Origin of the sequence: Pseudomonas peli, assembly GCF_900099645.1 — a bacterium.
Lineage (GTDB): Bacteria > Pseudomonadota > Gammaproteobacteria > Pseudomonadales > Pseudomonadaceae > Aquipseudomonas > Aquipseudomonas peli.
The window spans coordinates 115,344-170,078 of the sequence record NZ_FMTL01000003.1 but is presented as its reverse complement, the minus strand read 5'-3'; the positions used below and the strand labels follow the sequence as shown (position 1 = coordinate 170,078).

The 54,735-nt window shown below is 61.1% G+C and carries 59 protein-coding genes (1 of these 59 cut by a window edge); 21 read left to right on the top strand and 38 right to left on the bottom strand.

Annotated features, from left to right (window positions below; translation table 11 throughout):
* A protein-coding gene (locus BLO50_RS15365) for a TAXI family TRAP transporter solute-binding subunit (RefSeq protein WP_090254462.1) crosses the window boundary here: on the bottom strand, nt 1-437 show its start. It extends 535 nt beyond the left edge of the window; 437 of the gene's 972 nt are visible here — the first part of the coding sequence; its start codon is at nt 435-437; its stop codon lies beyond the left edge, outside the window.
* Nucleotides 438-665: 228 nt separating this feature from the next.
* Here BLO50_RS15365 and BLO50_RS15360 point away from each other — a divergent pair, with 228 nt between their 5' ends.
* Nucleotides 666-1,691 (top strand): AraC family transcriptional regulator, encoded by a 1,026-nt coding sequence (locus BLO50_RS15360; RefSeq protein WP_090254460.1) that lies wholly within the window; start codon nt 666-668, stop codon nt 1,689-1,691.
* A 7-nt stretch (nt 1,692-1,698) separates the two neighbouring features.
* On the opposite strand, the gene BLO50_RS15355 is transcribed toward BLO50_RS15360, so the two are convergent.
* Complete coding sequence (locus BLO50_RS15355; RefSeq protein WP_090254458.1) at nt 1,699-2,649, bottom strand: SDR family oxidoreductase; 951 nt, start codon at nt 2,647-2,649, stop codon at nt 1,699-1,701.
* A gap of 205 nt (nt 2,650-2,854) precedes the next feature.
* Here BLO50_RS15355 and BLO50_RS15350 point away from each other — a divergent pair, with 205 nt between their 5' ends.
* Complete coding sequence (locus BLO50_RS15350; RefSeq protein ID WP_090254456.1) at nt 2,855-3,202, top strand: VOC family protein; 348 nt, start codon at nt 2,855-2,857, stop codon at nt 3,200-3,202.
* Between the two features lie 11 nt (nt 3,203-3,213).
* Nucleotides 3,214-4,227, top strand: coding sequence for a DUF5924 family protein (locus BLO50_RS15345; RefSeq protein WP_090254454.1), 1,014 nt, complete (start codon nt 3,214-3,216; stop codon nt 4,225-4,227).
* Between the two features lie 126 nt (nt 4,228-4,353).
* Here BLO50_RS15345 and BLO50_RS15340 read toward each other — a convergent pair whose 3' ends face one another.
* The 5 genes from BLO50_RS15340 to BLO50_RS15320 form a co-directional block, all read right to left on the bottom strand.
* Nucleotides 4,354-5,583: a nucleoside recognition domain-containing protein gene (locus BLO50_RS15340; RefSeq protein ID WP_090254452.1), complete on the bottom strand. Its 1,230-nt coding sequence runs from the start codon at nt 5,581-5,583 to the stop codon at nt 4,354-4,356.
* Between the two features lie 327 nt (nt 5,584-5,910).
* A complete protein-coding gene (locus tag BLO50_RS15335; protein ID WP_090254450.1) occupies nt 5,911-6,369 on the bottom strand; it encodes an inhibitor of vertebrate lysozyme family protein in 459 nt (152 codons plus the stop codon).
* 10 nt (nt 6,370-6,379) lie between these two features.
* Entirely contained in the window at nt 6,380-6,544 is a 165-nt protein-coding gene (locus BLO50_RS15330) for a DUF1328 domain-containing protein (protein WP_069521449.1), read from the bottom strand.
* Between the two features lie 77 nt (nt 6,545-6,621).
* Nucleotides 6,622-7,056, bottom strand: a complete 435-nt coding sequence (locus tag BLO50_RS15325) for a ferritin-like domain-containing protein (protein ID WP_090254447.1) — start codon at nt 7,054-7,056, stop codon at nt 6,622-6,624.
* Between the two features lie 83 nt (nt 7,057-7,139).
* Nucleotides 7,140-7,976, bottom strand: a complete 837-nt coding sequence (locus BLO50_RS15320) for a BON domain-containing protein (protein ID WP_090254445.1) — start codon at nt 7,974-7,976, stop codon at nt 7,140-7,142.
* Between the two features lie 252 nt (nt 7,977-8,228).
* Between BLO50_RS15320 and algB the strand changes: the two genes are divergently transcribed.
* The 3 genes from algB to BLO50_RS15305 all read left to right on the top strand — a co-directional run bounded on the left by algB (nt 8,229) and on the right by BLO50_RS15305 (nt 11,852).
* Complete coding sequence (gene algB / locus BLO50_RS15315; protein ID WP_090254443.1) at nt 8,229-9,581, top strand: sigma-54-dependent response regulator transcription factor AlgB; 1,353 nt, start codon at nt 8,229-8,231, stop codon at nt 9,579-9,581.
* Nucleotides 9,578-11,353: a KinB sensor domain-containing domain gene (locus BLO50_RS15310; protein ID WP_090254442.1), complete on the top strand. Its 1,776-nt coding sequence runs from the start codon at nt 9,578-9,580 to the stop codon at nt 11,351-11,353. Before algB ends, BLO50_RS15310 begins: the two co-directional genes overlap by 4 nt.
* A 94-nt stretch (nt 11,354-11,447) precedes the next feature.
* Complete coding sequence (locus tag BLO50_RS15305) at nt 11,448-11,852, top strand: DUF1330 domain-containing protein (protein ID WP_090254441.1); 405 nt, start codon at nt 11,448-11,450, stop codon at nt 11,850-11,852.
* 20 nt (nt 11,853-11,872) lie between these two features.
* On the opposite strand, the gene BLO50_RS15300 is transcribed toward BLO50_RS15305, so the two are convergent.
* The 3 genes from BLO50_RS15300 to BLO50_RS15290 all read right to left on the bottom strand — a co-directional run bounded on the left by BLO50_RS15300 (nt 11,873) and on the right by BLO50_RS15290 (nt 14,931).
* Entirely contained in the window at nt 11,873-13,357 is a 1,485-nt protein-coding gene (locus BLO50_RS15300; RefSeq protein ID WP_090254439.1) for a nucleobase:cation symporter-2 family protein, read from the bottom strand.
* Between the two features lie 207 nt (nt 13,358-13,564).
* Nucleotides 13,565-14,341: an N-acetylmuramoyl-L-alanine amidase gene (locus BLO50_RS15295; protein WP_090254437.1), complete on the bottom strand. Its 777-nt coding sequence runs from the start codon at nt 14,339-14,341 to the stop codon at nt 13,565-13,567.
* A complete protein-coding gene (locus tag BLO50_RS15290; protein WP_090254436.1) occupies nt 14,338-14,931 on the bottom strand; it encodes a MarC family protein in 594 nt (197 codons plus the stop codon). Before BLO50_RS15290 ends, BLO50_RS15295 begins: the two co-directional genes overlap by 4 nt.
* Nucleotides 14,932-15,241: 310 nt before the next feature.
* Here BLO50_RS15290 and BLO50_RS15285 point away from each other — a divergent pair, with 310 nt between their 5' ends.
* The gene (locus BLO50_RS15285) at nt 15,242-16,660 is read left to right on the top strand and encodes a DASH family cryptochrome (protein WP_090254434.1); all 1,419 of its coding nucleotides are present in this window, start codon (nt 15,242-15,244) and stop codon (nt 16,658-16,660) included.
* A 6-nt stretch (nt 16,661-16,666) separates the two neighbouring features.
* On the opposite strand, the gene BLO50_RS15280 is transcribed toward BLO50_RS15285, so the two are convergent.
* The 5 genes from BLO50_RS15280 to BLO50_RS15260 form a co-directional block, all read right to left on the bottom strand.
* The gene (locus tag BLO50_RS15280; RefSeq protein WP_090254432.1) at nt 16,667-18,529 is read right to left on the bottom strand and encodes a sensor domain-containing diguanylate cyclase; all 1,863 of its coding nucleotides are present in this window, start codon (nt 18,527-18,529) and stop codon (nt 16,667-16,669) included.
* Nucleotides 18,530-18,544: 15 nt separating this feature from the next.
* Complete coding sequence (locus tag BLO50_RS15275) at nt 18,545-19,408, bottom strand: endonuclease/exonuclease/phosphatase family protein (protein WP_090254431.1); 864 nt, start codon at nt 19,406-19,408, stop codon at nt 18,545-18,547.
* Nucleotides 19,409-19,431: 23 nt separating this feature from the next.
* The gene (locus BLO50_RS15270; protein ID WP_090254429.1) at nt 19,432-20,061 is read right to left on the bottom strand and encodes a thiol:disulfide interchange protein DsbA/DsbL; all 630 of its coding nucleotides are present in this window, start codon (nt 20,059-20,061) and stop codon (nt 19,432-19,434) included.
* A gap of 154 nt (nt 20,062-20,215) precedes the next feature.
* Nucleotides 20,216-20,821, bottom strand: a complete 606-nt coding sequence (locus tag BLO50_RS15265) for a c-type cytochrome (protein ID WP_090254427.1) — start codon at nt 20,819-20,821, stop codon at nt 20,216-20,218.
* Between the two features lie 45 nt (nt 20,822-20,866).
* Nucleotides 20,867-21,157: a c-type cytochrome gene (locus BLO50_RS15260; RefSeq protein WP_090254425.1), complete on the bottom strand. Its 291-nt coding sequence runs from the start codon at nt 21,155-21,157 to the stop codon at nt 20,867-20,869.
* 246 nt (nt 21,158-21,403) lie between these two features.
* Between BLO50_RS15260 and yihA the strand changes: the two genes are divergently transcribed.
* Entirely contained in the window at nt 21,404-22,057 is a 654-nt protein-coding gene (gene yihA / locus BLO50_RS15255; RefSeq protein WP_090254423.1) for a ribosome biogenesis GTP-binding protein YihA/YsxC, read from the top strand.
* Between the two features lie 306 nt (nt 22,058-22,363).
* Here the strand turns inward: yihA and polA are convergent, their stop codons facing one another.
* A complete protein-coding gene (gene polA / locus BLO50_RS15250; RefSeq protein WP_090254421.1) occupies nt 22,364-25,219 on the bottom strand; it encodes a DNA polymerase I in 2,856 nt (951 codons plus the stop codon).
* A 74-nt stretch (nt 25,220-25,293) separates the two neighbouring features.
* On the opposite strand from polA, the gene BLO50_RS15245 reads away from it, so the two are divergent.
* Together BLO50_RS15245 and BLO50_RS15240 are read left to right on the top strand one after the other, a co-directional pair.
* A complete protein-coding gene (locus tag BLO50_RS15245; RefSeq protein WP_090254419.1) occupies nt 25,294-25,578 on the top strand; it encodes a DUF2782 domain-containing protein in 285 nt (94 codons plus the stop codon).
* A 15-nt stretch (nt 25,579-25,593) separates the two neighbouring features.
* Nucleotides 25,594-26,544 (top strand): homoserine kinase, encoded by a 951-nt coding sequence (locus tag BLO50_RS15240; RefSeq protein ID WP_090254417.1) that lies wholly within the window; start codon nt 25,594-25,596, stop codon nt 26,542-26,544.
* Between the two features lie 14 nt (nt 26,545-26,558).
* On the opposite strand, the gene znuA is transcribed toward BLO50_RS15240, so the two are convergent.
* Nucleotides 26,559-27,536, bottom strand: coding sequence for a zinc ABC transporter substrate-binding protein ZnuA (gene znuA / locus BLO50_RS15235; RefSeq protein ID WP_090254415.1), 978 nt, complete (start codon nt 27,534-27,536; stop codon nt 26,559-26,561).
* 66 nt (nt 27,537-27,602) lie between these two features.
* Between znuA and BLO50_RS15230 the strand changes: the two genes are divergently transcribed.
* The 7 genes from BLO50_RS15230 (at nt 27,603) to BLO50_RS15200 (ending at nt 33,331) form a co-directional block, all read left to right on the top strand.
* The gene (locus BLO50_RS15230) at nt 27,603-28,088 is read left to right on the top strand and encodes a Fur family transcriptional regulator (protein WP_090254414.1); all 486 of its coding nucleotides are present in this window, start codon (nt 27,603-27,605) and stop codon (nt 28,086-28,088) included.
* Complete coding sequence (gene znuC, locus BLO50_RS15225) at nt 28,085-28,891, top strand: zinc ABC transporter ATP-binding protein ZnuC (protein WP_090254412.1); 807 nt, start codon at nt 28,085-28,087, stop codon at nt 28,889-28,891. The genes BLO50_RS15230 and znuC overlap by 4 nt, the downstream gene beginning before the upstream one ends.
* Nucleotides 28,884-29,672 carry a zinc ABC transporter permease subunit ZnuB gene (znuB, locus tag BLO50_RS15220; protein WP_090254410.1) on the top strand — a complete coding sequence of 263 codons (789 nt, stop codon included), beginning with the start codon at nt 28,884-28,886 and terminating at the stop codon, nt 29,670-29,672. Before znuC ends, znuB begins: the two co-directional genes overlap by 8 nt.
* Nucleotides 29,673-29,740: 68 nt before the next feature.
* Nucleotides 29,741-30,595, top strand: a complete 855-nt coding sequence (locus BLO50_RS15215; protein WP_090254408.1) for a PA5502 family lipoprotein — start codon at nt 29,741-29,743, stop codon at nt 30,593-30,595.
* Between the two features lie 201 nt (nt 30,596-30,796).
* The gene (locus BLO50_RS15210; RefSeq protein WP_090254406.1) at nt 30,797-31,804 is read left to right on the top strand and encodes a methionine ABC transporter ATP-binding protein; all 1,008 of its coding nucleotides are present in this window, start codon (nt 30,797-30,799) and stop codon (nt 31,802-31,804) included.
* Nucleotides 31,804-32,481: a methionine ABC transporter permease gene (locus BLO50_RS15205; protein ID WP_090254404.1), complete on the top strand. Its 678-nt coding sequence runs from the start codon at nt 31,804-31,806 to the stop codon at nt 32,479-32,481. The genes BLO50_RS15210 and BLO50_RS15205 overlap by 1 nt, the downstream gene beginning before the upstream one ends.
* A 79-nt stretch (nt 32,482-32,560) precedes the next feature.
* On the top strand, nt 32,561-33,331 hold the full coding sequence (locus BLO50_RS15200) for a MetQ/NlpA family ABC transporter substrate-binding protein (RefSeq protein ID WP_090254402.1): 771 nt from the start codon (nt 32,561-32,563) through the stop codon (nt 33,329-33,331).
* A gap of 55 nt (nt 33,332-33,386) precedes the next feature.
* Here the strand turns inward: BLO50_RS15200 and BLO50_RS15195 are convergent, their stop codons facing one another.
* Entirely contained in the window at nt 33,387-34,256 is an 870-nt protein-coding gene (locus BLO50_RS15195) for a LysR family transcriptional regulator (RefSeq protein WP_090254399.1), read from the bottom strand.
* A 110-nt stretch (nt 34,257-34,366) separates the two neighbouring features.
* Here BLO50_RS15195 and BLO50_RS15190 point away from each other — a divergent pair, with 110 nt between their 5' ends.
* Complete coding sequence (locus BLO50_RS15190; protein ID WP_090254397.1) at nt 34,367-34,792, top strand: VOC family protein; 426 nt, start codon at nt 34,367-34,369, stop codon at nt 34,790-34,792.
* Nucleotides 34,793-34,796: 4 nt separating this feature from the next.
* Here BLO50_RS15190 and BLO50_RS15185 read toward each other — a convergent pair whose 3' ends face one another.
* From BLO50_RS15185 to BLO50_RS15165, 5 genes are read right to left on the bottom strand one after another with little or no spacing between them, the layout of a single operon-like run.
* Complete coding sequence (locus BLO50_RS15185) at nt 34,797-35,429, bottom strand: SCO family protein (protein WP_090254395.1); 633 nt, start codon at nt 35,427-35,429, stop codon at nt 34,797-34,799.
* 11 nt (nt 35,430-35,440) lie between these two features.
* The gene (gene cyoE / locus BLO50_RS15180) at nt 35,441-36,340 is read right to left on the bottom strand and encodes a heme o synthase (RefSeq protein WP_090254393.1); all 900 of its coding nucleotides are present in this window, start codon (nt 36,338-36,340) and stop codon (nt 35,441-35,443) included.
* Between the two features lie 24 nt (nt 36,341-36,364).
* Nucleotides 36,365-37,405 (bottom strand): COX15/CtaA family protein, encoded by a 1,041-nt coding sequence (locus tag BLO50_RS15175; RefSeq protein WP_090254392.1) that lies wholly within the window; start codon nt 37,403-37,405, stop codon nt 36,365-36,367.
* A gap of 25 nt (nt 37,406-37,430) precedes the next feature.
* The gene (locus BLO50_RS15170) at nt 37,431-38,015 is read right to left on the bottom strand and encodes a hypothetical protein (RefSeq protein WP_090254390.1); all 585 of its coding nucleotides are present in this window, start codon (nt 38,013-38,015) and stop codon (nt 37,431-37,433) included.
* Nucleotides 37,990-38,721 (bottom strand): SURF1 family protein, encoded by a 732-nt coding sequence (locus BLO50_RS15165; RefSeq protein ID WP_090254388.1) that lies wholly within the window; start codon nt 38,719-38,721, stop codon nt 37,990-37,992. The genes BLO50_RS15170 and BLO50_RS15165 overlap by 26 nt, the downstream gene beginning before the upstream one ends.
* An 88-nt stretch (nt 38,722-38,809) precedes the next feature.
* Here BLO50_RS15165 and BLO50_RS15160 point away from each other — a divergent pair, with 88 nt between their 5' ends.
* The gene (locus tag BLO50_RS15160; protein WP_090254385.1) at nt 38,810-39,013 is read left to right on the top strand and encodes a twin transmembrane helix small protein; all 204 of its coding nucleotides are present in this window, start codon (nt 38,810-38,812) and stop codon (nt 39,011-39,013) included.
* Between the two features lie 6 nt (nt 39,014-39,019).
* Here BLO50_RS15160 and BLO50_RS15155 read toward each other — a convergent pair whose 3' ends face one another.
* The 4 genes from BLO50_RS15155 to coxB are packed head-to-tail and all read right to left on the bottom strand — an operon-like array spanning nt 39,020 to nt 43,241.
* The gene (locus BLO50_RS15155) at nt 39,020-39,916 is read right to left on the bottom strand and encodes a cytochrome c oxidase subunit 3 (RefSeq protein WP_090254383.1); all 897 of its coding nucleotides are present in this window, start codon (nt 39,914-39,916) and stop codon (nt 39,020-39,022) included.
* Nucleotides 39,917-39,928: 12 nt separating this feature from the next.
* The gene (locus BLO50_RS15150; RefSeq protein ID WP_090254382.1) at nt 39,929-40,495 is read right to left on the bottom strand and encodes a cytochrome c oxidase assembly protein; all 567 of its coding nucleotides are present in this window, start codon (nt 40,493-40,495) and stop codon (nt 39,929-39,931) included.
* Between the two features lie 12 nt (nt 40,496-40,507).
* Complete coding sequence (ctaD, locus tag BLO50_RS15145) at nt 40,508-42,112, bottom strand: cytochrome c oxidase subunit I (RefSeq protein ID WP_090254380.1); 1,605 nt, start codon at nt 42,110-42,112, stop codon at nt 40,508-40,510.
* A gap of 4 nt (nt 42,113-42,116) precedes the next feature.
* Nucleotides 42,117-43,241, bottom strand: a complete 1,125-nt coding sequence (gene coxB / locus BLO50_RS15140; protein ID WP_167146082.1) for a cytochrome c oxidase subunit II — start codon at nt 43,239-43,241, stop codon at nt 42,117-42,119.
* Between the two features lie 362 nt (nt 43,242-43,603).
* Here coxB and BLO50_RS15135 point away from each other — a divergent pair, with 362 nt between their 5' ends.
* The gene (locus tag BLO50_RS15135) at nt 43,604-44,260 is read left to right on the top strand and encodes a hypothetical protein (RefSeq protein WP_090254376.1); all 657 of its coding nucleotides are present in this window, start codon (nt 43,604-43,606) and stop codon (nt 44,258-44,260) included.
* A gap of 54 nt (nt 44,261-44,314) precedes the next feature.
* Here the strand turns inward: BLO50_RS15135 and BLO50_RS15130 are convergent, their stop codons facing one another.
* The 3 genes from BLO50_RS15130 to BLO50_RS15120 form a co-directional block, all read right to left on the bottom strand.
* On the bottom strand, nt 44,315-45,043 hold the full coding sequence (locus BLO50_RS15130) for a carbonic anhydrase (protein ID WP_090254374.1): 729 nt from the start codon (nt 45,041-45,043) through the stop codon (nt 44,315-44,317).
* 118 nt (nt 45,044-45,161) lie between these two features.
* Nucleotides 45,162-46,220: a PA0069 family radical SAM protein gene (locus BLO50_RS15125; RefSeq protein ID WP_090254372.1), complete on the bottom strand. Its 1,059-nt coding sequence runs from the start codon at nt 46,218-46,220 to the stop codon at nt 45,162-45,164.
* A gap of 91 nt (nt 46,221-46,311) precedes the next feature.
* On the bottom strand, nt 46,312-47,238 hold the full coding sequence (locus tag BLO50_RS15120) for an AEC family transporter (protein ID WP_186343826.1): 927 nt from the start codon (nt 47,236-47,238) through the stop codon (nt 46,312-46,314).
* A gap of 92 nt (nt 47,239-47,330) precedes the next feature.
* On the opposite strand from BLO50_RS15120, the gene BLO50_RS15115 reads away from it, so the two are divergent.
* Nucleotides 47,331-47,735, top strand: coding sequence for a GFA family protein (locus BLO50_RS15115; protein WP_090254368.1), 405 nt, complete (start codon nt 47,331-47,333; stop codon nt 47,733-47,735).
* On the opposite strand, the gene BLO50_RS15110 is transcribed toward BLO50_RS15115, so the two are convergent.
* The 8 genes from BLO50_RS15110 to BLO50_RS15075 all read right to left on the bottom strand — a co-directional run bounded on the left by BLO50_RS15110 (nt 47,732) and on the right by BLO50_RS15075 (nt 54,460).
* Complete coding sequence (locus BLO50_RS15110; RefSeq protein ID WP_090254366.1) at nt 47,732-49,684, bottom strand: DUF7844 domain-containing protein; 1,953 nt, start codon at nt 49,682-49,684, stop codon at nt 47,732-47,734. The two genes, BLO50_RS15115 and BLO50_RS15110, sit on opposite strands and share 4 nt — an antisense overlap.
* Complete coding sequence (locus BLO50_RS15105; protein WP_090254365.1) at nt 49,681-50,001, bottom strand: DUF2388 domain-containing protein; 321 nt, start codon at nt 49,999-50,001, stop codon at nt 49,681-49,683. The genes BLO50_RS15110 and BLO50_RS15105 overlap by 4 nt, the downstream gene beginning before the upstream one ends.
* Nucleotides 50,002-50,107: 106 nt before the next feature.
* Nucleotides 50,108-50,425, bottom strand: coding sequence for a DUF2388 domain-containing protein (locus BLO50_RS15100; RefSeq protein ID WP_090254363.1), 318 nt, complete (start codon nt 50,423-50,425; stop codon nt 50,108-50,110).
* A 79-nt stretch (nt 50,426-50,504) separates the two neighbouring features.
* Nucleotides 50,505-50,711 (bottom strand): DUF1127 domain-containing protein, encoded by a 207-nt coding sequence (locus BLO50_RS15095; RefSeq protein ID WP_090254361.1) that lies wholly within the window; start codon nt 50,709-50,711, stop codon nt 50,505-50,507.
* A gap of 265 nt (nt 50,712-50,976) precedes the next feature.
* Nucleotides 50,977-51,192 (bottom strand): DUF1127 domain-containing protein, encoded by a 216-nt coding sequence (locus BLO50_RS15090; RefSeq protein WP_090254359.1) that lies wholly within the window; start codon nt 51,190-51,192, stop codon nt 50,977-50,979.
* Between the two features lie 381 nt (nt 51,193-51,573).
* Nucleotides 51,574-53,010, bottom strand: coding sequence for an NAD(P)(+) transhydrogenase (Re/Si-specific) subunit beta (locus BLO50_RS15085; RefSeq protein ID WP_090254357.1), 1,437 nt, complete (start codon nt 53,008-53,010; stop codon nt 51,574-51,576).
* Nucleotides 53,010-53,324, bottom strand: a complete 315-nt coding sequence (locus tag BLO50_RS15080; RefSeq protein ID WP_090254355.1) for an NAD(P) transhydrogenase subunit alpha part 2 — start codon at nt 53,322-53,324, stop codon at nt 53,010-53,012. Before BLO50_RS15080 ends, BLO50_RS15085 begins: the two co-directional genes overlap by 1 nt.
* A 14-nt stretch (nt 53,325-53,338) precedes the next feature.
* The gene (locus BLO50_RS15075; protein ID WP_090254353.1) at nt 53,339-54,460 is read right to left on the bottom strand and encodes a Re/Si-specific NAD(P)(+) transhydrogenase subunit alpha; all 1,122 of its coding nucleotides are present in this window, start codon (nt 54,458-54,460) and stop codon (nt 53,339-53,341) included.
* Nucleotides 54,461-54,735 lie beyond the last annotated feature (275 nt).

Here is a 54,735-nt window from a genome sequence, read left to right as displayed (position 1 = left end):
ATGTTTACGCGCTTGCCTTTGAGGTCATCGAAGCTGGCGATGTTGGCATCACGGCGGGCGAGGATGGTGAACACCTCACTCTGCAGCGAGAACACCGCACGGATGTCCTCCATGGCGCCTTCTTTCTCGAACGGCGCAACGCCCTTCATGGCCTTGAACTGGTGATCTGACTGCATGATGCCGAAATTGAATTCGCCACTGCGGATGCCGTTGACGTTGGCCACGCCGCCGCCGCTGGCTGGCGCGTTGCACTTGATACCGTGCTCAGCCGCACCGCGATTGAGGAAACGGCAGATCGATTGACCGGCAACGTAATAAACGCCGGTTTGACCACCGGTGCCGATGGTGACGAATTTCTCTTCGGCCTGTACGGCGCTGCTCAGGGTAATACCTGCGAGTGCAGCGGACAGGGCCCATGCCAGGGATTTACCTTTCATGGGAGTTCTCCTTTTCTGTTTATTTTTAAGCCGAACGCACCTTTTGAGTGCGTCCATAGAGCAAGAGTCTAACCGCTCAGCCACAGGTTGCACGGAGTAATACCCGCTCCCCTGGTAACCAAGTGTTAGCGAGGGTCTGTTGCCGTTTCGTTCGCGGCGGCGCGAATGGAACAAACCCTAGACGTCTTAACGCTACCTTCAGGCCACAGCTTTGGGCAGAATCAAGCCATGCCCAAGAACCCACTCGACTCACTCCACACCTCGGTTAGCGCCAGCATCACTCTGGCGGTGCTGCATGCCGCCAGCCGCCTGGGCGTTGATCGCGCTCAATTGATGAGCGCCTGCGAACTGCACGACAGCCAACTCAGCGACCCCGATGCGCGCGTGCCTTTCGCCACTCAGGAACAACTGTGGCAACACCTCAGCCGTATCGAACATGCGGAACCCGGCCTGGCCCTGGGCTGCAACCTCGCCCCTGGCCCGTTCAGCGTGCTCGGTTACCTCTTGCAGAGTAGTCCGACCCTCGGCGACGCGCTGGCCGCCGGGCTGCGCTATCAGCGCCTAGTGGGCGAGGGCGGCGAAGTACAACTGCGCGAACAAGGCGAGGAGCTGCAGCTGCTCTACCGCCCGCTGCATCCCGAGCTGCCGGCCACCCGCACCCGCGTCCTGGCGCTGATGGCCTGCTGGGTGCAGATGCTGCACCCGCTGCTGGATAACTGGCAGCTGCTGCGCGCGCAGTTTGTTCACCCCGAACCGCCGACGCTGGACAGCTACCGCGAGACTTTCGCCTGCCCGCTGCAATTTGCCGCCAGTGATTACGGCATCGTTCTGCCGCGCAGCCTGGCCAAAGCGCCGCTGATCCAGGCCAACCCGCCATTGCAAAACCTGCTGCGCCAGCATGCCGAAGCCCTGCTCGCACGTCTGCCCAGCGAAGGGCTAAGCGCCCGTGTGGTCGCCCTGCTCGGTGAACAACTGGCGCGCGGCGAGCCGGACCGCAGCGAGCTGGCGCGCCATCTGCACCTGAGCGAACGCACCCTGCAACGGCGCCTGGCCGATGAAGGCTGCAACTACCAGCAACTGCTGAATGACACCCGCCAGCAACTGGCCGAACAACACCTCAGCACCGGCGACTTACCCGCCGCAGAAATCGCCCTGCTGCTGGGCTACTCGGAACCCAGCGTGTTCTTTCGCGCGTTTCGCCAATGGACTGGGTTAACGCCAGGCGAGTATCGGGCGCGGCAGAAAGCGCAATAACCGCAGGCTAAATCCCCTGCACTCGTAAAAACGCCAGAAACGCTTCGCGCGAGCTATAGCGTGGGCTAAAGCCGAAGTTCTGTTTCAGCCGGCGGTTACTCAGCACCGGGCGATAACGCAGAAAATCCACTTGCTCAGGACCGTAGGGGCTTAAGCCCAGTGGCTTTAGCACGTGCAACGCGGCGCGGATCAGCCAGGCTGGCAGGGCGCGGTAGGGTTTGTTAAGCAGTTCGGCGATTTCCTTGAGCGATAGCGCGCCATCGCCGGCCAGGTTGAAGATGCCGGCGCTCTGCTGGCGCAGGCCGCGGCAGATGATGTCCACCACATCCTGATCCCAGATAAATACGAAGCGGCTATCGCTGCCGCGAATACCCAGCACTGACGGCTTTTTGAACAGCTCGGTGATCTGGTTGTTCACCTGTTTGCCAAGAATGGTGCCGGGGCGCAGCACCAGCTGCTTGAGGTGCGGGTGCTGCGTGCGGGCCTCGGCCAGCAGCATCTCCACTTCACGTTTGTGCTTGGCGTAGGCGAACTGTGCATGGCCGCGCAGCGGCTGGTCTTCATCCAGCCACTCGGCATTCTGTGGATCATAGCCGTAGGCGGCGCCGGAGCTGGTAACGATCAACTGTTCGACGCCATGGGCCGCAGCCGCCTGGATCAACGATTGGGTACCGCCGACATCGATGGCATGCAGCTGTTCTTCGCTCATGCCTAGCGGCGGTGTGACCACCGAGGCCAGATGAACGATCGCCTGCGGCCGCCAAGTGGCGACACAACTCGCCACGGCGGCTGAGTTGCTGGTATCAAGCAGTACCGGTTCGATATTCAGTTTTAGCCCCGCGCGGCTTTGCGGGCGGATATCAGCGGCAATCAGCGTCCACTGCGGGTGCTGTATGGCCAATTGGTTAAGCAGCTGCTGGCCAATATAGCCAGCGGCGCCGGTGATCAAAACACGCATTTCCCTCTCCGTACCCAGCACCGCACAAAGGTGCGAGTGCTGCATTTCTAACGACTGTGATACCCCATTACAGGCTATCCAGCGGGTTGCGCGGAGGCAGTGGCAAGGCTGGCCAAACAGCGTGGCGAAAGGCGACAGATGCGTGTGCCCTGGCCGGCTGGGCGCGCTATGCTCTGCGCCCCGCCATTTGCCCAGGTATGCCGCCATGAGCCAAGCCGAACAGAATCTGCGTATCGACTACATCGAGTTCGCCGCCGTCGACCTGCCGGCGCTCAAGCATTTTTATGAACAGGTCTTTGGCTGGCGCTTTACCGACTACGGCCCGCACTACAGCAGCTTTACCGACGGGCGCATGAAGGGCGGCTTTACCACTGACAGCGCAGCGGGTAGCGGGCCGCTGGTGGTGATCTACGCCACGGATCTGCAGGCTGTGTGCACCCAGGTGGCGGCGGCAGGTGGGCAGATCACTCAGGAAATTTTCAGCTTCCCCGGCGGGCGACGCTTCGAGTTCAGCGATCCCAGTGGTAATCGTCTGGCCGTGTGGTCGGAGTAATCGGACGTCCCATGCAAGCAGTGAAACAACAGGTGTTCAAACTGATCGCCCTGATTCAGCGCAATCCGGGGATGGTGGCGATCTTTGGCTTTGCCTCGGGGTTGGCGAGCTTTCTGCTGGTCGAGCGGCATGCCGGACTGGCGCAGGTGCTGGCGCTGGTGATGCTGGTCAGCTGGTTGTGGCTGATTCTGGAAAACATCCTGCGCGAGCGCATCGCCCAGTGGTTCGGTTTCGAGTTACCGCCGCCGCTGCTGCGCTATGCCACGCAGATGATCCACCAGGAGAGCCTGTTCTTCGTTCTGCCGTTCTTCTTTATCACCACCACCTGGAACAGCGGCCAGTTGCTGTTCAGCGGCCTATTGGCTTGCGCGGCGCTGATTTCGATCATTGATCCGCTGTACTACAAGTGGCTGGCGCCTAAGCGCTGGCTGTTTCTCGCCTATCACACCCTGGCGCTGTTCGCGGTGCTGCTCACCGCGCTGCCGATCATCTTCAAACTGACCACCCCGCAGAGCTATCAGCTGGCACTGGCGGCGGCGGTATTGCTGTCGTTTCCCTCGCTGTTCGCGATCATCACCGTGCGCCGTTGGTGGCGTGGCCTGCTGTTGGTGGGCATGACCCTGGCCATCGGCGCAGGCGGCTGGTTGGCGCGCACCTGGGTGCCACCGGCGACCTTGTGGCTAACCGAGGTGGCGGTCACCAGTGAATTCGACAACCAGAACCGCGCGCCGGGCGAAAGCATCAAGGAACTGAGCGTGGCGCAGCTGCGCAGTCAGGGCCTGTTCGCCTACACCGCGATCAACGCACCGCGTGGGCTGAATGAGCGGATTTATCACGTCTGGCGTCGCGATGGCGGCGAGGTCGAGCGCATCGCCCTGGATATCCACGGCGGGCGCAAGGAAGGCTACCGCGCCTGGACCCACAAACAGAACTTCCCCGCCGACGCCGTAGGCCGCTGGCAGGTGCAGGTACTGACCGAAGCCGGGCAGATGATTGGGGTGCTGCGGTTTAAGGTGGTGGAGTAGCGGCTTAGCGGTGGGTGCCTTTTATTCCCTCTCCCGTTTACGGGAGAGGGTTAGGGAGAGGGCTTGGTGTTTTTTCACCCTCTCCCCCAGCCCCTCTCCCACACGTGGGAGAGGGGAGCTAAATGCTTAGCCGAAGAACCAGTAGCAGACGAAGATCGCCGCCACCACGCCAGCAAACTCAGCCAGCAGCGCACAGCCCACGGCGTGGCGCACACGCTGGATGCCCACCGCACCGAAGTACACTGCCAGCACGTAGAAGGTGGTTTCCGTGCTGCCCTGAATGGTCGCGGCGACCAGCGCGGGAAAGCTGTCGACGCCCTGGGTCTGCATGGTTTCGATCAGCATGGCGCGCGCTGCGCTGCCGGAGAACGGCTTGACCAGCGCGGTGGGCAGTGCTTCGACAAAGCGCGTATCCCAACCGAACACCTCGACCAGCCAACGAATGCCGTCGAGGCCGAATTCCAAGGCGCCGGACGCACGCAATACGCCAATCGCGCAGAGCATCGCCACCAGGTAGGGCAGCAGGCTCTTGGCCACGTCGAAGCCTTCTTTGGCGCCTTCGACAAACTCCTCGTACACCGCCACCTTCTTCAGCGCGCCGAGCAGCAGAAACAGCATGATGATGCCGAACAGGGTGAGGTTGCCGGCCAGCGACGACAGGGCCGCCAGCGCCGTGGCGGACATGGTCGCCAGCACGGCCATAAAGCTGCCGAGCAGCAGCGCGCCGGGGATCAGGTACGCCAGCACCACCGGGTCCCAGAGGCGCAGGCGCTGCATCAGCGCCACCGACAGCAGGCCGACCAGGGTAGAAGCACTGGTGGCCAGCAGGATCGGCAGAAACACCAAAGTCGGATCGGGAGCACCTTGCTGGGCGCGGTACATAAAGATGGTCACCGGCAGCAGGGTCAGCGACGAGGCGTTAAGCACCAGAAACAGGATTTGCGCATTACTCGCCGTGGTGCTGCTGGGGTTGAGCGTTTGCAGGGCGCGCATGGCTTTCAGGCCAATCGGCGTGGCGGCGTTATCCAGGCCCAGGCCATTGGCGGCGAAGTTCATGGTGATCAGGCCGAGGGCCGGATGGCCGCGCGGTACTTCCGGCATCAACCGCGCAAACAGTGGGCCGAGCATGCGCGCCAGAGCATCGACCAGGCCGGCTTTTTCAGCGATACGCAGCAGGCCGAGCCACAAGGTCAGGGTGCCGAACAGCAGCACCATGACCTCGACCGACAGCTTGGCCATGGCAAACAGGCTTTCGACCATGGCAGCGAACACCGCCGGGTCGTCACCGAGCAACCAGCGCGACAGGCCGGCAATGGCCGCCACCACGAAAAACCCCAGCCACAGCCAATTGAGCATGCCGTCTCTCCCCCAGATCAATGGGCGGGATGATAGCGCGGCTTATACAGCGGCTTATACAAAGGAGATGGAGAGAGTCTTTTTACGAGCTTGCGAGCTAGAGTCCTGCAAGGCAAAAACAGACGAGAAACGTAGCGCAGCGGAGTAACAGCCAACGGCTGGCCCGTAGGGTGAGCGCAGCGAATCAAGCGAAGTGTACTGTTGTACATGAGCATTACTCGTTCTACTCGCCCTCCGGGCCGCGCTAAAGCGCGTTAGCCGCAAGCGGCTTACCGAGCCTGTTTTTAACGCAGCAGGGCCGACGCGCAGCAGATCGTAAAGAGACTCTTAGTACCAGTTCGGGTCACTTCTCAGCTGCTCTTGAAGCAACTGCTGAGTCGCTTCATCCGGTTCGCCGAGCCAGCGCAGGGTAGCGTGCTGGCTGGGTGCCTTGTCCGTCGGCAGGCCGTCGGGCAGCTGCACATAGAGTGCGTAGGCGTCCTCCTTGTCCCAGCTGAAGGCGACGTAGAGGCGCTGATTGAAGCAGTTGTGCGCTTCACACAGCTGGCCGACCAGGTACTTGTCGCCGTCGTCATCCAGGCCCTGCATGGGGCTGGCGATGCCGCTGAGGTTCATCACCCACTCCGGCAAACGGCTTTCGTCTTCCACCAGTTCTTGCCAGGTCTCCTGATAGGCAGGGTCACTGGCGAGCAGTTCATTGAGGCGGAATTGGCCATCGGTATCCGCGGCCAAAGCCGCCGCACTGCCGCCCAGCAAGAGGGCGGCAAGCAGCGTCTTGATGGTCATAGCGGCTCCTCTATCCACGTGGGCGACGGCCCATGATGAACGAGACGACAAACATCACCAGGAACACCACGAAGAGAATTTTCGCGATACCCGTGGCGGTGCCGGCGATACCACCGAAGCCCAGGACTGCAGCGATGATGGCGATAATCAGAAAGGTAATGGCCCAACTCAGCATGGCAATACTCCTTGTTTACTCAGTGTGCGCCGTGGCGCGGTAAGACCCGGTGTGGCGCAAACCACACCGGACCGGGCTTACTGCATGGACTGTTTCAGGGTACGCATACGGTCATGGTTGGCGCGCACTTTCGGCATTTCTGCAGTCAGTAGAGCCTGTACATCTGGCTCGGCGCTTTCCAGAGCATCCTCGAAGGCATGCAGGATGCGGTCTTCGGCTTCTTCCAACTGCGACACGTAGGTGGCTTCGGTGTCGCTGACCAGGGTCGCTTTGGTATCGGCGTAAACCTGACGCAGCTTGCCGACAAAGGTGCCGCCGCTGGCCGGGACTTCCTGGTTGGCAGCAACTTTTACCGACAGCGCGCGGATCAGCTCACTCTTGCTCTGCGACATGTCACGGAACAGCACCTGCAGGCGCACGTCCTTCACTTCATCGTGGGCGTGCTGGTAGAAGCGCTGGCCGTCACGGGTGATTTCGATCAGTTCGTTAAGTTGCTCTGTTTTATCAGTCATGGTGGATCTCCTATGAGTTGTAGCGGCTGCCAAGGCAGCCTCAGACAACAGGCCGCGACCGGTATGGCCGACGCCCGGATGAATTAGCTATCGATGCGCAGAGCATCGGCGTCAACGCCGCGCACGCCACGGATGTTGCGGGCGGTTTCAATCGCCAGTTGCTTCTCGGCATTGCTCAGCACGGTGCCGCTGAGGCTGACCATGCCCTTTTGGGTGTCGACGGAAATATCCAGACCGTCGAGGTTACGGCTGTAGATAAAGCTGGATTTCACCTTGCTGGTGATCCACGCATCGCTGATCACCGCAGCGGTGTCATCGGCGGCGTTCTGCGCCTTGGCAGCGGTGCTGTCAGTGGCGCTGACGCTCAGCTGATTGTTCACTGCACGCACGCCATCGGTGTTGGCCGCCAAACGACCAGCCAGTTCCTTGGCTTCAGCGGTCTGCGCGTTACCGGTCAGGCTGACTTTGCCGTTGTCCGCATTAACGTTGATATCCAGACCTTCGGTATTGCTGTTCCACAGCAGCTTGGATTTCACCGTGGCGACCAGGGTCGCGTCGTCAAAACGCTGCGACAGGTTCGGCTCGGCGCTGGCCTTGGCTTCAAAGGCCGGGTCGAGGGTCAGCTGGTTGTCGACCTTTTTCACCCCTTCGATACCCAGGGCAATCTGCTCAGCCAGGTCGCGCTCAACATCGGTTTCCACCTTACCGGTCAGCTTGGCGCTGCCGTTCTCCACATCCACATCGATGGTGAAGGGGTTGAGGTGGCGGTTAAGGGCAAACGCGGTCCAGATCGAGCCTTCCTGGCGTGCCTCGCTCAGCTCGCGGCTGGCATCGCCCTCGGCAGCATAGGCAGCGAAAGGCGCCAGACCGATCAGGCCGGCGGTCGCAGTGGCCAGGGCCAGAGTTTTCAATTGATGCATGGCAGTTCCTCCAATGGATAACGATCAAGCAGACGGCCGTTTGTCGCCGTCGTTACTGATAGATCGCAAGCCGCATGCCAGCTTTTTCAATCTTAATAAATTCTTATAAATCAGTTACTTAAACTTGATTAGCGCACACGCAAAGCTTGCAGCTTGCATGATCGCCACAGAACAGCCGTGCAACTTGCACGACGCGCCGCGGACTAACCCTGTGCACGCAATGACTGCGTGCGGGATAAGAAGGAGATGGCTATGCACGCAAGCACGGAAGAACACAGCCTGGGGCGCATTTTGCTGGTGGATGACGAGACCGCCATCCTGCGCACCTTCCGCTACTGCCTGGAAGATCAGGGTTATCAGGTGAGTACCGCGAGCAGCGCAGCACAGGCCGATGCCCTGCTGCTGCGTCAGGTTTTCGATCTGTGCTTTCTCGATCTGCGCCTGGGCGCAGACGACGGCCTGGAGGTGCTGGCGCAGATGCGTCTGCAGGCGCCCTGGATGCGTGTAGTGATCGTCACCGCGCACTCGGCGGTAGACACTGCGGTGGATGCCATTCAGGCCGGCGCGGCGGATTATCTGGTCAAGCCCTGCAGCCCGGAGCAGCTGCGCCTGGCCGCCGCCAAGCAGCTGGAAGCGCGCCAACTGGTTGAACGCCTGGAGCGTTTGGAAGGCTATGTGCGCAAGCCCGGCGATGGCCTCGACTCGCAGAGTCCGGCGCTGATGGCGGTGCTGCAGACGGCCAAGCAGGTGGCTGATACCGACGCCAACATCCTGATTCTCGGCGAGTCCGGCACCGGCAAGGGTGAGCTGGCGCAAGCCATTCACCGCTGGAGCAAGCGCGCGAAGAAATCCTGCATCACCATCAACTGCCCGTCGCTGAGCGCCGAGCTGATGGAAAGCGAGCTGTTCGGGCATAACCGCGGCGCCTTTACCGGTGCCAGCGAAAGTACCCTGGGGCGGGTCAACCAGGCCGATGGTGGCAGCCTGTTCCTCGATGAGATCGGTGACTTCCCACTGGCGCTGCAGCCCAAGCTGCTGCGTTTTATTCAGGACAAGCAATACGAACGCATCGGCGACCCGGTGACCCGCCAGGCCGATGTAAGGATTCTCGCGGCCACCAACCTCAACCTGGATGAAATGGTCCAGCAAGGGCGCTTCCGTGAAGACCTGCTGTATCGCCTAAACGTCATCACCCTGACCCTGCCGCCGCTGCGCGAGCGTCGCGAGGACATCCTCGACCTGGCCGAGCGTTTCCTCGCGCGTTTTGTCGTCGAGTACGCCCGGCCGGCACGCAACTTCAGCGAGGAAGCGCGCGAGGCGCTGCTCACCTACGCCTGGCCGGGCAATATCCGCGAGCTGCGCAACGTGATTGAGCGCGCCAGCATCATCTGCAGCGAAGAACTGGTGCAGGTCAGCCACCTCGGGCTGAACGCCCAGGCCAACCCATGTGCACCACAAATCGGTGACCAGCTGAGCCTGGAAGCCCTTGAAAAAGCCCATATCAGCGCCGTGATGGCCAACAGCGACAGCCTCGACCAGGCGGCGAAAACCCTCGGCATCGATGCCTCAACCCTGTACCGCAAACGCAAGCAGCTCAGCCTGTGAACCTGCGCAGCCGGCTGTTTATCAGCAGCAGTGCGCTGCTTACCGTCGCCTTGGTCGGGTTGTTATTGGGGATGTTCAGCGTGCTACAGCTGACCCAGGTGCAGAGCCAGGCGATGACCCGCAACCTGCAGATCATCGATGCCAGCCTGGGCCTGCGTCAGGAGCTGGGCAAACAGGTGATTCTGCTGCTCGCCGAGGACCTCGACCGCGAGGCCCTGAAAACCTCCGATCAGCAGTTCAAACGCTGGCTACAGCGCGCCGCCGAAAGCGCCACCGATGACAGCGACCGTCAGGCGGTTGCCGAAATTGAGCGCGCCTACGCCAGCTTTGATGACCTGCTGGCCAAGCCCTTGACCGTGCGCCGTGAGTTGCTCAGCAATGACAGCTTCGGCCGGGCCATTGAGGCCCTGCGCGACCGGATCAACGCCGTGCAGATGCGTTACGTCAGCGCCGTGGAACAGGAAGAAGCACGCGCCCGTGAACGTGCCTGGCTGATCGCCGGGCTGCTTGGGCTGATCGGCCTGGCCGTGTTGGTGATCGGATTTGTCACCGCGCACAGCATCGCCCAGCGCTTCGGCCGGCCCATCGAGGCATTGGCGCGGGCCGCCGACCAGATTGGCCAGGGCGATTTTCAGGTCACCCTGCCCCTGACCCCGGTGGCGGAAATGTCCGCCCTGAGCCAGCGCTTCGGCCTGATGGCCGAGGCCCTGCGCGAGTTCAAGAGCAGCGATGTGGCCGCCCTGCAGGCCGAGCAACAGCGCCTGCAAGCGGTGCTCGACAGCATCGACGACGGCCTGCTGATCTTCGATTGCGCAGGCCGGGTCGAGCACGTCAACCCGGTGGCCCTGCGCCAGTTGAGCTGGGGTGCCGAGCAGCTCGGGCAGACCCTCGACGTGGCCCTGAATCGCGCCGATCTGGCCGAGCAGTTGCACAAGGTACTGCAGGGCGAAAGCCTGGATGAGGTGCTGGACGATGTGCAGACCGAGGTCGATGGCGAGCAACGTGTGTTGGCCTACAGCCTGTCTGGTGTTCATCACAGCGAAGGGCGCTTTATGTGCGCGGTGATGGTGCTGCGCGATGTCACCGAGCAGCGCGCCTTTGAACGGGTGCGCAGCGAGTTCGTGCTGCGCGCCTCACATGAGCTGCGTACGCCGGTGACCGGCATGCTGATGGCGTTCGGCCTGCTGCAGGAGCGCCTGCAGTTTGCCGCAGAATCCCGTGAAGCCGACCTACTGAATACCGTGGATGAGGAAATGCACCGCCTGCTGCGCCTGATCAACGATCTGCTGAATTTCTCGCGCTACCAGAATGGCCTGCAGACCCTGGAGCTTTCTAACTGTGCCCTAGGCACGCTGCTGCAACAGACCCAGCAACGCTTCACCACCCAGGCCGACGAGCTGCAGATCAGCCTGGCCTGTGAAGTGCACGGCGATCTGCCGGACGTGCAGATCGATCCGCTGCAGATCGAGCGGGTGCTCGATAACCTGATCGGCAACGCCCTACGCCACAGCCACCCCGGCGGGCAGATCCGCCTGCAGGCACGGCAGCAGGATGATCGGGTGGTGCTCAGTGTGGAAGACAACGGCGAGGGCATTCCCTATCGCCAGCAGGCGCGAATCTTCGAGCCCTTCGTGCAGGTCAGCCGTAAGAAAGGCGGCGCCGGCCTCGGCCTCGCGCTGTGCAAGGAAATCATCCAGCTGCATGGCGGACAGATCGGCGTGCATTCACGCGCCGGTCAGGGTGCGCAGTTTTATGTGGCGTTGCCGGTTTAAGGCTTCGATTACACGCAATCAGCCTGGCTGATGCAGATTGCCTGTGAGCCGACGCAGGCCGACACTGGGCGCTCCACACATGAGGAGCGCTGTCATGCCCAGCATCAACCCAAGCCCTGCCCAACTGGCTGCCTTTAGCGCTGCAGTAGCCGACGATACGCCATTGCTGATGCTCAACCTGCTGCGCTTTCAGGCCCAGGCCAGCTACTCCAGCGGCAGCAGCCATATCCCCTGCAGCGGGCGCGAAGCCTATGCACGCTACAGCCAAACGGCGTTGCGCAAAGTGCGCGGGGTGGGGGGTGAGGTGCAGGTCATGGCCGCCGCACAGGCGGCCCTGATTGCCCCGGAGGGTGAACAGTGGGATGAACTGCTGTTGGTACGCTACCCCTCCAAGGCGGCCTTTCTCAGCATGCTTGCCGATCCGGAGTACCGCGCGGCCACCGAACACCGCACGGCCGCCCTGGCCGACTCACGCCTGATCGCCACCACGCCGCGTTAAACGCGTGGTGGCAAGCCCGGCTAGTGCCCTGACGCTTCCTTGATCAGCGGCACTTCCTTGCCCTCGGCATCGAACAGTTTGCCGCCTTTGAAGTAATCGCCATCGTTCAGTGCGGCAATATCCTGGTAACGCAGGGTGCGCTCGTGGCCGGCCACGAAGACCGATTGCTGGTCCGAGTTGCCGGTTTTGAAGTGGTTGAAGGCCAGGTTGAGCACAATCGCCATGATCGCCGCCGAGCTGATGCCCGAATGGAAAATGGTTTCGAACCAGGCCGGGAAGTGGTGGTAGAAGGTCGGCGCAGCAATCGGGATCATGCCGAAACCGATCGAAGTGGCGACGATGATCAGGTTCATGTTGTTGCGGTAATCAACTTTGGACAGGGTACGGATACCGCTGGCCGCCACGGTGCCGAACAGCACCACGCCCGCACCGCCGAGCACCGCCGTGGGCACGGCAGCGACCAGACGGCCCATCACCGGCAGCAGGCCGAGGGTCACCAGAATCAAGCCGGCCGAGGCCACTACATAGCGGCTTTTCACTCCGGTCACCGCCACCAGGCCGACGTTCTGGGCAAAGGCACTCTGGGTGAACGAGCCAAAGATCGGCGCAAACACGCTGGAGATCATGTCCGCACGCAGGCCGTTGCCCAGGCGCTTGGAGTCGACCTTGGTTTCGATGATGTCACCGACCGCCAGGATGTCCGCCGAGGTTTCCACCAAGGTGACAATGATCACGATCAGCATCGAAATGATGGCCGCGACATGGAAGGTCGGCATGCCGAAATGGAATGGACTGGGCAGCGCCACCATCGGCCCTTCAGTCACCTTGGAAAAATCCGCCATACCCAGGGCCACGGCCACCAGGGTGCCGATGACCATGGCCAGCAGGATCGACAGGCGCGAGATGCTCGAACTGCCCAGCTTGCTCAACAGCAGCACGGTGACCAGGGTCAGCGCGGCCAGACCGATATTGGCCATGCTACCGAAATCCGCCGCGGCACTGTTACCGCCCATGGCCCAGCGCGCCGCCACCGGCATCAGCGTCAGGCCAATGATGGTGATGACAATGCCATTGACCAGCGGCGGGAAGAATTTGGTGATGCGTGAGAACACCGGCGTGATCAGCAAGCCGATCAGCGACGCCGCGATTACCGCGCCGAACACTGCCGGGAGACCGCCGGCACCATCGCTGCCGATAATCGCGATCATGGTCGCCACACCGGCAAAGGACACGCCCTGCACCAGCGGCAGCTGCGAGCCGAAGAACGGCAGGCCGAGGGTTTGCAGCAGGGTCGCCAGGCCACCGGCAAACAATGAGGCGGCAATCAGCAGACCAATATCCGCCGGCGACAGTCCAGCCGCCTGACCGACAATCAACGGAACCGCGACAATCCCGCCGTACATGGTCAGCACATGCTGCAGGCCATAGGCGAGGTTGGCACCGATACCGAGGTTTTCGTCTTCCGGACGCTGCGCGGAGGACGGCGTAACAGGTGAAGTCGTCATGCTGAGTTACTCGCTGTTGTTCTTGTCCGACTAATGTAGACAAACCAAAAAGCTCTTGGCTACAACTTTGTATACATTTTCAGACAAAAGAGCATCGGCAGAACGATTATCGAATGCACAGTCTAGAAACGAACATGCACACATAAAAAACCGCCGAAACACACGTTGTTTCGGCGGTCGTTTATCACCAACGCTGCGGGCCTCGGTTTAGAGCGTTGCGGCCAGCACTACCAAAAGCGCCGCTGTTTCAGCATCCGGCTCGCCGTCATAGCGTGCCGGGCGGTATTTCATCTGAAAGGCCGCGATGACATTGCGCGTGGCTTGATCCAGCTCACCATGCAGCGGCACCGCGTAGCCCTGCCGCATCAATTGCTCTTGAAACCATTGCACGCTTGGCAGACTGGCGCTGAACAGCGCCTGCTGACGCGCCACAGCCTTGGCATCCGGCCAAGGCATCAGACCGGCATCGGCCAAGCGTTTCCAGGGGAACAGCGGACCGGGGTCAACCTTGCGCTGCGGCGCGACATCACTGTGCGCCAGGATGCTGCCAGGCGGCAGTTGGTGGCGTTGCATGATGTCTTTAAGCAGCTCGATCAGCGCGTCGATCTGCGCCGGAGCAAAGGGCTGCCAGTAACGGCCGCTGGGCGTGTCATAAAACCCCTGATTAACCAGCTCGATGCCAATCGTGGTGCCATTGAGCCAGGTCCGCCCCTGCCACTGGCTGTCACCGGCATGCCAGGCACGGCGGTTCTCGTCGACCAGGCGGTAGATGGTCGGCGGGGCTTCGCCGATCAGGTAATGACTGCTGACGTCGGTCTCGGTCAGCAATTGCAGCGAGCGCGCCATGTCGGTAGAGGTGTAGTGCAGCACGATGTACTGCACGCGGCTGTTCTGCCCAGTGGCGGTATAGCTGTCATCGATGCGCAGGCCGCTGCTACAGCCGGCCAGCCATAGCACCAGAATACTTAAACAGAGAGCTTTCATGGGCTGATATGCAACACGCTTTGCAGGTTATCCAGCAGCATATCGACGCTGAGCATGATCAACAGCATGCCCATCAACCGCTCCACTGCGGTCAACCCGCGAGGTCCGAGAAACCGCTGCAGCCATGAAGCCTGCAGCAAAATGAATGCAGTCGCCGCCCAGGCCAACACGACGGCGGCATAGAGCTCCCAAAGCTCACCCTCGTGGGTATTGCGCAGGGTCATCAACACCGCCAGGGCGGAAGGCCCGGCAACCGCCGGAGTGGCCAGTGGCACCAGCATGGGCTCGCCATCCGGCACATCACCCAATACCCCTTGCGGACCAGGGAAGATCAGGCGCATGGCGATCACAAACAGGATGATACCGCCGGCAATCGCAGTTGCCTCCCGCGACAGCCCCAGCGCGCTGAGCACTTTGTCACCAAAGGTAAGAAACAGCAGCAACAACGCCAGCGCAAACAGCAACTCACGTGCTGCAACCCATAGGCGACGTTTGGCCGGTACGTTTTTCAATGCGGCGATAAAGATGGCGATATTGCCGAAGGGATCGGTGACCAGAAAGATCAACGCAGCGATGCCGAAAATATCCATAGTGACTCCTCAACTGATCGGCAGAGTTTAGGGCCTGTTGCCGTTGCAATGCGAACGCGCCTTATTGTGCGCAGGCATGGGGCCTAGCAAGCATGGCGGTCGTGCTGAGTCACATTCGCCACCGAGCACCACAGCCACACGCTCAACCAGCGCCCTGCGGTTAGCTGTCGGCGTAGAAAAGACCTTTGATCCGGCAGATTTGCCGCGCTGGTCTATTGCCCGGGCAAGACACAATTGGCGCTGCTAGACTGGAAGCTGTACAAATATGGATATCTTGTACAGTTTTTGTATTGCTTAGGAGGCCAGCACCATGCGCGCACTGCTGTGGTTCAAACAGGATCTACGCCTTGATGACCACCCCGCCTTACAGGCGGGCCTAACGGCTGAATGCCTGTTACCGGTGTATGTGCTGGACCCAGCACTGCTGCAACTCAACGCGTTTGGCATGCGCCGCATGGGCGTCCATCGTGCGCGCTTTCTGCTGGAAAGCCTGGTGGCGCTGGAAGGTGAATTGCGCCAACGCGGCTCACATCTGCTGCTGGTAATCGGCGAGGCGGAGCAGGTGATCCCGCAACTGGTGGCCCAGTTTAATCTGGATCAGGTGCTGACCCTGGAGGAAATCGCGCCAGACGAACGTGCCCAGGTGGCCCGCGTCGCCCGACAACTCGGCGATGTCACGTTGCAACAGGCGCCCGCCAACAATCTGTTGCGCCCAGATGAACTCCCCTTCAGTGTCGATCAGCTGCCACATGTGTTCAGCCGCTTCCGCAGCCTAGTGGAAGAGCGCCTGCAGGTATTCCAACCGCGCCATGCGCCCGACCGCTTACCGGTGCTACCAGATGGTGCACTGGCGTTGATGCAGCCGCTGCCGACCTTGTCGCAGCTGGGCCTCGGCGAACCGCTCAGCGTGGCCGCCAGTGCGTTCCCATTCGCCGGCGGCGAACCCGCGGCGCTGGGCCGGTTACGCGACTACTTGTGGAAAACCCAGGCGGTACGGCAATACAAAGACACGCGCAACGGCATGATAGGCAGTGAGTACTCCTCAAAATTCTCACCCTGGTTGGCCAACGGCAGCCTCTCGGCACGCCGCGTGGTGGCCGAACTGCGTCGGCATGAAGCGCAGTTCAAACGCAATGATTCGACCTATTGGCTATGGGTCGAAATGCTCTGGCGCGACTTCTTCCGCTGGACCCTGCTTCGCCATGGCAGCGCACTGTTCAAGGCGGGCGGCCTGAAAGCCACTGAACGGGCACCGCAGCAGCTGGACCAGCGCTTTCATGACTGGTCACGCGGTCGCACGGGCATGCCGCTAGTGGATGCCAATATGCGCGAACTGGCCGCCACCGGCTTTATGTCCAATCGCGGTCGTCAGGTGGTCGCCAGCTACCTGATCAATGATTTACAGCAGGACTGGCGCCACGGCGCGGCCTGGTTTGAAGAGCATCTGATCGATTACGACCCGGCCAGCAACTGGGGTAACTGGGCCTACCTGGCCGGCGTGGGCAACGACCCACGGCACAACCGTGTCTTCAATGCCCTGCGCCAGGCCCGTGAATATGACCCTGAAGCGCAGTACGTCAGCCTCTGGCTACCGGAACTGCGTGACGTGCCGCAAGCGCTGCGCCATACGCCTTTCTTACTTGCGGGCGGACACCTGCGCAGCCTTGGCTACCCGCAGTTGGACAGCATTCCGGAGAGCTGGAAGCCTTACCTGCACGCAGTGGCCTGAATCGGCTCAGTTCAGTTCAACCCGATTGCGCCCGCCGCTCTTGGCGCGATACAGCGCCTGATCGGCCCGCTCGAAGACCTTGTCGCTGTCTTCTCCACTGGCAAAGGCCGTCAGACCGGCCGACAGGGTGATGGTCACGCGCTCTCCCCGAAAGTGAAAAGGGCACTGCTCCACGCCATCCAGCAGGGTTTGCAACAGCTGGTGACCGCCCTCTAACGGGGTGGAAGGAATCAGCAGAACAAATTCCTCACCGCCAAAACGGGCAATAAAGTCTGTCTTGCGCAAACGTTTGGCCAACTCACCGGCGATGATCTTCAATACTTTGTCGCCCGCCAGATGACCGTAGCCATCGTTGATCCGCTTGAAGTGGTCAATATCCAGTACCGCCAGCAGCAACTCGCCGCCATAGCGTTTCCAGCGTGCCATCTCCAGCTCAAGGCGCTCACTCCAGCCGGCACGGTTGGGTAGGCCGGTGAGCGGGTCGATCAGGGCTTTCTGCCGCTGCTCTTCGAGGTGATCGCGGAAGCTCTGCGCTTCCTGCTCCATATCGGCAACCTTCTGGGTCAGGCTTTGCAACCGCTGCGCCACGGCCTCTTCATGGCCATCACGTTGCTTCTGGTGCTCGCTGACCGTGCTGAGTAAGCCATCCAGACGAGCTTCCAGAGATTGCTTGAGCGTCGGTAGATCAACCGCATCCTGCACACTGGCCTGCAAACCGCTGACCTGATCGCGCAGCTCCTGATTGAACGTGCGCGCACTCTCCGCCGACTCGCTGTAGCCCTCGTGAGCCTCGCTGAGGGTGCTGAGAAACGATGCCAGACGCTCATTGAGCTGCTTGAGGTAGCTGGCAAACTCACGCTGACCGCTGTCAGTAACGGCCAAGACCAGCACAGCCAGATCGTCCAGCACCGACACCAGCTCATACCAGTTCAAACCACCCTGCACGCGCTGACGCAACACCTCACCCTGCGGCCGATGACGCTCCGGCAAGTCCAACTCATCGAGCAAGCCCATCAGGCTATCGCCAATATGCGGCCCTACAGCGCTGTAACCCGGCTCGGGAATTTCTGGCAGCGCATACGCCGGGTCCCCAGAGGCCTGGGCAGGCATAGCTGACACGGGCGTCACGGCGACGATGGACGTTACGGCAGCAAGTGATGGCGTAGGGGCGGGATTTGGCGTGACCGGCGCCACAACCGCAGCCGCTTCACTGCTGGCCTTCAGCATTGGTTCAACCGCCTGCGCAAGAGGCTCAGGCTGTGCGACAGCGTTTGGAACAGGGACAACGGGCGGCGCATCATCAGCGGTTGCCGGCTCGCTATCGGCGGAGCTAACGGGTGCAGCGTCCTTGCCCCCAAACAAGCGCTGGAGGAACCCCGGACGGGCCTGGGTAGCCTCGTCATCAAGCGCGGCCAAGGCTTGCTGCTGCAGGCTGCTCAACTCACTCAGCAGTGCCGGCAGCTCACGCGGTTGGCTGGCACGCTCTTCAATGCGCTTGGCAAACTGCTTGAGCGCTTTGCGCACTTCGCGCGGAGGCTCCAGAGCAAGCAATTGATCAGTCAGGCTGGTGACGCCGGAGATGTTCTGTTCGACGCGATCCTGGCGGCGCTTTTCCGAATCCAGCACGGCTTTTTCCAGCCGAGGAATCAGCCCCGACAGACCGGCGTCAATATCATCGCGACGCAGAATGTCGCGCAGCTCCTGCATGCACTGGTCAACCGACTTGTCACTGCCTTCGGCGGCCAGCGAACTGCGCACCAGGCCACGTCGTAGCAGATCGAGCCGGGCATCCCAACGGCGTTCTAGCTTTTCTTGTTGTTCCAGGCTTTCCAGGTACTTGCTTTTCCAGCGCTGGGCATCGTCAGTCATGGTTGCAGTCCACGTTTAAGGCTCACTCAGCATAGGCGTTGCGGGCCCATAGAGTGAAGTGGGCAAACGAATTTGCACGGCCACGGGCAAGTGATCGGAAATAGGCTGCGACAGCACTTCACAGCGCTCCAGGGGTAACTCCGGGCTGAGCAGAATGTGGTCCAGGCAGCGCTGCGGCCTCCAGCTTGGAAAAGTCGCCTCGATCTGCGGAGCAACCAGGCCAAGGTCGCGCAGCGGCGAATGCAGCAGCAAATCATTGGCATGGGTGTTCATATCGCCCATCAGCACCATGTGCCGATAGTCACTGAGCAGTTCGCGGATATAAGCCAGCTGACGGGTACGAGTACGCGCGCCAAGGGACAGGTGCATCATCACCACGGCAATCGCGTCCGGTCCTTCACCGATGCGCAGCAACATCGCGCCGCGGCCGGGTGGGCCGGGCAGCGGGTGGTCTTCCAGCAAACTGGGACGCAAACGACTGAGCACACCGTTGCTATGCTGCGCGAAACGGCCAAGGTTACGGTTGAGTTGCTGGTACCAGTAAGGGAAGGCGCCGAGATGCGCGAGGTGCTCGACCTGATTGACGTAGCCCGAGCGCAGGCTGCCGCCATCGACCTCCTGAAGCGCGACCAAGTCGAAATCACCAAGCAAATCGCCAATCCGTTGCAGATTGCCGCTGCGCCCGGCATGCGGCAACAGATGCTGCCAGCTGCGTGTCAGGTAGTGGTGATAACGCTGGGTGCTGATGCCGACCTGAATGTTGAAACTGAGCAACCGCAGGCTGCCATTTTGCGGCCAGTCGTCGGCTGGCGCACAACGCGGATTGACCTGTGGATCGCACAGGTCAATCGCCCGTCTGGCCGGCCAGCGCCTGAGCATTACGCGTTATCCGCGCACGCCGATTACTGCGCGGCGCGTTCTTTGGCGATCAGATGATCCGCCACTTGCAGGGTTTGCTGCGGGCCGCCCGAACTGCTGATGTCAAAACGGTATTTGCCGTTGACGATCATCACCGGAACACCAGTGATCTGGTAAGCCATGGCGAGTTTCTTGGCCTTTTCCAGCTGGCTCTTCACGCCAAACGAATTGTAGGTTTTGAGGAAGGCGTCCTTGTCGATGCCTTCGGCAGCCAGGAAGTCGGCCATTTCTTCCGGGGTGGCGAGCTTCTTGCCCTGTACGTGGATGGCGTCAAACACTGCGGCATGCACCTTGTGCTCGGCTTTCATCGCTTCCAGGGTGATAAACATCTGACCGTGTACGTTCCACATGCCACCGAACATGGCCGGAATGCGGACGAAGTTGACGTCATCCGGCAGGGTGTCGATCCATGGGTTGATGGTTTCTTCAAATTTGTAGCAATGGCCACAGCCGTACCAGAACAGCTCAACCACTTCGATCTTGCCGGGCTTGGCAACCGGTACTGGATTGCTTAGCTCAACATACTGCTTGCCCGCTTCAATTGGCTCGGCATGAGCGCTCAAGCCAAACAGGCTGGCGGTGACGAGAGTGGCACTGAGGATCAGGTTACGCATGCATTACTCCTTGGCTATAAACGGCGCGTGATGGCGAACCGGAGTTCGACCTGCGAAGCAAACTGGGGTTCCGTGCATTGTAGCGATGCCCACAATGAAAAAGGGTGGCCTGGGCCACCCTAATTTCATCACAACATGTCGCAGAATTCGCGAATCAATGCAGACCTTGGATAAAGCTGGAAACCGCTTCGATATCCTTGTTGCTCAGCTTGGCCGCGATGGAGCGCATGATCATGGTGTCACCATCGTTGGTGCGGTTGCCTTCACGGAAATCCGTCAGCTGCTTGGCAATGTAGGTTGCATGCTGGCCACCCAGTTGCGGGAAACCGGCGGCGTCCAGGCCAGCACCGTTCGGCGAATGGCAGCCAGTGCAGGCCGGCATGCCTTCATCCAATTTGCCGCCCCGGAACAGCTCGCCGCCCCGCGCGACCAATTTCGGGTCAGCGGCGCCCACGCTCATTTGCTGGCTAGCAAAGTAAGCCGAGATGTCCTGCAGATCCTGATCACTCAGGTTATCCAGCAAACCGGTCATTTCCACAATTGGACGGGCACCCGATTTGATGTCCTTCAGCTGCTTGAGCAAGTAGCGCTCGCCTTGCCCAGCCAGTTTCGGGAAGTTCGGTGCAGCACTGTTGCCATCGGCACCATGGCACGCACCACACACAACCACCTTACCCTGGCCAGCTTCAGCATTGCCTGCAGCATGTGCGAAGCCAGTGAGGCCCAGGGTCAACAGCAGACTCACGAGTACTTTGTTCATCAGCTAATCCAATTTGCGACTAAGAAAAAGAGTTTGTGCCCAGGCCTACTCGGACATCAGTTTGATGACCGCTTGGTAATCCTCGGCCGAGCAATCCATGCACAGGCCGCGAGGCGGCATGGCATTTAGACCATTGGTGACGCTCAGTACCAGCGCATCCATGCCCTTGGCCAGACGCGGCTCCCATGCAGCTTTATCACCACGCTTGGGAGCAGTTGGGATGGCGCCGCTATGGCACACACCGCACGCACGGGCGTAGACGGCTTCCGGGTCCTGTGCAGCTTGAGCACTCAACGACAGCATCAACGCACTGGCTGCAATCAGCAATTTTTTCATCAGATCAACCTCATCAGGGAGGGGAACGTACTGCTTTCTATGGGCAGATGATCTAAATCGTTCCCGTGAACACTTATCCAAAAACGGGAGAAAGCGCACACAAAATCTGCGCCATTATATACTGGCGTCATTGAAACGGAAACGACGCAGCTTGCCCGCTATGCGGCAACAGGCAGGCTGCGCGCAAATGTCGCAAGGGCATCGCGCCTGTAACGCCACTCTATGCCCGCCCTCACGGATACCCAGATGCAAGCCAAAAACCCCATTATCGGTCTGTGCCAACAGGCTACTTTCCTTATCAGCGCGGCCAAAGTTGACCAGTGCCCTGAAGATTTCGGCCATGAAGTGGCCTTCGCCGGGCGCTCCAACGCCGGTAAATCCAGCGCGCTGAACACCCTTACCCACGCCAGTCTGGCACGTACCTCGAAGACGCCGGGGCGCACCCAGCTGCTCAACTTCTTCAAACTTGACGAAGAGCGCCGCCTGGTCGACTTGCCGGGTTACGGGTATGCCAAGGTGCCGATCCCGTTGAAACTGCACTGGCAGAAACACCTGGAAGCCTACCTAGGTAGCCGCGAATGCTTGCGCGGGTTGATGTTGATGATGGACATCCGCAAACCGCTGACCGAGTTCGATATCCTCATGCTGGATTGGTCGGTTGCCAGCGAAATGCCCATGCACATCCTGCTGACCAAGGCCGATAAGCTGGCTTTTGGTGCAGCTAAGAACACCTTGCTCAAGGTTCGCCAGGATATTCAAAAGGGCTGGGGTGATCGCGTCAGCATCCAATTATTCTCGGCGCCCAAGCGCATTGGCATCGAAGACGCTCAGGAAGTGCTGGCGCAATGGATGCAGCTGGGCGAATTTGCCCTGCCGGATGATGAAGAGCTCGATGCCTGATTGACGCAGCCAAGGGCAGCAGCCCTGGGTTAGCAGGCAAAAAAAACCCCGAAACTTCTTATGGGGGAGGGAAGTTTCGGGGTTCAACATCCGAACCGCTAGGGCGGGGTCCAGAATCTGCCAACACTTAACACAACAAAGGAGCATCGAATGGTTGTCTAGGCCATTCATAAACTCTGAGTGGTTAAGCCGAGGCAAAGTTCAGGATCGTGGCGTAATTAATTAGTTATAAGCGGGGCCGTATTGATACTCATACGCCTTTAGCGCCCGCCATGCGGGCGCTGCAGCCAAATTACAGCGCGCGAATCAATGGGCTTCATCCCAGTTATCGCCCACACCCACTTCCACCAGCAACGGCACATCCAGCGCGGCGGCATTGCCCATCAGCGGCTTGATCTGCTCGCTGACCTGCTCGACCAGATCCTCACGCACTTCCAGCACCAGTTCGTCGTGCACCTGCAGGATGACTTTGGCATCCAGGCCGGATTCGCTCAGCCAGTTATCCACGGTGACCATCGCACGCTTGATGATGTCCGCCGCCGTGCCCTGCATCGGCGCGTTGATCGCGGTGCGCTCGGCGCCTTTACGCAGCGCCTGGTTCTTCGCGTGGATATCCGGCAGGTACAGGCGACGGCCGAACAGGGTTTCGACAAAACCCTGCTCGGAGGCCTGCTCGCGGGTGCGTTCCATATAAGCCAGTACGCCGGGGTAACGGGCGAAATACACATCGATATAGGCCTGCGCCTGTTTGCGGTCGCAGCCGATCTGCTTAGCCAGGCCGAACGCGCTCATGCCGTAGATCAGACCGAAGTTGATCGCCTTGGCGCTGCGGCGCTGATCACTGGTGACCTCCTCCAACGGCACGCCGAACACTTCGGCGGCGGTGGCCTTGTGCACATCGCGGCCATGGCGGAAGGCATCCAGCAGGCTTTCGTCCTTGGCCAGGTGGGCCATGATGCGCAGCTCGATCTGCGAATAGTCCGCCGCCAGCAGCTTGTAGCCCTTCGGCGCGACAAAGGCCTGGCGAATACGCCGACCTTCAGCAGTGCGGATCGGGATGTTCTGCAGGTTTGGGTCGGTGGACGACAGGCGCCCAGTGGCCGCTACCGCCTGGTGGTAGCTGGTGTGGATACGTCCGGTGCGCGGGTTGATCTGCTCTGGCAGACGGTCGGTGTAGGTACTTTTCAGTTTGCTTAAGGAACGGTACTGCATCAGGACCTTGGGCAGCTCGAAGTCCTGCTCGGCCAGCTCAGCGAGCACCGCTTCGGCGGTGGAGGCCTGACCCTTGGCGGTTTTGCTAAGCACCGGCAAACCGAGTTTCTCGTAGAGGATCACCCCGAGCTGCTTGGGCGAGGCCAGATTGAACTCTTCACCAGCAATCTCGAAGGCCTGACGCTCCAGGGCCACCAGCTTTTCGCCCAATTCGTTGCTTTGTAGGCCGAGCAGGTTGGCATCCACCAGCGCCCCCTGGCGTTCGATACGCGCCAGCACCGGCACCAGTGGCATTTCGATTTCCTGCAGCACCTTGGCCAGGCTCGGCTCGGCCGACAGTTTGCTCCACAGGTGCTGGTGCAGACGCAGGGTCACGTCAGCATCTTCGGCGGCATAGGGTGCAGCCTGGGCCAGGTCGATCTGGTCGAAGGTCAGCTGCTTGGCGCCTTTGCCGGCGATGTCCTCAAAACGGATATTGCTGTGATCCAGGTACTTGAACGCCAGGCTGTCCATATCGTGACGGGTGGCGGTGGAGTCCAGCACATAGGATTCGAGCATGGTGTCGAAGGCCACGCCCTGCACCGCAATCGGCGTCGAGGCATTGGCGAGGATATTGATGTCGTACTTGGCGTGCTGACCGACCTTGGCCTTGTTCGGGTCTTCCAGGATCGGCTTCAGCGCCTTGAGCACCGCATCGCGGTCGAGCTGGGTCGGTACACCCATATAGGAATGCGCGACCGGGATATAGGCTGCTTCGCCGGCCTTGACCGCAAAGGACAGGCCGACCAACTGGGCCTTTTGTGCGTCCAGGCCGGTGGTTTCAGTGTCGAACGCGATCAGCTCGGCGTTGCGCAGTTTCTCCAGCCACTGATCGAACTGCGCCTGATCGAGGATGCACTGGTAATCGCCCAACGCTGCCGCGGCGGGCAACTCGGCAACAACCACCCCGGCAGTCGGTGCATCAGCGGCCACTGGAGCTGGCGCGACTACAGCGGCGGCACTGGCGCTAGGAGCCAGAGTAAACAAGTCATCGGTAGGCGCTGCGACCGGGGCTTTGACCGCCGGGGCCGGATTGCTGCGCAGCAGTTCATCACGCCAGGTCTTGAATTCCAGCTCGGCGTACAGCTCCATCAGCGCCGGCACATCCATCTCGCTTGGGTGCAGCGAGTCGATGGCAATATTCAGCGGTACATCCAGCTTGATGGTCGCCAGCGCGTAGGACAGATACGCCATGTCCTTATGCTCGGTGAGCTTGGCCGGCAGGGTCTTGGCCCCACGAATCGGCAATTCCGGCACTTTGTCGAGATTGGCGTAGAGCACATCCAGACCGCCGCCGACGCCGACCAGCAAGCCCAGCGCGGTCTTCTCGCCCACGCCTGGCACGCCGGGAATGTTGTCGACCTTATCGCCCATCAGCGCCAGGTAGTCGATGATCAGCTCAGGACCGACACCGAATTTCGCTTTCACGCCATCGATGTCATAGACGCTACCGGTCATGGTGTTGACCAGCGTAACGTGCGGGCAGACTAGCTGCGCCATGTCCTTGTCGCCGGTGGAGATCACCACGTCACGGCCCTCGGCTGCGCACTGGCGGGCCAGGGTGCCGATCACGTCATCGGCCTCAACGCCCTCGACACACAGCAGCGGGTAGCCCATGGCCTTGACGCTGGCGTGCAGCGGCTCGACCTGGACGCGCAACTCATCGGGCATCGACGGGCGATTGGCCTTGTACTCGGCGAACATTTCATCGCGGAAGGTCCCTCCCTTGGCGTCGAACACCACGGCAAACGGGCTTTTCGGGTACTGCTTGCGCAGGCTCTTGAGCATGTTCAGCACGCCCTTCACCGCACCGGTGGGCAAGCCCTTGGAGGTGGTCAGCGGCGGCAGGGCGTGGAAGGCACGGTAAAGGTAAGACGAACCGTCAACCAGAACGAGAGGGGCTTGGCTCATGAGCAGGATCAACCTTTTCGGCGGGGGCGGCGGTAGAATGGCCGCACCATTGGAATCAAAGGGACAAGGTTATCATGCGCGCACTCAATCGCCTGTTGCTCGCCAGCCTGCTGGCATTCACCACCCTGGTCGCCCACGCCGAAGATCCGGTTTCGGCCGACCCGGATGTAACCATTCGCCAGGACGGCGACCGCACCATCCATGAATACCGGGTCAACGGTTTTCTCTACGCGGTCAAGGTCATCCCTAAAGGCGGCAAACCGTACTTCCTGGTACGCGCCGATGGCAGCGATGGCAACTTCGTCCGCTCGGACAGCCCGGATATGTTGATTCCGGCCTGGGAAATTTTCAGCTGGTAAGAAGGCAGTTCTGCAATGTCGGTGTTTACCCCGCTTGAGCGTCACGAGCTCGAGGCGTTTCTCGCCCCCTATGGCCTGGGTCGCTTGCGCGACTTCCAGGGCATTGCTGCGGGCAGCGAGAACAGCAATTTCTTCGTCAGCCTGGAGCAGGGCGAATTCGTTCTGACCCTGATCGAGCGCGGCCCAAGCGCCGACTTGCCCTTCTTTATAGAACTGCTGGACGTGCTGCACGACGCCGGCCTGCCGGTGCCCTACGCCCTGCGTACGACCAGCGGCGAAGCGCTGCGCAGCCTGGCGGCAAAACCGGCGCTGCTGCAACCGCGCCTGGCCGGCAAGCATGTACATGAAGCCAACCCGCATCACTGTCAGGAAGTCGGTGCGCTGCTGGCGCGCATCCACCTGGCCACGCGCAATCAGCCGCTGCCGCGCAAGAGTGATCGGGGGCTGGACTGGATGCTCGCCGAAGGGCCAAGCCTGGCCCTGAAGTTGCCTGATGAACAGGTGCCACTGCTGCGTGATGCACTGGCGGAGATCCACACGCTGAAGCCGCGCATCCTCGCCTTGCCGCAGGCCAACCTGCATGCCGACCTGTTCCGCGACAACGTGCTGTTCGACGGTAACCACCTGGCCGGAGTGATCGACTTCTACAACGCCTGTTCGGGGCCGATGCTCTATGACTTGGCGATTGCCCTGAACGACTGGTGCTCGCGGGATGACGGCAGCCTCGACAGCAAGCGCGCGCAGGCACTGCTAGGCGCCTACGCTGGTTTACGACCCTTTACCGCGGCCGAAGCTGAACTGTGGCCGGCCATGCTGCGCATCGCCTGTGTGCGCTTCTGGCTGTCACGCCTGATCGCTGCCGAATCCTTCGCCGGCCAAGAAGTGCTGATCCACGACCCGGCAGAATTCCAGCGCCGCCTGGCCCAGCGTCAGCAGGTTGAGCTGGCGCTACCGTTCGCCTTCTAAAGTCCGGGCGCTGATTACAGCGCCTCGAGACACCCGGCCAATTCGCCCGCCATGTTTTCCAGCAGGGCTTCGTAGCCGCCAGCATCCACTGGCAAAGCGCCGCCCATAGCGTCTAACTCAGCCAAGGTGACCGGCAGGCCGGCGGTCAGGGTTTGCGCCAGGCGCGGGCGAAACGGCGGCTCGCTGAACACACAACTCGGGCCGGCCTGCTGCAAGCGTTCGCGCATGGCAGCCACGTGCTGGGCACCGGGCTGCACCTCGCCGAGCACACTGAATACCCCGGCGTGCTTGAGGCCATAGGCTGCCTCGAAGTAGTCGTAGGCTTCGTGGAAAACGAAGTAGGGCTTGCCAGCCAGGCCGTTCAGGCGACTTTTCAGGCGCTGATCCAGAGCATCCAGACGCTCGCCGAATGCCTTGGCATTGGCCTGGTAACGCGCGGCATTGGCCGGGTCGGCTTGCGCCAGGTCGGTGGCGATCTTGCCGGCAATCACCCGGGCATTGGCCGGCAGCAACCAGAGGTGCGCGTCCAGGCTGCCGGGGCGGTGGGCGTGGTCATGCTGGTCAGCGGCATGCGCGTGATCTGCGTGATCTGCGTGATCTGCGTGATCTGCGTGATCATCCTCATGCTCGGCGTGTTGCGCATCGCTGTCGCCAAAATGACGCAAGGACATACCTGGAACATCCTGCACCGCCACACTCGGCTTATCGCGGCCAGCCAGCACGCGCGGCAGGAAGCTTTCCAGATCCGGGCCGATCCAGTACAGCAGGTCGGCTTCGCGCACGCTGCGCACATCGGAGGGGCGCAGCGCATAGTGGTGCGGTGAAGCGCCAGGCGGCAGCAGTACATCAGGCTGGCCAACGCCATCCTGCACAGCAGCGGCAATCAGCTGCAGCGGCTTGATGCTGGTCAGTACGCGCACATCGGCGTGAACCGCGAAACTCAGGGGAAAAGTGATAAACAACAGGGCAAAAGCCGGAAAAAGACGCAACACGGAGAGCACTCAAGCGGGAAGGAACGGGTAATATAATAACGTCTCTCACCTTATTCGTCGTTGCCCATGACTCAAGCGCCCCTGGCCTCACGCCCACACGACCATTCTCATTGCGTCAGCCATGCCCTGGCCGAGGCGGAAAGCATCTGCACGCGCCAGGGGCTGCGCCTGACCACCTTACGTAAACGCGTGCTGGAACTGGTCTGGGCCAGCCACAAACCGCTGGGCGCCTACGACATTCTCGGCGTGTTGAGCGACGAAGACGGCCGCCGCGCCGCGCCGCCGACGGTGTACCGCGCCCTGGATTTCCTGCTGGAAAACGGCCTGGTGCACCGCATCGCCTCGCTTAACGCCTTTGTCGGCTGCAGCCACCCGGAACACGCTCACCAGGGCCAGTTCCTGATCTGCCGAAGCTGCAATGCGGCCATCGAGCTGGAACAGGCCACGATCAGCGACGCCATTATCAGCAGCGCGGCCGGTGTCGGCTTTGCCGTGGAAAGCCAGACAGTGGAAGTGGTCGGCCTCTGCGCGGGCTGCCAGGAGCCGACATGAGCGACGCCCTGATCCGCCTCAACGGAGTGGGCGTGACCTTCGCCGGGCAGCATGTGCTGCAGGATGTACAGCTCAGCGTGAAACCTGGGGAAATCGTCACCCTGATCGGCCCCAACGGCGCCGGTAAAACCACCCTGGTGCGCGCTGTACTCGGCCTGCTCAAGCCGGACAGCGGCAGCGTCTGGCGCAAGCCCAAACTGCGCGTCGGCTATATGCCGCAGAAGCTGCATGTCGATGCCACCCTGCCGCTCTCGGTGCTGCGTTTTCTGCGCCTGGTGCCGGGCGTCAGCCGCACGGATGTGCAAGCAGCGCTGGCCGAAGTGGGCGCGGAACAGGTAATCGACAGCCCGCTGCAAAGCATCTCCGGCGGCGAACTGCAGCGCGTGCTGCTAGCACGTGCCCTGCTGCGCAAGCCAGAACTGTTGGTGCTGGATGAGCCGGTACAGGGCGTCGACGTTGCCGGCCAGGCTGAGTTGTACCGCTTGATCACCCAACTGCGCGATCGCCATGGTTGCGGCGTGCTGATGGTCTCCCACGACCTGCACCTGGTGATGAGCACCACTGATCAGGTGGTCTGCCTCAACCGTCACGTCTGCTGTTCTGGGCACCCGGAGCAGGTCAGCTTCGATCCGGCCTTTGTCGAGCTGTTCGGCGAGGACGCCAAGAGCCTGGCCGTCTACACCCACCACCATGACCATGAGCACGATCTGCATGGCGCGGTAGTTACCGAAACACCTGCGGGCCTGAGCATCAAAGGCCCGGTAAAACCGCATATTCACGGAGATGGCTGCAAGCATGGCTGATTTTCTGCTCAACGCCCTGCTCGCCGGCCTCGCCCTGGCGCTAGTCGCCGGCCCGCTGGGTTCCTTTGTGGTGTGGCGGCGCATGGCTTATTTCGGCGACACCCTGTCGCATGCCGCGTTGCTCGGCGTGGCCCTCGGCCTGATGCTCGACGTCAGCCCGACCCTGGCGGTGACCGTCGGCTGCGTGCTCCTGGCGGTCTTGCTGGTGACCCTGCAAAGCCGCCAGCCGCTGGCCTCCGACACTCTGCTCGGCATCCTCGCCCACAGCACCTTGTCGCTGGGCCTGGTGGTGCTGAGCTTTATGCAGGATGTACGCATCGACCTGATGGGCTATCTATTCGGCGACCTGCTGGCGGTCGGCCCCACTGATCTCGCCTGGATCATCGGCGGCAGCGCCCTGGTGCTGGTGCTGCTGGCCCTGCTGTGGCGGCCGTTGCTGGCGATTACCGTGCATGAAGAGCTGGCCAAGGTCGAAGGCCTGCCGGTGGCGGCAATTCGCCTGAGCCTGATGTTGTTGATCGCGGTGGTGATCGCCGTGGCGATGAAGATCGTCGGCGTGCTGCTGATCACCTCCCTGCTGATCATTCCGGCCGCTGCCGCCCAGCGCCATGCGCGCACCCCGGAACAGATGGCGTTCGGCGCCAGCCTACTGGGCATCGTCGCGGTATGCGCAGGGCTGAGCCTGTCCTGGTTTCAGGACACGCCGGCCGGGCCGTCCATCGTGGTCAGCGCCGCGGCATTGTTTCTACTGAGTTTTGCCCTTCCCAGACGCACCGCCTGAAAAATTGGTTGTGTCAGGCGGCGCAGTGTAAACTTGCGCGTTTTTTGCACAATTCGAGACGCGCAGTCATGAAATCGTTCGTTTTCCGTGGTTTTGCCCTGAGCCTGGTTCTGCTGCTGGCCGGCTGCCAAAGTGCGCCGCAGCAACCGGCCAACTTGCCGGTGGATGACCTGGTCAGCGCCTTTCGCCAGCTCGATCAGAGCCTGGCCAGCGGCGACCTGAGCAGCGCCGAAAGCCAGCTTGGCAGCCTGCAGCAACGCGCCGCCGGCGATACCCGTCTGGAGCAATACCAGCGCCAACTCGCCGAAGCCCATCTGCAACAGGGCCAGAAAGCCCTGCAGGCCGGTGATCTGGATAACGCCACCAAAGCCCTGAGCCGCGCTCGCAGCCTGATGCCGCAGGCGCCGGCACTGACCACCGGCCTGGATGGCGCCATCGCCCAGGCCCGTGAAGCCGAACTGGCCGCTGCCGAACAACGTCGCCGTGCCGCCGAGCAAGCGGCTGCCCAGGCCGAAGCCGCCCGCCTGGAGCAAGCGCGTCAGTTGCGCCTGGCGGCCGAGCGGCAGGCCGCCGCGATTCAGGCCACTCAGCTGCCGAATACCCCGCCAGCCGAAGAGCCCGCACCTGCCAAGCCGCAGGCGAGGCTGATCAACCCGGCCGCCGCCAGCAGCGTGATTGGCATGCCGATGCTGGATAATCAGGACAACGAGCGCCTGCGCAGCCTGCTCGACGGTGTGGCGGCGGATATGGTCGCGTTCAACTGCGCGGTGCGCATCGAAGTGCGCCAAGCCAAGGATTTCCCCTGGGTCGCCTCCCTGCTCAATGCGCGGATCAAGCGCCTGGACCCAAGTTTCAGCCCGCGCATAAGCCAGGTGATCAAGCCCGCTCAGGTGCCGCAGCTGGTGCTTAGCCCGCAGCGTTAACCACGTTGCGCTGCGATCACGACCGGGCTTGCCCGGTCGTTTGCATTGGCGCTGGCTACACTGCCCAGAGCAGTCAGCCATCTAATGCAATTTAGCTATAACCATAGGTCTACAAAGATTTTTGCGACCTAAACAGCGCCGGGTAGACTAGCCGCCGTTTCGGCCTACCCGGCAGCCCGAAAAACCCAAAAGGTTTATCCCGTGATCAATTTTCACCAGGTCCACAAGGCGTATCGCGTCAGTGGTCAGGACATCCCCGCGTTGCAACCGAGCGATCTGCAGATTGCCCGGGGCGAAGTGTTCGGCATCATCGGTCACTCCGGCGCCGGTAAAAGTACTCTGCTGCGCCTGATCAACCGCCTGGAGCAGCCTTCCGGCGGGCGTATCGAGATCGACGGCGAAGACGTTACCGCGCTCGATGCTACAGGCCTGCGGCGCTTCCGCCAGCAGGTCGGAATGATCTTCCAGCACTTCAATCTGCTGTCTTCCAAGACCGTCGCCGACAACGTCGCTCTGCCGCTGAAACTGGCCGGCGAGCTGCCGCGCAGTGCGATTAACGCCCGCGTGACTGAGTTGCTGGCCCGGGTCGGCCTGCAGGATCACGCCAACAAATACCCGGCGCAGCTCTCCGGTGGACAGAAACAGCGCGTCGGCATTGCCCGCGCCCTGGCCACCGAACCGAAGATTCTGCTGTGCGACGAAGCTACCAGCGCCCTCGACCCGCAGACCACCGCCTCGGTTTTGCAGCTGCTGGCCGAGATCAACCGCGAGCTGAACCTGACCATCGTGTTGATCACCCACGAGATGGACGTGATCCGCCGCGTCTGCGACCGCGTTGCCGTCATGGATGCCGGCGTTATCGTCGAATCCGGCCCGGTGGCCGAAGTGTTTCTGCATCCGCAGCACGCCACCACCAAGCGCTTCGTGCAGGAAGCCGAGCAGATCGACGAGAACGAACAGCGTGACGATTTTGCCCATGTCGCCGGGCGCATCCTGCGCCTGACCTTCCAGGGCGAGGCAACCTACGCGCCGCTGCTGGGCACCGTGGCCCGCGAAACCGGAGTGGATTACAGCATCCTCGCGGGACGTATCGACCGCATCAAGGACACCCCCTACGGCCAGCTGACCCTGGCCCTGACCGGCGGCGATCTCGACGCTGCGCTGGTGCGTTTCGAAGCCGCCGACGTGCATCTGGAGGTGCTGCGCTAATGGAAGCCTTACTGACTCGCCTGCTACCCAACGTTGATTGGGCGGAAATCGGCTACGCCAGCCTGGACACCCTGAGCATGCTCGGCGGCTCCATGCTGTTTACTGTGCTGCTCGGCCTACCGCTGGGTGTGCTGCTGTTTCTCACCAGCCCACGGCAGATGTTCGAGCAGAAGGCCTTCTACGGCTTCCTGTCGCTGCTGGTGAACATTCTTCGTTCGGTGCCGTTCGTGATCCTGCTGATCGTGATGATCCCCTTCACGGTGATCGTCACCGGCACCTCGCTGGGCGTCGCCGGCGCCATCCCGCCGCTGGTAGTCGGGGCCACGCCGTTCTTCGCGCGCCTGGTGGAAACCGCACTGCGTGAAGTCGACCGCGGCATTATCGAAGCGACCCAGGCCATGGGCGCAACCACCCGGCAGATCGTGGTCAACGCACTGCTGCCCGAGGCACTGCCGGGGATTATCGCGGCCATCACCGTAACGGCGATCACCTTGGTGTCCTACACCGCCATGAGCGGCCTGATTGGCGGCGGCGGCCTCGGCGACCTGGCCGTGCGTTACGGCTATCAGCGTTATCAGCCGGACGTGATGGCGGTGACGGTGATCCTGCTGCTGGTGCTGGTACAGATTCTACAAACCGTCGGCGACAAGCTGGTGGTGCACTTTTCCAGAAAATAAGGTGTCCCACGGGGCACAAAAAATAGCGGAATACCGGTTACCTGCCGGACTCCGCACACATCCCACAAGGAGCTTTACGATGAAAAAACTGATCGCTGCATTCGCTGCCCTGGCAGCTTTTTCTGCCCAGGCCGAAAGCCTAAGCGTCGCGGCCACTGCCGTACCGCACGCGGAAATCCTCGAGTTCGTTAAGCCGGCCCTGGCCAAAGAAGGCGTTGAGCTGAACATCAAGGTCTTCACTGACTACGTGCAGCCGAACGTGCAAGTTGCCGAGCAGCGCCTGGATGCCAACTTCTTCCAGCACCAGCCGTACCTGGATGAATTCAACAAGAGCCGTGGCACCGAGCTGGTCAGCGTTGCCGGCGTGCACGTCGAGCCCTTCGGCGCCTACTCCAGCCAGCACAAAACCCTCGCCGACCTGCCGCAAGGCGCCAACGTGGTGATCCCTAACGACGCCACCAACGGCGGCCGTGCCCTGCTGCTGCTGCAAAAGGCCGGGCTTATCACCCTGAAGCCGGAAGCGGGCATCCTCGCCACGCCAAAAGATATCGTCGAGAACCCGAAAACCATCAAGGTGCGTGAGCTGGAAGCGGCTACTCTGCCGCGCGTGCTGACCCAGGTCGACCTGGCGCTGATCAACACCAACTACGCCCTGGAAGCCAAGCTCAACCCGACCAAGGATGCACTGATCATCGAAGGTAACGACTCGCCGTACGTCAACATTCTGGTTGCGCGTGCCGACAACAAGGACAACGCCGCCCTGCAGAAACTGGCCAAGGCGCTGAACAGCGCCGAAGTGAAAGCCTTTATCGCTGAGAAGTATCAAGGCGCTGTGGTTCCAGCGTTCTAAGACGCCGCGTTAGCTGCACCCTCTGCCAAACCCCGCCTCGTGCGGGGTTTGTCGTTTAGGGCCGGGCAGCAGCTTCGCGCAGGCACTCAAGCAGGCAATCCAGCGCCGGCTGACGCTGAGCGCGGCGCAATATCGCCACCAGTTCGCGGTGGAAGGTCAGCTCGCCCAGCTCAATCACCCGTAACTGTGTTGGCCGCTGCAGCCACAGACCAGCACGCGGAATCAGTGACACACCAAGCCCGCACTCGACCATCCGTACGATGGCCTCCAGCTCATCCAGTTCCAGCGCTTCCTGCACCACCAGACGCTGCTCGCGGAGGAACTGGTTGACCCGTCGCCCGCCAAACGAGCGTCGGTCGTAACGCACGAACGGCTGCTCGGCAAGGATCTGCAACGGATCATCCGCCGTTACGCCGAGCGGGGTGATCAGCACAAACGGCTCGCGCGCCAAGCTGATCTGCAGCAGTTCCTTGGGCAGCTCGAAGGGCGGTTTGATCAACAGCGCCAGGTCCAGTTCGCCGGCATCGATCTGGCTCAGCAGGTTCAAGGACACCCCCGGCACCAGCTTCAGCTCGAGCCGTGGGGCTGCCGCGCGGAAACGCGGCAAGGCTTCGGGCAGCAGACCCGTCTGCAAGGTGGCAATCGCGCCGACCTTGAGCTCGCCCTGCCACTCAGCCGCGCTGGTCGGCAGGGCCATCTGCGCATACAGCCCGAGCATCTGCTCCGCCAGCGGCAAGGCATGACGACCGGCCGCATTGAGCACCGCCGAGCGTCCACTGCGCTCGAACAGGCGGACGCCCAGCCCCTGCTCCAGCACACGCATCTGCGCGCTCACCGCCGACTGAGTCAGGCCAACCTGCTGACCCGCCGCCGCGAAGGTGCCATGCCGCGCCACCGCCACAAAGGTTTTCAACTCGCGCAGCATCGACGCCTCGAATGATCAATTTTGTTTGTGCTTGCGAGCAAGGATATTCGCTTTTAATCAGAATCGCTGTTGCTGAGAATCAGCAGACCACCCTTTCAAGGAACTTCAGCATGGCTCTCGCCCCCTTTCACCTGGCTATTCCCGTCTACGACCTGGCTGCCGCACGGCATTTCTATGGCGAGGTGTTCGGCTGCGCGGAGGGTCGCAGCAGTGCGCACTGGGTAGATTTCGACTTCTTCGGCCACCAGCTGGTGATCCACCAGGCGCCGAAGATGGCCTACCAGGAAGCGGCACACAGCAACCCGGTGGACGGCCACGACGTGCCGGTGCCGCATTTCGGTGTGGTGCTGGGCTGGGAGGATTGGCAGGTACTGGCGGCGCGGCTACAGGCCAAGGGCACGCCATTTGTGATCGAACCCTATGTGCGCTTCGCCGGCCAGGTCGGAGAGCAGGCCACGTTGTTCCTGCTCGACCCGTGCGGCAACGCCCTGGAGTTCAAGGCGTTCAAGGACATCAGCCAGCTCTTTGCCAAATAGCGCGTTATGGACGATCAAGCAGGCCGGGCAACTGCGCTGCCAGCTTGGCGTTGTTGATCGGTGCGCGGATAAAGCCGCGTTGCTTGCCGTCCGGGCCGATGATCACTAGGTTGCCGCTGTGATCGACGGTGTAGTTTTCCTTGCTGGTATCAGCCGGGATATACGGAATGCTGACGCCGTTGGCGAGCTTCTGCAGAGTCGCCTGCTCGCCAGTCAGGCCAATAAAACCCGCATCGAAATAATCCAGGTACTTCTTCAGTTGCTCCGGTGTGTCGCGATTGGGGTCAACCGTGACCAGCACGATGCGCAACTTGGCCAGGGTTTCCGGTGGTAGCTGACCTTGCAGTTGGCGCAACTGGGCGAGGGTGGCCGGGCAGATATCCGGGCAGAAGGTGTAACCGAAGAACAGCAGGCTCCACTGGTCCTTGAGCTGATCAACCGCCACCACCTGGCCATCCTGATTGGTCAGGCTTAGCTCCGGCAGGCTGCGACTTTGTGGCAGCAGGACGATGCCGGCATCGAGCAGAACGGTGGGATCACCCTGGCCCTTGCTGGTCAGCACCTTATTGACGGTCAGGCCCAGCACCAGGGCGACGATGGCAACGAGAACAAAAACGGTGATCTGGGTTCGGGTCATGGCACCAACGATTACAGGTTTAACAGCAGATAGTGGTCGACCAGCAGGGCGATAAACAGCGCGAAAAGATACCAGATGCTGTACTTGAAGGTGCTGATCGCCGCATGCGGTTTGCTGTCACGGTACAGCACCACCGCCCAGTACAGAAAGCGCCCGCCCAGCAGCACGGCGCAGGCGAGATAGAGCAGCCCGCTCATATGGATGGCATAAGGCAGCAGGGTCACGGCAAACATCACCAGGGTGTACAGCAGGATATGCACCTTGGTGTAGTGCTCGCCGTGGGTCACCGGCAGCATGGGGATATCGGCCTTGGCGTATTCCTCCTTGCGGTGGATGGCCAGGGCCCAGAAATGCGGTGGCGTCCAGGCGAAGATGATCAACACCAGCAGCAGCGGCTCGGCGCTAACATGCCCGGTAACCGCGACCCAGCCGAGCAGCGGTGGCGCTGCACCGGCTAGCCCGCCGATCACAATGTTCTGCGGCGTGGCACGTTTGAGAAAGCCGGTGTAGAGCACCGCGTAACCGAGCAAGGAGGCCAGGGTCAGCCAGGCCGCCAGCTCGTTGGTAAAGGTCAGCAGCAGGGCCATTCCGGCTACGGCCAGCAGCAGAGCAAAGCCCAGCGCCGCGGTCGGCGACAAACGCCCGGCCGTCACCGGCCGCTTGTGGGTACGCGCCATAATCGAGTCGATACGCCGGTCGACCACATGATTGACCGCCGCCGCCGCTCCGGCGCATAGGCCGATGCCCAGATTGCCAAAGATCAGCACCTGCCAGGCTACGCCCGCCCGTGTGGCGAGAAACATGCCGACCAAAGAGGTGATCAGCATCAGCACCACCACCCGCGGCTTGGTCAGCTCCAGGTAGTCGCGCCAGCTGGCGTGGGCTTGGTGTTCGCGCGCTAGAGTAGCCATAGGGTCTCTCCTCGATTGTTCTTGTTATTTGCCGGGCAGCGCGACAAAACCAGCCTGCGCGCTTGTCACCGGGGATGCCAGCCGTACGCCGCTGCGCAGCCGATAATTGATCAGCACCAGGGTTAGCAGCAGCGCCGCGCCACCGAGGTTATGCGCCACTGCCACCAGCAGCGGCAGATGAAACACCACGTTGCTGATGCCCAGGCTGATCTGCACCGCCAACGCCAGCACCAGCAGCCCGGCCAAGCGCGCCAGGCCATGGCGCTTGAGTTGCCAGGCCAACAGCAGCAGCACCAGGGTCACCAGCAGCGCGCCGATGCGGTGGGTCATATGAATGGCGGTGCGTGCGTCACTGTCGAGCTGACCGCCGAGGTAGTTGGGGCCGATATGCTGGGTCAGGTGAAAGCCGTTGGCGAAGTCCATCGCCGGCCACCATTCGCCGTGGCAGGTCGGCAAATCGACGCAAGCGACCGCCGCGTAGTTGCTGCTGACCCAGCCACCGAGGGCGATCTGCCCGATCACCAGCAGCAGGCCGAGCGCCGCCAGGCTGCGCAGTCGCGCGGGAAGATTGGCCAAGGCGGCCGCCTTACCGGATAGCCGCAGCGTTAAAAGAAACAACAGGCTGAGGGTGGCGAAACCACCAAGCAAATGCGCAGTCACCACTTGCGGCCAAAGCTTGAGCGTTACCGTCCACATGCCGAATGCTGCTTGCAGCGTCACCAAGCCCAACAAGAACAGGGGCAGCTTGAGTGGTTGATCTACCTCGCCACGGCGGCGCAGCGCCTGTACCGCCAAGCCGAGAATCACCAAACCCAGGGCGCCGGCAAAATAGCGGTGGATCATCTCGTACCAGCCCTTGGCGACTTCGACCGGCGCTTCGGGGAAACGCGCCTCGGCCAAGGTCTGTTTATGCTCACTCATCGGCACGCCGATAAAGCCGTAGCAACCAGGCCAGTCCGGACAACCGAGGCCGGCGTGGGTCAAGCGGGTATAGGCACCGAGCAGCACCACCACGACCGCCAACACAGTGGCGAACAGGGCGAAACGGTAACCGGGCTTGCTCATCATCAGTCCTTAGCCGTGGGCAGCATTAACCAATTTGCGAGATTTTCAGCAGGTGCCGCAGGTCGTTGAGAATCGCCTTGCCCTTGCTGGTGGCGTCATAACGCAACACCAGGTTGCCGCGCGGGTCGACAATCCACAGCTGCGCGCCGGAGGCGGAGCCGGCGGTTTTGCCGTAGGCATCCAGCTGCAGCTGATAGCGCGCCAGTTGCGGGTATTCGCGGCGCAGCTGGGCGTCATAGTCGCCAGCGATGGGCTGGGCAGTGGCCAAACCATGCGCAGCGCGGCTGACATCACGGTTTAGGCCGATATGCACCTGGCGGGCGAGGAACACCAGCTCCTTGCAGGCGGTATCGCAGACATCCGGTACGGTCACCAGCAGTTGCCAGCGCTGTTCATCGGCACCGACCACGCCGAGGTCGGCGCGGGTCTGCCCGGTGCCGATCAGTTCGCCGTGGTAGCTGCGAGTTTCCGGCACCCAGAAGCGCCACTGATACATGGCGCTGGCGAGGATCATCGGGCCGATAACTACGGCCAGAATCAGGATCAGTTGCAGCCGCCCACGGCGACGCTGGCTGGGCGACACTTCAGGCAGGGCGATGGCTGGGTTCATGGCGAGTCTCCCGCGCGTTAGATAGACCTAAATAGATAAACAGGCAGAGCAAGGCCGCCGCCAGGGCGAACCATTGCACGGCATAACCGAGATGTTTGTCGGGGCTCATGGCGATAACCGGCCAATCACTTTGAAATGACGCGGGGCCAGGCTTGAGGCGCACCTCATAGCTCAGGCCACCACGCCCCAGTTGCTGCCAGAGGTCATCCGGCTTGACCTCGCTGACCACCTGCGGCCAGCCTGCAGTCGGTTGCGCACCCTGCAGCTGAAACGCTTCGCCCAGCGGCACATACACCGTGGCTTGCAGACGCAGCGGCGTATCCGGGGTGGCGAAGGTTGGGCTGATGCGCCGATCCGGCCAGGGCAGCCAGCCGCGATTGAGCAACAGCCAGAGACCGCTGGTTTGGTCATAGAAGGGTTGCAGCACTTCCACGCCAACCTTCCCGTCGCGGGTGCGGTTGTCTAGCAGCAGGGTATGCCGCGCATCGAAAAAGCCCTGCAGCTGCACACGTTGGTAAGCCGGATTGGGCAGGCGCTCCAGCTCATCGATGCTGATCGGTGCGGCCAGTTGCTGAGCCTGATGTGCGGCCAACAGCTCGCGCTTTTCTTCGGCACGTGCCAGCTGCCAGAAGCCTAGGGCGAGCAGGCAGGGAAACAGCAGCAGCACCAGTACGCTGGGCAGCCAGCCAGGACGGAAGGTGCTCATGGCAACCTCCCTAAAGCCCTGCACAAGCTGGCTATACTGCAGCTGAAGCGCATTTCCCTTCCCCCGAAGTTCCGCTTGGGAGTCACGCATGCTCAAAGCCGCGATCGTCCTGTTACTACTGGCTACTCTGGTCAGCCTATTCAGTGGCCTGTTCTTTCTGGTCAAGGACGAAGGTAGAACCTCCCGTGTGGTCAACGCGCTGACAGTACGCGTGAGCCTCACTGCCTTGACCGTCGCACTTATTGCCTGGGGTTTCTACAGTGGCCAACTGGTCTCGCATGTCACCTGGTAAGGCTCGTCACAGCACATAAACGAAGACGAACAAACCAATCCACACCACATCGACAAAGTGCCAGTACCAGGCTGCCGCCTCGAAGCCGAAGTGTTGCTCGGGGCTGAAATGGCCGCGAATAACCCGAATCAACATAATGCTCAGCATCAGCGCGCCCAGGGTTACGTGGGCGCCGTGGAAGCCGGTGAGCATAAAGAAGGTCGCGCCGTAGATGCCCGAACCCAGGGTCAGGCCCAGTTCGGTGTAAGCGTGGATATATTCCTCGACCTGCAACACCAGAAAGGCAATGCCGAGAATCACTGTTAGCGCCAGCCAAAGGGTCAGCGGCTTGCGGTGGTTCTTGCGCAGCGCGTGGTGGGCGAAGGTCAGGGTAAAACTGGAAGTGACCAGCAGAATGGTGTTGATCAGCGGCAATCCCCAGGCGCTGATGGTGCCACTCGGCGCCGGATAGAGTTTCGGGTCAGGCGTATTGAGCAGCGGCCAGGTGTATTCGAAGCCCGGCCAGAGCATATTGCTCACCCCTTTGTCGCCCTCACCGCCGAGCCAGGGACCAGCCCAGGTGCGCACGTAAAACAGCACGCCGAAGAAGGCGGCAAAGAACATCACCTCGGAGAAAATAAACCAGCTCATGCCCCAGCGGAACGAGCGGTCCATTTGTGGGCTGTACATGCCAGAGCGGCTTTCCTTGATTACATTGCCGAACCAGCCGAACAGCATATAGGCGAGAAACAGGCCGCCGATAAAGAAGATCAGCGGGCCGTTGGAGTCGGCGCGATCGGCCTTCATGTCGTTGAACCAGGTGCCTACGCCGTACACCGAGAACAGCATGCCCAGAGTGGCGATGATCGGCCACTTGCTCTGGGCCGGGACGTAATAGCTTTCGTGAGTTTCGTGACTCGACATTTATTGTTCTCCTTATGGAGCCGCCCGGGTAAGGGTCGCTTGTGCCACCGGCGGTTTGCGCACGGTGATATCAAACAAGGTGTAGGCCAGGGTCAGGTGGCGAACATCTGCCGGTAAGTCTCTATCGACGATAAACCGCACTGGCATTTCGATACGCTCACCGGGTTGCAGCACCTGCTGGGTAAAGCAAAAACACTCGGTCTTGTGGAAGTAGGCAGCGGCTTTGGACGGCGCCACACTGGGGATCGCCTGCGCGGTCATCGGCTTGTCGGTGGGGTTATAGGCGACAAACAGCATCTGCGTGCTGTCACCCGGATGCACCAGAACCTCGTCGGCCTGAGGACCGAACTCCCAGACCATCTCGGCGGCGTTGGTGGCGAGAAACTGCACCCGCACCTGGCGCGACTCATCGGTGCTTTGCAGCCCAGCCTCATAGGCACCGGCGGTTTTGCCGTTGATGCCAAAGGCCTGGCACATCACGTCATAGATCGGCACCAGAGCGAAGCCGAAGCCGAACATGCCGACCACCACCAGTGACAGGCGGATAACCAGGTGGCGGGTCGACAGGGCTTCGCTCATCGGTCGGCGTCCTTACTTCACTTCAGGTGGCGTGGTGAAGGTGTGATAGGGCGCTGGCGACGGCACTGTCCATTCCAACCCTTCGGCACCGTCCCAAGGCTTGGCCGCAGCAGGCTTGCCGCCACGGATGCACTTGATGACGATAAACAGGAACAGCAACTGAGTGGCGCCGAACATAAAGGCGCCGATGCTCGAGACCATGTTGAAGTTGGCGAACATCATGTTGTAGTCCGGGATACGTCGCGGCATGCCGGCCAGACCAACAAAGTGCATCGGGAAGAACGCCATGTTCATGCCGATAAAGCTCATCCAGAAATGCAGCTTGCCGAGGGTTTCGTCATACATATGCCCGGTCCACTTCGGCAGCCAGTAGTAGGCCGAGGCGAAGATGCCGAAGATCGCACCAGGCACCAGCACATAGTGGAAATGCGCCACCACGAAGTAGGTGTCGTGGTACTGGAAGTCCGCCGGGGCGATGGCCAGCATCAGGCCGGAAAAGCCACCGATGGTGAATAGGATGACGAAGGCCACCGAAAACAGCATGGGCGTTTCAAAGGTCATCGAGCCGCGCCACATGGTGCTGGCCCAGTTGAACACCTTCACCCCAGTCGGCACGGCGATCAGCATGGTCGCGTACATAAAGAACAGCTCACCGGTCAGGGGGATGCCGACGGTAAACATGTGGTGCGCCCAGACGATAAACGACAGGAAGGCGATGCTCGCCGTCGCATAAACCATCGAGGTGTAGCCAAACAGCGGCTTACGGGCGAAGGCCGGGATGATCGCACTGACCGCGCCGAACGCCGGCAGGATCATGATGTACACCTCGGGGTGACCGAAGAACCAGAACACGTGCTGGAACAGCACTGGGTCACCGCCACCAGCGGCACTGAAGAAGCTAGTGCCGAAGTGGATGTCCATCAGCATCATGGTCACGCAACCGGCCAGTACCGGCATTACCGCGATCAGCAGGAAGGCAGTGATCAGCCAGGTCCAGACGAACAGCGGCATCTTCATCAGGGTCATGCCGGGGGCGCGCAGGTTGAGGATGGTGGCGACCACGTTGATCGCGCCCATGATCGAACTGATACCCATCAGGTGCACGGCGAAGATAAAGAAGGTCACCGACTCCGGCGCGTAGGTGGTCGACAGCGGTGCATAGAAGGTCCAGCCGAAGTTCGGTCCGCCGCCCTCCATAAACAATGTGCTGATCAACATGCCGAACGCAGCAGGCAGCAGCCAGAAGCTGAAGTTGTTCATCCGTGGCAGGGCCATGTCCGGCGCGCCGATCATCAGCGGAATCATCCAGTTGGCCAGGCCAACAAACGCCGGCATCACTGCACCGAAGACCATGATCAGGCCGTGCATGGTGGTCATCTGGTTGAAGAATTCCGGCTGCACGATCTGCAGGCCCGGCTGAAACAGCTCGGCACGAATCACCATGGCCATGCTGCCACCCAGCAGGAACATGGCGAAGCTGAACCACAGGTACATGGTGCCGATGTCTTTGTGGTTGGTGGTCAACACCCAGCGCATCAGGCCTTTGGCAGGGCCGTGGTGATGGTCATGTCCGGCATGACCGTGGCCAGCGTGGCCCGGATCGATCACTGCACTCATGTCCTTACTCCTGAGCCTGTTTGAACGCGAGGATGTCTTTCGGCGTAACCATGTCGCCTACCGCATTGCCCCAGGCATTGCGCTCGTAGGTAATGATCGCGGCGATATCGACTTCCGAGAGTTGCTTGCCAAAAGCGGCCATCGAAGTACCCGACTTGCCGTTGACCACGATGCCGATATGACCGGCCGCAGGTCCCATGGCAATCGCCGAGCCTTTGAGTGCAGGGAACATCGGCGGCAGGCCTTCACCGGTTGGCTGGTGGCAGGATGCGCAGTTGGTCTGGTAGGACTTCTCGCCACGCGCCATCAACTCGTCCATGGTCCACTCTTTAGTGGTCAGCTCACGTTCGGCAGCCGCTGCAACCTTGCGCTCGGCGAGCCAGGTGGCGTAGTCCTCTTTCGACTTGGCTTCTACCACCACGGGCATAAAACCGTGATCCTTGCCGCACAACTCGGTGCACTGGCCACGGTAGATGCCCGGCTCGTCGATACGTGTCCAGGATTCGTTGATAAAACCAGGGATGGCGTCCTTCTTCACCGCAAGTGCCGGCACCCACCAGGAGTGAATCACGTCGGCGGCGGTGATCAGAAAGCGCACTTTGGTGCCGACCGGCACCACCAGCGGCTCGTCCACCTCGAGCAGGTAGTGCTCGCCCTTGGTGGCCTTGTTGTTGATTTGATCCTTGGGCGTGGTCAGGTTGCTGAAGAACTCGACATCTTCACCCAGGTATTTGTAATGCCATTTCCATTGATAACCCGTGACCTGAATATCCAGCTCGGACTCGCTGGAGTCATAGATCTCGATCAGGGTCTTGGTCGCCGGTATCGCCATCAGCACCAGAATCACCAACGGCACGACCGTCCAGAGAATCTCGACCGTGGTGCTTTCATGGAAGTGCGCGGGCTGCTGGCCTGTTGAGCGACGGTGGACGAGCATCGACCAGAACATCGCGCCGAACACGATCACGCCGATGACGACGCAGATCCAGAAGATGGTCATGTGCAAATCAAATACTGAGCGGCTGACCTCGGTGGCACCGGGCGTCATATTGATGCCCCAGCTGGCGTGTGCCGAGCTGAATACCAACCACAACAGGAGGCCCATCCAGACTCGTGGATGTCGCATCATTGCGGGTTCCCCTTAATTGTTCTTGTTATCCCGCCGAATCGGTCAGTGGCTCAGCAAGCGCAGATCTTTACGGTGAAAATGCCTGCGAGGACTGTCCATGCCAGAGCCGATTCGGAGTTATCAGGTACTGCCTTTCGAATTCGAGTATAGACACGGACTTACACCTGGCAACGCGAAAGCCGAAATGAGCCATGTACTGCAGACCACACGCTAAAGACCACGGCTGACGCGGGATCGGCGGAGGTTGGCGCTGCGACATATAGCCGACTCGCATAACTGTTTAATAATTATGACAATCGGGTCTTAGCCAAGACGCTCAGCCAGCTAAGGTTCTCGCCCATGTCCTCATTTCAGGAGCAGTCATGAACATCGCCGCTTTGCACGTACTGATTCAGCGTGCGCACCAACACGAAGCCAGCACGGGTCAGCTGGCCAGTCAGATGCAAGCCCACCTGGGTCAATTGCACCCCTCCATTCGCCTGCCCAATGAAGACACCCAAGGCGTGTTGCAGCGTTTTGTCAGCGCGTATATCGAACAAGTGCCAGAACTGTTGCAGGCGGCCCATGAGGTATCGCTTGAAGCAGGAATCGAGGCGCAGATCAAACCGGTGCTCAAGGTGGCTGAGCAGTTTTTTCTGCAACCGCCAGCGCTGATGGCCGGCCATGAGGGGCTGGAGGGATTACTCGACGAGGCCTATCTGGCCCATCGCTTGGTCGAGGAAGTGAATGATCGCTATATCGCCCACTTGGGCACGCCGTTGATTCCGCTGGATACCACAGTGGCCAATCTGATCGCCCACCAATTGATTGGCGAGGCCTTTGCCAACCAATTGGACGAGGCCGTGCACCATGCGGTCGACGGCATGCTCGACGAGGCCAGCTTTGCCCATGACTCAGTGCAAGCCTACCGCGAACGCCTAAACAACCCGCAGACAGATGCGGCCTGGAAGCGCTGGCCATGCCTATCTCGGCAGCTCGGTGTGGAGCTGCAGCTGAATGAAACCCGCGCGACGGGTTGACTGGCCTTAAACCCAGCGCGCGTTTGCCTAGGCAGGTGGTTATTCAACAGCCTGCTAGCTGTTCGGCAGATAGCGCGCACGGGGGGTGGCCATGGGCAGCGGGCCCTCGCCAATCAAGCGAAACTCACCTTTCACCGCGTCGTACGCTTTGATCTCGCTGGTCTCGATGTCGTACACCCAGCCGTGAATAAACAATTGGCCGCTGGCCACCCGCGCCGCCACAGACGGGTGGGTGCACAGGTGATTGAGCTGAGCCACCACGTTCTCCTCGGTGAGAATGCCCAGCCTGTCATGGCCTTCACAGCCGCAGTTCGCCTCGACTACCTTGAGCGCCACTTCGCTGTGACGCAGCCAGGCTTTCACCGTCGGCATACTCTCCAGGGTTTCGGGGGCCAACACGGCCTTCATCGCACCGCAGTCAGAGTGGCCACAGACGATGATGTGTTGCACGCCAAGCGCAAGCACTGCGTACTCGATGGCGGTGGACACCCCACCCATCATCTGGCCGTAAGCCGGCACCACGTTACCAACGTTGCGGTTGACGAACAGGTCGCCCGGCGAGCTTTGAGTGATCAACTCCGGCACCACCCGCGAGTCGGCGCAGGTGATAAACATCGCGCGTGGGTTCTGCGCAGTGGCGAGCTTTTTGAACAGGTCTTCCTGCTGCGGAAAGATTTCGCTGCGAAAGCGCTTGAAACCATCAACGATGGTCTGCAGGGCTTCCTCGGCACTCTCAGTGCCTGTGCGACCTTGCAGCGGAATCAACTGATGCTTGTATGGCATGTTTGCGACCTCTGAACCTGAAAAAACCTGCTAAAGCGACAGCCAAGCAGGCTGGCAAGTCACATGCCAAGTGTTACTGCCCTGAACCCTCACGGCAATCTTTAACGGTACCTGCCCATTAGAGCAGCGCCAGCTGACCACCCGGCGGACAGAAGCGCGTGCAGTCCAGATTGAACCCCTCACGTCGATTCAGGCCCAGGCGCTTGCTGGCCAGGGCAAAGCGTTGCGCGAGCAGTTCAGCAAACGCCCCTTCACCCCGAAAACGCAGACCGAAGCGGCTGTCATACAGCGCACCTCCACGGCTCTGCCGGATCAGGCTGAGCACATGCTCAGCGCGCTGCGGGTAGTGCGCCTGCAACCACTCCTCGAATAACGGTGCCACTTCGCGCGGCAGACGCAGCAGCATGTAATTGGCGCTCTGCGCGCCAGCGTCCTTGGCCGCTGCCAGCAAGTGCTCCAGCTCCATATCGTTGATCATCGGGATCATTGGCGAGCACAGCACGCCGACCGGAATACGGTTATCACGCAACACACGGATCGCCCGCAAACGCGCCGCAGGTGCCGCTGCACGTGGCTCCATGATGCGTTTGAGTTCGTCATCCAGGGTGGTCAGGCTGATCATCACCGCCACCAGCCGCTGCTGCGCCAGCTCAGTAAGCAGATCAAGGTCACGCAGAATCAAGGCACCCTTGGTGATGATGGTCACGGGATGACGGTAGTCGAGCAGCACCTTGAGGCTGTTGCGGGTCAGCAGGTGCTGGCGTTCGATCGGTTGATAGGGATCGGTATTGGAACCCAGGTTGATCGGCGCGCAGACATAGCCAGGCTTGCTCAGCTGCTGTTCGAGCAGGGCCACGGCATTGGTCTTGGCGATCAGCTTGGTTTCGAAATCCAGCCCCGGCGAAAAATCCCAGTAAGCGTGGCTGGGCCTGGCGTAACAATAAATGCAGCCATGTTCACAGCCACGGTAGGGATTGAGCGAGCGGTCAAACGGCAGGTCTGGCGACTGGTTGCGGGTGATGATGCTTTTTGCGGTTTCGCTGCGCACCTCGGTCGCCCGACTGGGCGGCACCTCCTGAAACCAGCCGTCATCGCTGGCGATAATGCGCTGCGGGGCAAAGCGGTTATGCGGATTACTGGCGGTACCGCGACCGCGCGGCGGCAGAGAAACGGACATGGCTGACTCCATAAATTACTGTATATAAATACAGTAATTTATATGTACCACCAAGCACCGACCATCCGCCCGACCTTTCCCGGGATATGAATCAGCCAACCACCAGTAGCAACAGCAGCGGCAAACTGACCGCTGCCAGCAGGGTTTGCAGGGTGATGATGCCGGCCATCAATTGGCTGTCACCGCCCAACTGTCGGGTTAATACATAGGCTGTAGGTGCAGTTGGCAGAGCAAAGAACAGCACCAATACGGTGCTTTCCATCGCCGGCAACTGCAGACCGTAGGCCACCGCCCAGGCCAGCATCGGCATGCCCAGCAGACGCAGCAGGCTGTTCCACCCCAGGGCCGGAATCTCACCACCCAACTGTTCAGGTTTCAGCGCCGCACCAACGCAAAGCAGGCCCAGCGGTAGGCTGGCGGCAGCCAACAGACTGAGCAGCCGATCACTGCCGCCCGGTAGACCGAGACCGCTGAGGTTGACCAGCGCGCCGCCCAGGCAGGCGAGGATCAACGGATTCTTCAGAATCGGCAGCAACAGGCTGCGCGCACTGACGCCACGCTCGGCGGTCAGCGACCAGACGGACAGCACATTCACCGTCGGCACCATCAGGGCGAGCATGATGGCCGCCAGGGTCAGGCCGTCCTGACCAAACAGGCTGCCCACCGCTGCCAGGCCGAGGTAGGTGTTGAACCGCAGAATGCCTTGGCTGAACGCGCCAAAACGTCCTGCTGGCCAGCCCCGTATGCGCCGTACCAGCAACAGCGCCAGCCAGGCGATGCCCAGCGCCAGCAGCACGGCCAGACCCAGGCGCGGCAACGCTGGATTATCCAGTGGCGCCGTCGCCAGGCTGCTGAACAGCAGCGCCGGGAACAGCATGAAATAGTTCAGCCGCTCAGCACCCGGCCAGAACGCCTCATTGGGGAACGCCCAGCGGCGCAGGTAATACCCAGCGACGATTAAGGCAAACAACGGCCACAAGGCCAACAGCAACTCCAGCACGGCAACCTCCAGCCACAGCTAAGCCGCCATCTTGAGCAGCCAACAGGGGTGACGCAAGGATGATATCGGGATTAGGCTGGCTTACCTGCCCTTTGCGATGAGGACACGCCATGCCTGCTATTCATCAAGGTGGCTGCCAGTGCGGCGCATTGCGCTATCAGTTCGCGGCGCCACTGCAGGACATTGCCCACTGCCATTGCTCGATCTGCCGACGCAGTACAGGGGGCATAGTTACCACCTGGGTTACCGTGCCGCTGGCGAGCTTTCGCTGGCTGGCCGGCACACCGCGTGAGTACGCCTCATCGCCCAGTTGCACGCGTTATTTCTGTGGGCAATGCGGCGCGCATCTGGCGTTGTTCACCCGGCTCAGTCCGGAGACCCTGGATGTGACCGTGGCGACGCTGGACGAACCGGAGCAGGCCCCGGCGGATCGACATATCTGGGTGCAAAGCCGTCTGCCGTGGCTGCACCTCGACCTGCAGCTGCCCGAGGAAGATCAGGAACTCATGGACTAGGGCAACTGCAGACCGCCGCCGGCTTTGTGCAGCGTGCGCAGATGCTTGCCCAGTTGCGTCAGGTTGGCTTCAGTGGCCTGTAATTCGGCCAGGTGCGCCGGCTCCAGCAGGGTGCGCACTTCCTGGTCGAGATTGTCGCTGAGCTGGCGCAGTTGCTGCTGACGCGCCTGGCTTTCGGTTTCCAGGCGCTGCCATTCGGCGCGCTGTGGCAGGCCGTAGCCACCTTCGAGCAACTCGGCCGGGCGACTGAGGAAACCGCTGTTGGCGAGGATCTGCTGCAGCGCGCCGCCGGCCTTGTTCACCGTGGGATCAACGCCATCACGGCCGCTGAGGTAGCGGCGCTTGAGTTCATCCTGAGCCAATAACAGTTGCCGACGCAGTGCCGCCTGTTCGAGCAACAACAGCGCCGCGCTGGTGCGCAGATCGGCGCGGTCGAACCAGGGTTGGCGCTTCTCGGCTGGCTGGGTCAGCCAGTCCTCAACCTGCGTTTGCTCAATCGGCAGCTGCGCCTGAAGCACGCTGAACATGGCCTGGTAACGGTCACGGAACGAGTCGAAGCGATAACCCAGACGCAGGGCTTCGGCGGAGTCGTTCAGCACATTGCGGTCGGCCAAATCGCGCGCCACCAGCGTATCGAGCAAGCCGTTGGGCATGATGCTGTCGAGCGCGTGCAGACGCGGGTGCTGGCTGCCGCTGCGCAGCAGCTTGAGGGTTTCCACGGCGCAGTTGTTGGAGATAAACCAGTAGTTGCCGTCATAACTCCAGTGCTGCTCGGCAGCGCGGGTCACCAGTTGTTCGAGCTGCACACGGTCCAGTTTGAGCGGCACCGAGGCCAGGCTGCGCAGCTCGACCTTGGTGTATTCCTCGATCACCTGCTCCAGCGGCAGAACGAACAGCCGCGAGGGATAAACCCCAGTCAGACCATCCCAACTCGATAGCTGCACGTCGCCGACAAAGGCGCGGTAGGACAGCACCAGATGCTCCTGCAGATCCAACCGGCAATCCGGCCCACGCGGCCGCCCAGGCGCGCAGATGACCAGGCGCAGCATGCTGTGGCCCCAGCGGCTGGCCAGTGCATCGTTGGCTTCGGCCAGCAGGTAATCGACCTGATAAACCCGCTGCGGATCGATGCTGCCCAGCGGTTGGCGGGCAAAGTCCCGCCCGGCATTCAAGTAAGCCAAGCCTTCAGCACAAGGCTGCTGGCTCGCCGGCGTCCAGGCGAAATGCGCGCTCAGGTAACGCGCCAGCGAGGGCCGGCGACAGGCATAGCTGGGGTCGAGGAGGAAGTACTCCATGTTGACGGCGATAAACTCGCGCGGGTTGCTCAGCTCATAGTTATCCGGGCTGCGCGCGACCTGATGATTGTCCGGCTCGCGCGCACCATGACGCCCTACCTGCTGTGGCCAGCCGGCCAGGTCCAGCAGCAGCGGATCATCGCTCAGGGTGAAGCGCCGCGTGGTTTGCCCGCGGCAGTGATCCGGCAAGCCAACGGCTCCAAGACTCTGTTCGCGTTGGCGACACTGGCGCTGCAACTGCCGATCCTCCGGCGGCCAGAGCTGGGCACGGTCATATAGATGGGTGATTTCATGCAGCACGGTCGCCAGCAACTCTTGGCGCACGCTGCCATGGGTACGATTGGTTAGGGTGGTGGCGCTGCTGCCGTCACTTAACCCTGGCAGCAACGCGGCATTCAGTTCGATGCCGCTGAACCGCCCGGCGCGGCCATACACCTGCGCAGGCAAGCTACGCCAACGCACACTGACGCGGCGGTCGAGTTGCTGCTTGAGGCGTGGTGGCAAAGCAGCCAAGGCGTCTTGCAGCAGTTGCTGGCTAGCCTGGCGCTCAGCAGGGCTGAGCTCGGCGTCCGCTAGCTGCAGGCGCAACTCAGCCTGGCTGCAGGTGCTGGCCAGTAACGCCAGCCCGAGCAGCCAGGTACGCGGCCAACTCACAGCGCCAGGATGGCTTCGGCCAATACCAGGTCGGAAGCGCCTTGCGCCTCAGGCACTTGGCTGCGGATGGTGCTTATAGCGGCTTCCAGCTGAGCGCCGCGGATCTGCCCTTGGCTGGCGACGAAACTGGCCGCATCGTCACGCGCCGCGAGCACGACTTTCGAGTCGCGCACCGAGGTGGTGGTATCTGAGGTGAAGTCGAAGGTGCGATCCAGCGCGCGTACGATGATATTGCTGGTCGCTACCAGGGTTTGCGCCTGTGCAGTGGCACTGAACAGAACAACTGCAACTACGGCACTGAGCAAGATAGGGCGCATATACATCTCCAATAATCAGCCATCACGTCGTTTGGACTGGCTTAGACGAGCAGTGTGCCACACAGTTCCGCCAGCGCTTCTGGCTAAGCGCTGGCAGCACACACACTCAGAGGCTAAGGATGGCCGTCGCCAACTGCATATCGTCGCCCTGTAACGTCGGCACCTGCTGACGGATATGTTGCAGAGCGGCCTCCAGGCGCGCCCCACGGATGTCGCCCTGGCTGGCAACAAACGCGGCAGCATCGTCGCGCGCGGCCAAGACGATCTTATCGTCGGTAAAGGAAGACGACACATCGGAACTCGCCTCCGAGGTCGCCCCGACCGCACCCACCACCGCATCAGTGGTGACCACAAAGCTGGTGGCGCTAGCCGTGCCGGTCAACGCCAGTAATGCCGCAAGGCTCAAGGTCTTTATCGCATTCATATCCACGCTCCTGAAAAGGCCCAACAGACAGGCTGGGTTCAGTGTAGACCTTGACGATGCGGGTTGGTTGCCAGGCAATTTATCTCCAGAACGGCTTTGCCAGCTCCACCTGTCGTTGCGCCTCAGTAATACCTGCATCGGCCAGCTGACGACTATCGAGGCGCGCCAATTGGCTTCGAGTCCGCAGATTACGCTGCCAGCCACAGAGCGCGGCATAGACACGCAACCAGAGCGGTTGATTTACCCGAGCCGTTGCGTTGGATGGGTGTTTGAGCGTGCGTTCCATGGCGCAATTCCTTGTCAGAGACAGAAGAGGGCAGTCCATGGTGCGCGCAAGCTGACAGCAGGGTCAGAGACAGCACCTGAAAATTGTTATGGCGCAGTAAGCTTTTTATAAGAACTGTACCGCTTAACAGCACAGCAGACTGTTGCAGCTACGCAATTGCTTCAGCGCTTTCCACGGCACATAAAAAGAAAGCCCCAACACGCAGGGCGCTGGAGCTTTCAAAAATCCCATTAAGGGAGGAGCAGAAATCGGTGTCTGGCAGCAGTTAACGCCAGAAGGGCTTGCTCAGTTCAGCGTGACGCTGTGCTTCGCTGATACCGGCGTCTGCGAGCAGACGGGAGTCCAGACGAGCCAGCTGGCGGCGGCTAACAACGCGGCGCTGCCATTGCAGAACAGAAGCCAGCATGCGCAGCGGCAGAGCGCTGGAGCCGGTGGATTGGCTGTGATCGAAAAACAGGTCGGAACTGAGGGTACGTTCCATGGTGGTCATCCTTCCGCTTGTGGCGGGTCAGTGGTGTGTTGCGATGGGAGAATTATTGCCGTTGCCCCCACTTCGCTGTAGCCACAGCTGAATGAAATTGCAGCACAAATAGATAGTTTGCTTTGTAACTGTTTGACCTGTTTTACACTCAGCTGTACTGGCCATAAGTGCTTTAGCCTAAAAACGGTACGAAAGCAGATGAAAGACCTGCGGTTAATATTGAATTTCAGTGAAACCATATAGGTACAGTTTCAAATTGCACTTATGTGACAGCTGACCTGTTTTTCAGATTTTGCCTTGAGAAAAACACTTTTCTGATCGAGTGGACAGAAAAAAGCCCGGCTATTGAGCCGGGCTTTTTCTACAGCGTCGCAGCGAGGATTAGTCGACCGCTTTAACCATGTCTTCGATGACTTTCTTGGCGTCGCCGAAAACCATCATGGTCTTGTCCAGGTAGAACAGTTCGTTGTCCAGGCCGGCGTAGCCGCTGGCCATCGAGCGCTTGTTGACGATCACGGTCTTGGCTTTATAAGCCTCGAGGATCGGCATGCCGGCGATCGGCGACTTCGGATCGTTCTTCGCCGCCGGGTTGACCACGTCGTTGGCACCGAGCACCAGCACCACGTCGGCCTGGCCGAACTCGGAGTTGATGTCATCCATCTCGAACACCTGCTCGTAAGGCACTTCAGCCTCAGCCAGCAGTACGTTCATGTGGCCAGGCATACGACCGGCAACCGGGTGGATCGCGTATTTCACGGTCACGCCACGGTGGGTCAGCTTCTCAGCCAACTCCATCAACGCGTGCTGGGCACGGGCTACTGCCAGGCCGTAACCCGGAACGATGATCACAGTGTCGGCGTTGGTCAGCAGGAAAGCCGCATCGTCGGACGAGCCAGACTTAACCGGACGCGCTTCCTGAGCACCGGCAGGGCCAGCTGCTTCAGCCGCGCCACCGAAACCACCGAGGATCACGTTGAAGAACGAACGGTTCATCGCCTTGCACATGATGTACGAGAGGATCGCGCCCGAAGAACCTACCAACGAACCGGCAATGATCAGCATCGAGTTGTTCAGCGAGAAGCCGATACCAGCAGCCGCCCAGCCCGAGTAGCTGTTGAGCATCGACACGACGACCGGCATGTCCGCGCCGCCAATCGGGATAATGATCAGCACGCCGATGACGAAGGCCAGGGCCAGCAGGATGGCGAAGGCGGTGATATCACCGGTGAAGGTGTACACCAAGCCCAAGCCCAGAATCGCCAGACCGATGGCCAGATTCACCCAGTGTTGGCCCTTGAACTGTACCGGGGCGCCCTGGAACAGGCGGAACTTGTACTTGCCCGAGAGTTTACCGAAGGCGATCACCGAACCGGAGAAGGTGATGGCACCGATGGCCGCACCGAGGAACAGCTCCAGACGGTTACCGGCCGGAATCGCATCGCCCAGCGCCGCAACGATACCCAGCGACTGCGGTTCAACGACAGCGGCAATGGCGATAAACACCGCTGCCAGGCCGATCATGCTGTGCATGAAGGCGACCAGTTCCGGCATCTTGGTCATTTCCACGCGCTTGGCCATGATCGAACCGGCAGTACCGCCGACCAACAGGCCAACAATCACGTAGCCAATGCCCTGGGTGGCGATTTCCGCACCCAGCTTGTAGATCAGGCCTACGGTGGTGAGCACGGCAATGCCCATACCGATCATGCCGAACAGGTTGCCGCGACGCGACGTTGTCGGGTGCGACAGACCTTTAAGCGCCTGGATAAAGCAGATCGAGGCGACGAGGTAGAGAACAGTGATCAGATTCATGCTCATCAGTGCTTCTCCACCTGCGCCTTAGGCGCTTTCTTCTTGAACATTTCCAGCATGCGCCGGGTTACCAGGAAGCCACCGAACACGTTAACCGCAGCCAGAGCCACCGCCAGGGTGCCCATGGTCTTGCCGAGCGGAGTCACGGTCAGCGCGGCAGCCAACATGGCGCCGACGATAACGATGGCGGAAATCGCGTTGGTCACTGCCATCAACGGGGTGTGCAGGGCCGGTGTCACGTTCCATACCACGTGGTAGCCCACGTAAATGGCCAGCACGAAGATGATCAGGTTGTAGATGCCGTCAGAAATCATATCCATGAGCGGTGCTCCCCTTAGCCGTTAGTGCGCACGACGTTGCCGTCACGGCACATCAGGCACGCAGCGACGATGTCGTCTTCAAGGTTGAGGTGGAACTTGCCTTCGCCGTCGATAACCAGCTTGAGGAAGTCCAGCAGATTGCGTGCGTACAGCGCCGAAGCATCAGCCGGCACCAGGGCTGCCAGGTTGCTGTGGCCGACGATGGTCACGCCATGCTGCACCACCACCTGTTCAGCGACGGTCAGCGGGCAGTTGCCGCCTTGCGCTGCAGCCAGGTCGATGATCACCGAGCCAGGCTTCATTTCCGCCACGGTGGCGGCATGCAGCAGGGTCGGTGCCTTGCGGCCCGGGATCAGTGCAGTGGTGATGACGATATCAGCCTGCTTGGCGCGCTCATGCACCGCCTTGGCCTGACGCTCCATCCACGAAGCCGGCATCGGCCGCGCGTAGCCGCCAACACCCTGGGCGCATTCGCGCTCTTCATCGGTCTCGAATGGCACATCGACGAACTTGGCGCCGAGCGACTCAATCTGCTCCTTCACCGCCGGACGCACGTCCGAAGCCTCGATCACCGCACCCAGGCGCTTGGCCGTGGCGATGGCCTGCAGGCCAGCTACACCAGCGCCGAGAATCAGAATACGCGCGGCCTTCACGGTACCGGCAGCGGTCATCAACATCGGCATAAAGCGCGGGTAGTGATGCGCGGCCAGCAGCACAGCCTTGTAGCCGGCGATGTTGGCCTGCGAGCTGAGCACGTCCAGGCTCTGCGCGCGGGACGTGCGCGGGGCAGCTTCCAGGGCGAAGGCGGTCACGCCGCGAGCATTGATGCGCGCGATGGTCTCGTTGCTGAACGGATTGAGCATGCCCACCAATACGGCACCGGCTTTCATGTGCGCCAGCTCAGCATCGGTTGGGGCAACCACTTTCAGCACCAGATCGGCACCAAAAGCAGCAGCGTCGTTGCCGATAGCCGCGCCAACCGCTTCATAGGCGCTGTCCGGAATGCTCGCGCTAACGCCAGCACCGGTCTGAACAGTCACCTGATGGCCTTGGCCGATCAGCTTCTTGATGGTTTCGGGAGTTGCGGCAACGCGCGTCTCACCAGCATGGGTTTCGAGAGGAACACCGATGTGCACTTCAATTCTCCTGCGTGATCTTTTTGGTGAACCGGCGCACTGCGGGTGGCACGCGGGCATTAGGGAGGATCAGCACAAACCCGCTCAGGCTTCAGTTGCACAATGGCGGGGCGCGGCATTTTGCAGGCGATAGCCATTGCCTTCAAGGCGTTATGAAGTAAAACCTTGCGATAACTACAAGTCACTGCATGACCTTATAGGCAGCCAATTCCTTGCAAGCCTTTTGGATAAAGGCCTGCAGCGTTTTCGCTGGGATAAATCGAGACCGATGCATT

Excerpts from the sequence above, each read along its gene's own strand:
- BLO50_RS15100 (WP_090254363.1), bottom strand. The coding sequence starts at position 50,425 with ATGAATGCGATAAAGACCTTGAGCCTTGCGGCATTACTGGCGTTGACC.
- BLO50_RS15195 (WP_090254399.1), bottom strand. The coding sequence starts at position 34,256 with ATGCTGCGCGAGTTGAAAACCTTTGTGGCGGTGGCGCGGCATGGCACC.
- BLO50_RS15200 (WP_090254402.1), top strand. The coding sequence starts at position 32,561 with ATGAAAAAACTGATCGCTGCATTCGCTGCCCTGGCAGCTTTTTCTGCC.
- BLO50_RS15285 (WP_090254434.1), top strand. The coding sequence starts at position 15,242 with ATGCGCGCACTGCTGTGGTTCAAACAGGATCTACGCCTTGATGACCAC.
- BLO50_RS15355 (WP_090254458.1), bottom strand. The coding sequence starts at position 2,649 with ATGCGTGTTTTGATCACCGGCGCCGCTGGCTATATTGGCCAGCAGCTG.
- BLO50_RS15345 (WP_090254454.1), top strand. The coding sequence starts at position 3,214 with ATGCAAGCAGTGAAACAACAGGTGTTCAAACTGATCGCCCTGATTCAG.
- znuC (WP_090254412.1), top strand. The coding sequence starts at position 28,085 with ATGAGCGACGCCCTGATCCGCCTCAACGGAGTGGGCGTGACCTTCGCC.
- BLO50_RS15150 (WP_090254382.1), bottom strand. The coding sequence starts at position 40,495 with ATGAGCGAAGCCCTGTCGACCCGCCACCTGGTTATCCGCCTGTCACTG.
- BLO50_RS15215 (WP_090254408.1), top strand. The coding sequence starts at position 29,741 with ATGAAATCGTTCGTTTTCCGTGGTTTTGCCCTGAGCCTGGTTCTGCTG.
- BLO50_RS15350 (WP_090254456.1), top strand. The coding sequence starts at position 2,855 with ATGAGCCAAGCCGAACAGAATCTGCGTATCGACTACATCGAGTTCGCC.
- BLO50_RS15080 (WP_090254355.1), bottom strand. The coding sequence starts at position 53,324 with ATGGATATGATTTCTGACGGCATCTACAACCTGATCATCTTCGTGCTG.
- BLO50_RS15340 (WP_090254452.1), bottom strand. The coding sequence starts at position 5,583 with ATGCTCAATTGGCTGTGGCTGGGGTTTTTCGTGGTGGCGGCCATTGCC.
- BLO50_RS15160 (WP_090254385.1), top strand. The coding sequence starts at position 38,810 with ATGCTCAAAGCCGCGATCGTCCTGTTACTACTGGCTACTCTGGTCAGC.
- BLO50_RS15270 (WP_090254429.1), bottom strand. The coding sequence starts at position 20,061 with ATGCGTAACCTGATCCTCAGTGCCACTCTCGTCACCGCCAGCCTGTTT.
- BLO50_RS15265 (WP_090254427.1), bottom strand. The coding sequence starts at position 20,821 with ATGAACAAAGTACTCGTGAGTCTGCTGTTGACCCTGGGCCTCACTGGC.
- BLO50_RS15275 (WP_090254431.1), bottom strand. The coding sequence starts at position 19,408 with ATGCTCAGGCGCTGGCCGGCCAGACGGGCGATTGACCTGTGCGATCCA.
- polA (WP_090254421.1), bottom strand. The coding sequence starts at position 25,219 with ATGAGCCAAGCCCCTCTCGTTCTGGTTGACGGTTCGTCTTACCTTTAC.
- BLO50_RS15205 (WP_090254404.1), top strand. The coding sequence starts at position 31,804 with ATGGAAGCCTTACTGACTCGCCTGCTACCCAACGTTGATTGGGCGGAA.
- BLO50_RS15095 (WP_090254361.1), bottom strand. The coding sequence starts at position 50,711 with ATGGAACGCACGCTCAAACACCCATCCAACGCAACGGCTCGGGTAAAT.
- BLO50_RS15130 (WP_090254374.1), bottom strand. The coding sequence starts at position 45,043 with ATGCCATACAAGCATCAGTTGATTCCGCTGCAAGGTCGCACAGGCACT.
- BLO50_RS15190 (WP_090254397.1), top strand. The coding sequence starts at position 34,367 with ATGGCTCTCGCCCCCTTTCACCTGGCTATTCCCGTCTACGACCTGGCT.
- BLO50_RS15185 (WP_090254395.1), bottom strand. The coding sequence starts at position 35,429 with ATGACCCGAACCCAGATCACCGTTTTTGTTCTCGTTGCCATCGTCGCC.
- BLO50_RS15295 (WP_090254437.1), bottom strand. The coding sequence starts at position 14,341 with ATGAAAGCTCTCTGTTTAAGTATTCTGGTGCTATGGCTGGCCGGCTGT.
- BLO50_RS15125 (WP_090254372.1), bottom strand. The coding sequence starts at position 46,220 with ATGTCCGTTTCTCTGCCGCCGCGCGGTCGCGGTACCGCCAGTAATCCG.
- BLO50_RS15360 (WP_090254460.1), top strand. The coding sequence starts at position 666 with ATGCCCAAGAACCCACTCGACTCACTCCACACCTCGGTTAGCGCCAGC.
- BLO50_RS15230 (WP_090254414.1), top strand. The coding sequence starts at position 27,603 with ATGACTCAAGCGCCCCTGGCCTCACGCCCACACGACCATTCTCATTGC.
- yihA (WP_090254423.1), top strand. The coding sequence starts at position 21,404 with ATGCAAGCCAAAAACCCCATTATCGGTCTGTGCCAACAGGCTACTTTC.
- BLO50_RS15090 (WP_090254359.1), bottom strand. The coding sequence starts at position 51,192 with ATGGAACGTACCCTCAGTTCCGACCTGTTTTTCGATCACAGCCAATCC.
- BLO50_RS15170 (WP_090254390.1), bottom strand. The coding sequence starts at position 38,015 with ATGAACCCAGCCATCGCCCTGCCTGAAGTGTCGCCCAGCCAGCGTCGC.
- algB (WP_090254443.1), top strand. The coding sequence starts at position 8,229 with ATGCACGCAAGCACGGAAGAACACAGCCTGGGGCGCATTTTGCTGGTG.
- BLO50_RS15175 (WP_090254392.1), bottom strand. The coding sequence starts at position 37,405 with ATGAGCAAGCCCGGTTACCGTTTCGCCCTGTTCGCCACTGTGTTGGCG.
- BLO50_RS15260 (WP_090254425.1), bottom strand. The coding sequence starts at position 21,157 with ATGAAAAAATTGCTGATTGCAGCCAGTGCGTTGATGCTGTCGTTGAGT.
- znuB (WP_090254410.1), top strand. The coding sequence starts at position 28,884 with ATGGCTGATTTTCTGCTCAACGCCCTGCTCGCCGGCCTCGCCCTGGCG.
- BLO50_RS15290 (WP_090254436.1), bottom strand. The coding sequence starts at position 14,931 with ATGGATATTTTCGGCATCGCTGCGTTGATCTTTCTGGTCACCGATCCC.
- BLO50_RS15115 (WP_090254368.1), top strand. The coding sequence starts at position 47,331 with ATGCCTGCTATTCATCAAGGTGGCTGCCAGTGCGGCGCATTGCGCTAT.
- BLO50_RS15240 (WP_090254417.1), top strand. The coding sequence starts at position 25,594 with ATGTCGGTGTTTACCCCGCTTGAGCGTCACGAGCTCGAGGCGTTTCTC.
- BLO50_RS15280 (WP_090254432.1), bottom strand. The coding sequence starts at position 18,529 with ATGACTGACGATGCCCAGCGCTGGAAAAGCAAGTACCTGGAAAGCCTG.
- BLO50_RS15085 (WP_090254357.1), bottom strand. The coding sequence starts at position 53,010 with ATGAGCATGAATCTGATCACTGTTCTCTACCTCGTCGCCTCGATCTGC.
- BLO50_RS15330 (WP_069521449.1), bottom strand. The coding sequence starts at position 6,544 with ATGCTGAGTTGGGCCATTACCTTTCTGATTATCGCCATCATCGCTGCA.
- ctaD (WP_090254380.1), bottom strand. The coding sequence starts at position 42,112 with ATGAGTGCAGTGATCGATCCGGGCCACGCTGGCCACGGTCATGCCGGA.
- coxB (WP_167146082.1), bottom strand. The coding sequence starts at position 43,241 with ATGATGCGACATCCACGAGTCTGGATGGGCCTCCTGTTGTGGTTGGTA.
- BLO50_RS15165 (WP_090254388.1), bottom strand. The coding sequence starts at position 38,721 with ATGAGCACCTTCCGTCCTGGCTGGCTGCCCAGCGTACTGGTGCTGCTG.
- cyoE (WP_090254393.1), bottom strand. The coding sequence starts at position 36,340 with ATGGCTACTCTAGCGCGCGAACACCAAGCCCACGCCAGCTGGCGCGAC.
- BLO50_RS15300 (WP_090254439.1), bottom strand. The coding sequence starts at position 13,357 with ATGACGACTTCACCTGTTACGCCGTCCTCCGCGCAGCGTCCGGAAGAC.
- BLO50_RS15325 (WP_090254447.1), bottom strand. The coding sequence starts at position 7,056 with ATGACTGATAAAACAGAGCAACTTAACGAACTGATCGAAATCACCCGT.
- BLO50_RS15320 (WP_090254445.1), bottom strand. The coding sequence starts at position 7,976 with ATGCATCAATTGAAAACTCTGGCCCTGGCCACTGCGACCGCCGGCCTG.
- BLO50_RS15135 (WP_090254376.1), top strand. The coding sequence starts at position 43,604 with ATGAACATCGCCGCTTTGCACGTACTGATTCAGCGTGCGCACCAACAC.
- BLO50_RS15245 (WP_090254419.1), top strand. The coding sequence starts at position 25,294 with ATGCGCGCACTCAATCGCCTGTTGCTCGCCAGCCTGCTGGCATTCACC.
- BLO50_RS15305 (WP_090254441.1), top strand. The coding sequence starts at position 11,448 with ATGCCCAGCATCAACCCAAGCCCTGCCCAACTGGCTGCCTTTAGCGCT.
- BLO50_RS15105 (WP_090254365.1), bottom strand. The coding sequence starts at position 50,001 with ATGCGCCCTATCTTGCTCAGTGCCGTAGTTGCAGTTGTTCTGTTCAGT.
- BLO50_RS15155 (WP_090254383.1), bottom strand. The coding sequence starts at position 39,916 with ATGTCGAGTCACGAAACTCACGAAAGCTATTACGTCCCGGCCCAGAGC.
- BLO50_RS15335 (WP_090254450.1), bottom strand. The coding sequence starts at position 6,369 with ATGACCATCAAGACGCTGCTTGCCGCCCTCTTGCTGGGCGGCAGTGCG.